Source organism: Caulobacter sp. GW821-FHT11E11 (assembly GCF_058808315.1).
In genome coordinates this window covers 274,575-328,006 of sequence record NZ_JBXARO010000005.1, presented here as the reverse complement: position 1 = coordinate 328,006, position 53,432 = coordinate 274,575, and the positions used below count along the sequence as shown (strand labels likewise).

Annotated in this window: 57 protein-coding genes and 2 pseudogenes (2 of these 59 cut by a window edge); 32 read left to right on the top strand and 27 right to left on the bottom strand. The window is 68.4% G+C overall.

Annotation, left to right across the window (positions count from 1 at the left end):
* Both cobS and AC1RR5_RS14850 read right to left on the bottom strand, forming a co-directional pair.
* Positions 1–41, bottom strand: partial view of a cobaltochelatase subunit CobS gene (cobS, locus tag AC1RR5_RS14855; RefSeq protein WP_492922412.1) — the beginning only. It extends 970 nt beyond the left edge of the window; 41 of the gene's 1,011 nt are visible here — the first part of the coding sequence; its start codon is at positions 39–41; the stop codon falls past the left edge of the window.
* 75 nt (positions 42–116) lie between these two features.
* On the bottom strand, positions 117–491 hold the full coding sequence (locus AC1RR5_RS14850; RefSeq protein WP_492922411.1) for an RcnB family protein: 375 nt from the start codon (positions 489–491) through the stop codon (positions 117–119).
* Between the two features lie 137 nt (positions 492–628).
* Here AC1RR5_RS14850 and AC1RR5_RS14845 point away from each other — a divergent pair, with 137 nt between their 5' ends.
* Positions 629–1,345, top strand: coding sequence for a phosphatase PAP2 family protein (locus AC1RR5_RS14845; RefSeq protein ID WP_492922410.1), 717 nt, complete (start codon positions 629–631; stop codon positions 1,343–1,345).
* Here the strand turns inward: AC1RR5_RS14845 and AC1RR5_RS14840 are convergent.
* Together AC1RR5_RS14840 and AC1RR5_RS14835 are read right to left on the bottom strand one after the other, a co-directional pair.
* A complete protein-coding gene (locus AC1RR5_RS14840) occupies positions 1,335–1,772 on the bottom strand; it encodes a hypothetical protein (RefSeq protein WP_492922409.1) in 438 nt (145 codons plus the stop codon). The genes AC1RR5_RS14845 and AC1RR5_RS14840 overlap by 11 nt on opposite strands.
* Positions 1,773–1,857: 85 nt before the next feature.
* Positions 1,858–2,238: a winged helix-turn-helix transcriptional regulator gene (locus tag AC1RR5_RS14835; protein WP_492922408.1), complete on the bottom strand. Its 381-nt coding sequence runs from the start codon at positions 2,236–2,238 to the stop codon at positions 1,858–1,860.
* 89 nt (positions 2,239–2,327) lie between these two features.
* Between AC1RR5_RS14835 and AC1RR5_RS14830 the strand changes: the two genes are divergently transcribed.
* A complete protein-coding gene (locus tag AC1RR5_RS14830; RefSeq protein WP_492922407.1) occupies positions 2,328–2,885 on the top strand; it encodes an FMN-dependent NADH-azoreductase in 558 nt (185 codons plus the stop codon).
* A gap of 45 nt (positions 2,886–2,930) precedes the next feature.
* Here AC1RR5_RS14830 and AC1RR5_RS14825 read toward each other — a convergent pair whose 3' ends face one another.
* Positions 2,931–3,587, bottom strand: a complete 657-nt coding sequence (locus tag AC1RR5_RS14825) for a J domain-containing protein (RefSeq protein ID WP_492922406.1) — start codon at positions 3,585–3,587, stop codon at positions 2,931–2,933.
* A gap of 58 nt (positions 3,588–3,645) precedes the next feature.
* Here AC1RR5_RS14825 and AC1RR5_RS14820 point away from each other — a divergent pair, with 58 nt between their 5' ends.
* The 3 genes from AC1RR5_RS14820 to AC1RR5_RS14810 all read left to right on the top strand — a co-directional run bounded on the left by AC1RR5_RS14820 (position 3,646) and on the right by AC1RR5_RS14810 (position 7,886).
* The gene (locus AC1RR5_RS14820; protein ID WP_492922405.1) at positions 3,646–3,918 is read left to right on the top strand and encodes a BolA family protein; all 273 of its coding nucleotides are present in this window, start codon (positions 3,646–3,648) and stop codon (positions 3,916–3,918) included.
* Positions 3,919–4,008: 90 nt separating this feature from the next.
* On the top strand, positions 4,009–4,425 hold the full coding sequence (gene cdd / locus AC1RR5_RS14815) for a cytidine deaminase (RefSeq protein WP_492922404.1): 417 nt from the start codon (positions 4,009–4,011) through the stop codon (positions 4,423–4,425).
* 407 nt (positions 4,426–4,832) lie between these two features.
* Positions 4,833–7,886, top strand: a complete 3,054-nt coding sequence (locus tag AC1RR5_RS14810; RefSeq protein ID WP_492922403.1) for a TonB-dependent receptor domain-containing protein — start codon at positions 4,833–4,835, stop codon at positions 7,884–7,886.
* 154 nt (positions 7,887–8,040) lie between these two features.
* Here AC1RR5_RS14810 and AC1RR5_RS14805 read toward each other — a convergent pair whose 3' ends face one another.
* The 4 genes from AC1RR5_RS14805 to AC1RR5_RS14790 form a co-directional block, all read right to left on the bottom strand.
* The gene (locus AC1RR5_RS14805; protein ID WP_492922402.1) at positions 8,041–8,409 is read right to left on the bottom strand and encodes a response regulator; all 369 of its coding nucleotides are present in this window, start codon (positions 8,407–8,409) and stop codon (positions 8,041–8,043) included.
* Between the two features lie 3 nt (positions 8,410–8,412).
* Entirely contained in the window at positions 8,413–10,008 is a 1,596-nt protein-coding gene (locus AC1RR5_RS14800) for an HWE histidine kinase domain-containing protein (RefSeq protein ID WP_492922401.1), read from the bottom strand.
* A gap of 101 nt (positions 10,009–10,109) precedes the next feature.
* Complete coding sequence (locus AC1RR5_RS14795; protein WP_492922400.1) at positions 10,110–11,396, bottom strand: HlyC/CorC family transporter; 1,287 nt, start codon at positions 11,394–11,396, stop codon at positions 10,110–10,112.
* A gap of 9 nt (positions 11,397–11,405) precedes the next feature.
* Positions 11,406–11,861: a MarR family winged helix-turn-helix transcriptional regulator gene (locus AC1RR5_RS14790; protein ID WP_492922399.1), complete on the bottom strand. Its 456-nt coding sequence runs from the start codon at positions 11,859–11,861 to the stop codon at positions 11,406–11,408.
* A gap of 152 nt (positions 11,862–12,013) precedes the next feature.
* Here AC1RR5_RS14790 and AC1RR5_RS14785 point away from each other — a divergent pair, with 152 nt between their 5' ends.
* On the top strand, positions 12,014–12,574 hold the full coding sequence (locus AC1RR5_RS14785; RefSeq protein WP_492922398.1) for a DUF308 domain-containing protein: 561 nt from the start codon (positions 12,014–12,016) through the stop codon (positions 12,572–12,574).
* Between the two features lie 153 nt (positions 12,575–12,727).
* Here the strand turns inward: AC1RR5_RS14785 and aroB are convergent, their stop codons facing one another.
* Together aroB and AC1RR5_RS14775 are read right to left on the bottom strand one after the other, a co-directional pair.
* Positions 12,728–13,840 carry a 3-dehydroquinate synthase gene (gene aroB, locus AC1RR5_RS14780; protein WP_492922397.1) on the bottom strand — a complete coding sequence of 371 codons (1,113 nt, stop codon included), beginning with the start codon at positions 13,838–13,840 and terminating at the stop codon, positions 12,728–12,730.
* Positions 13,841–13,851: 11 nt separating this feature from the next.
* Positions 13,852–14,415: a shikimate kinase gene (locus AC1RR5_RS14775; protein WP_492922396.1), complete on the bottom strand. Its 564-nt coding sequence runs from the start codon at positions 14,413–14,415 to the stop codon at positions 13,852–13,854.
* A 60-nt stretch (positions 14,416–14,475) separates the two neighbouring features.
* On the opposite strand from AC1RR5_RS14775, the gene AC1RR5_RS14770 reads away from it, so the two are divergent.
* The 5 genes from AC1RR5_RS14770 (at position 14,476) to AC1RR5_RS14750 (ending at position 18,486) form a co-directional block, all read left to right on the top strand.
* Positions 14,476–15,957 carry a hypothetical protein gene (locus AC1RR5_RS14770; protein WP_492922395.1) on the top strand — a complete coding sequence of 494 codons (1,482 nt, stop codon included), beginning with the start codon at positions 14,476–14,478 and terminating at the stop codon, positions 15,955–15,957.
* A complete protein-coding gene (locus AC1RR5_RS14765; RefSeq protein ID WP_492922394.1) occupies positions 15,954–16,871 on the top strand; it encodes a site-specific tyrosine recombinase XerD in 918 nt (305 codons plus the stop codon). Before AC1RR5_RS14770 ends, AC1RR5_RS14765 begins: the two co-directional genes overlap by 4 nt.
* 6 nt (positions 16,872–16,877) lie before the next feature.
* Entirely contained in the window at positions 16,878–17,099 is a 222-nt protein-coding gene (locus tag AC1RR5_RS14760) for an alkylphosphonate utilization protein (RefSeq protein ID WP_291871567.1), read from the top strand.
* Positions 17,099–17,734, top strand: coding sequence for a DsbA family protein (locus AC1RR5_RS14755; RefSeq protein ID WP_492922393.1), 636 nt, complete (start codon positions 17,099–17,101; stop codon positions 17,732–17,734). The genes AC1RR5_RS14760 and AC1RR5_RS14755 overlap by 1 nt, the downstream gene beginning before the upstream one ends.
* 77 nt (positions 17,735–17,811) lie before the next feature.
* On the top strand, positions 17,812–18,486 hold the full coding sequence (locus AC1RR5_RS14750; protein WP_492922392.1) for a hypothetical protein: 675 nt from the start codon (positions 17,812–17,814) through the stop codon (positions 18,484–18,486).
* Here the strand turns inward: AC1RR5_RS14750 and AC1RR5_RS14745 are convergent.
* The gene (locus AC1RR5_RS14745; RefSeq protein WP_492922391.1) at positions 18,483–18,674 is read right to left on the bottom strand and encodes a hypothetical protein; all 192 of its coding nucleotides are present in this window, start codon (positions 18,672–18,674) and stop codon (positions 18,483–18,485) included. The genes AC1RR5_RS14750 and AC1RR5_RS14745 overlap by 4 nt on opposite strands.
* Positions 18,675–18,992: 318 nt before the next feature.
* Here AC1RR5_RS14745 and AC1RR5_RS14740 point away from each other — a divergent pair, with 318 nt between their 5' ends.
* The gene (locus tag AC1RR5_RS14740) at positions 18,993–19,676 is read left to right on the top strand and encodes a response regulator (RefSeq protein ID WP_492922390.1); all 684 of its coding nucleotides are present in this window, start codon (positions 18,993–18,995) and stop codon (positions 19,674–19,676) included.
* Entirely contained in the window at positions 19,663–21,609 is a 1,947-nt protein-coding gene (locus tag AC1RR5_RS14735; RefSeq protein WP_492922389.1) for a sensor histidine kinase, read from the top strand. Before AC1RR5_RS14740 ends, AC1RR5_RS14735 begins: the two co-directional genes overlap by 14 nt.
* Positions 21,610–21,706: 97 nt before the next feature.
* Here the strand turns inward: AC1RR5_RS14735 and AC1RR5_RS14730 are convergent, their stop codons facing one another.
* Positions 21,707–22,192 carry a VOC family protein gene (locus tag AC1RR5_RS14730; RefSeq protein WP_492922388.1) on the bottom strand — a complete coding sequence of 162 codons (486 nt, stop codon included), beginning with the start codon at positions 22,190–22,192 and terminating at the stop codon, positions 21,707–21,709.
* 191 nt (positions 22,193–22,383) lie between these two features.
* Here AC1RR5_RS14730 and AC1RR5_RS14725 point away from each other — a divergent pair, with 191 nt between their 5' ends.
* From AC1RR5_RS14725 to AC1RR5_RS14705, 5 genes are all read left to right on the top strand, one after another.
* Entirely contained in the window at positions 22,384–23,385 is a 1,002-nt protein-coding gene (locus AC1RR5_RS14725) for an aldo/keto reductase (RefSeq protein ID WP_492922387.1), read from the top strand.
* Positions 23,386–23,546: 161 nt separating this feature from the next.
* Complete coding sequence (locus AC1RR5_RS14720; RefSeq protein WP_492922386.1) at positions 23,547–24,776, top strand: sensor histidine kinase; 1,230 nt, start codon at positions 23,547–23,549, stop codon at positions 24,774–24,776.
* Between the two features lie 143 nt (positions 24,777–24,919).
* The gene (locus tag AC1RR5_RS14715; RefSeq protein ID WP_492922385.1) at positions 24,920–25,294 is read left to right on the top strand and encodes a hypothetical protein; all 375 of its coding nucleotides are present in this window, start codon (positions 24,920–24,922) and stop codon (positions 25,292–25,294) included.
* Between the two features lie 129 nt (positions 25,295–25,423).
* The gene (locus tag AC1RR5_RS14710) at positions 25,424–26,401 is read left to right on the top strand and encodes a transporter (protein ID WP_492922384.1); all 978 of its coding nucleotides are present in this window, start codon (positions 25,424–25,426) and stop codon (positions 26,399–26,401) included.
* A 251-nt stretch (positions 26,402–26,652) separates the two neighbouring features.
* A complete protein-coding gene (locus AC1RR5_RS14705) occupies positions 26,653–27,294 on the top strand; it encodes a LuxR C-terminal-related transcriptional regulator (RefSeq protein ID WP_492922383.1) in 642 nt (213 codons plus the stop codon).
* Here the strand turns inward: AC1RR5_RS14705 and AC1RR5_RS14700 are convergent.
* On the bottom strand, positions 27,291–27,917 hold the full coding sequence (locus AC1RR5_RS14700) for a TetR/AcrR family transcriptional regulator (protein WP_492922382.1): 627 nt from the start codon (positions 27,915–27,917) through the stop codon (positions 27,291–27,293). The two genes, AC1RR5_RS14705 and AC1RR5_RS14700, sit on opposite strands and share 4 nt — an antisense overlap.
* 161 nt (positions 27,918–28,078) lie before the next feature.
* Here AC1RR5_RS14700 and AC1RR5_RS14695 point away from each other — a divergent pair, with 161 nt between their 5' ends.
* From AC1RR5_RS14695 to AC1RR5_RS14685, 3 genes are all read left to right on the top strand, one after another.
* Complete coding sequence (locus AC1RR5_RS14695; protein ID WP_492922381.1) at positions 28,079–29,104, top strand: mechanosensitive ion channel family protein; 1,026 nt, start codon at positions 28,079–28,081, stop codon at positions 29,102–29,104.
* A 71-nt stretch (positions 29,105–29,175) separates the two neighbouring features.
* A complete protein-coding gene (locus tag AC1RR5_RS14690) occupies positions 29,176–30,234 on the top strand; it encodes an HpcH/HpaI aldolase/citrate lyase family protein (protein ID WP_492922380.1) in 1,059 nt (352 codons plus the stop codon).
* The gene (locus AC1RR5_RS14685; RefSeq protein ID WP_492922379.1) at positions 30,224–30,592 is read left to right on the top strand and encodes a hypothetical protein; all 369 of its coding nucleotides are present in this window, start codon (positions 30,224–30,226) and stop codon (positions 30,590–30,592) included. Before AC1RR5_RS14690 ends, AC1RR5_RS14685 begins: the two co-directional genes overlap by 11 nt.
* A gap of 139 nt (positions 30,593–30,731) precedes the next feature.
* Here the strand turns inward: AC1RR5_RS14685 and AC1RR5_RS14680 are convergent, their stop codons facing one another.
* The 3 genes from AC1RR5_RS14680 to AC1RR5_RS14670 form a co-directional block, all read right to left on the bottom strand.
* The gene (locus AC1RR5_RS14680) at positions 30,732–31,157 is read right to left on the bottom strand and encodes an OsmC family protein (RefSeq protein WP_492922378.1); all 426 of its coding nucleotides are present in this window, start codon (positions 31,155–31,157) and stop codon (positions 30,732–30,734) included.
* Between the two features lie 55 nt (positions 31,158–31,212).
* The gene (locus AC1RR5_RS14675; protein ID WP_492922377.1) at positions 31,213–32,601 is read right to left on the bottom strand and encodes a cytochrome P450; all 1,389 of its coding nucleotides are present in this window, start codon (positions 32,599–32,601) and stop codon (positions 31,213–31,215) included.
* A 104-nt stretch (positions 32,602–32,705) separates the two neighbouring features.
* Positions 32,706–32,903, bottom strand: coding sequence for a hypothetical protein (locus AC1RR5_RS14670; RefSeq protein WP_492922376.1), 198 nt, complete (start codon positions 32,901–32,903; stop codon positions 32,706–32,708).
* 286 nt (positions 32,904–33,189) lie between these two features.
* On the opposite strand from AC1RR5_RS14670, the gene AC1RR5_RS14665 reads away from it, so the two are divergent.
* From AC1RR5_RS14665 to AC1RR5_RS14645, 5 genes are all read left to right on the top strand, one after another.
* Positions 33,190–34,152 carry an acetyl-CoA carboxylase carboxyltransferase subunit alpha gene (locus AC1RR5_RS14665; RefSeq protein ID WP_492922375.1) on the top strand — a complete coding sequence of 321 codons (963 nt, stop codon included), beginning with the start codon at positions 33,190–33,192 and terminating at the stop codon, positions 34,150–34,152.
* Positions 34,153–34,238: 86 nt separating this feature from the next.
* Positions 34,239–34,670 (top strand): carboxymuconolactone decarboxylase family protein, encoded by a 432-nt coding sequence (locus AC1RR5_RS14660; RefSeq protein WP_492922374.1) that lies wholly within the window; start codon positions 34,239–34,241, stop codon positions 34,668–34,670.
* A 42-nt stretch (positions 34,671–34,712) separates the two neighbouring features.
* Positions 34,713–35,105: a lysozyme inhibitor LprI family protein gene (locus AC1RR5_RS14655; RefSeq protein ID WP_492922373.1), complete on the top strand. Its 393-nt coding sequence runs from the start codon at positions 34,713–34,715 to the stop codon at positions 35,103–35,105.
* 17 nt (positions 35,106–35,122) lie between these two features.
* Positions 35,123–35,491, top strand: coding sequence for a lysozyme inhibitor LprI family protein (locus AC1RR5_RS14650; RefSeq protein WP_492922372.1), 369 nt, complete (start codon positions 35,123–35,125; stop codon positions 35,489–35,491).
* 64 nt (positions 35,492–35,555) lie between these two features.
* On the top strand, positions 35,556–36,533 hold the full coding sequence (locus tag AC1RR5_RS14645) for an NAD(P)H-dependent flavin oxidoreductase (protein ID WP_492922371.1): 978 nt from the start codon (positions 35,556–35,558) through the stop codon (positions 36,531–36,533).
* A 679-nt stretch (positions 36,534–37,212) separates the two neighbouring features.
* Here the strand turns inward: AC1RR5_RS14645 and AC1RR5_RS14640 are convergent.
* Positions 37,213–37,641, bottom strand: coding sequence for a GNAT family N-acetyltransferase (locus AC1RR5_RS14640; protein WP_492922370.1), 429 nt, complete (start codon positions 37,639–37,641; stop codon positions 37,213–37,215).
* Between the two features lie 6 nt (positions 37,642–37,647).
* On the opposite strand from AC1RR5_RS14640, the pseudogene AC1RR5_RS14635 reads away from it, so the two are divergent.
* Positions 37,648–37,819, top strand: a pseudogene (locus tag AC1RR5_RS14635) (hypothetical protein); the annotation flags it as partial.
* Positions 37,820–38,032: 213 nt separating this feature from the next.
* Here the strand turns inward: AC1RR5_RS14635 and AC1RR5_RS14630 are convergent.
* On the bottom strand, positions 38,033–39,064 hold the full coding sequence (locus AC1RR5_RS14630; RefSeq protein WP_492922369.1) for a DUF2971 domain-containing protein: 1,032 nt from the start codon (positions 39,062–39,064) through the stop codon (positions 38,033–38,035).
* Positions 39,065–39,171: 107 nt separating this feature from the next.
* Complete coding sequence (locus AC1RR5_RS14625) at positions 39,172–39,891, bottom strand: hypothetical protein (RefSeq protein WP_492922368.1); 720 nt, start codon at positions 39,889–39,891, stop codon at positions 39,172–39,174.
* 168 nt (positions 39,892–40,059) lie between these two features.
* On the opposite strand from AC1RR5_RS14625, the gene AC1RR5_RS14620 reads away from it, so the two are divergent.
* Together AC1RR5_RS14620 and AC1RR5_RS14615 are read left to right on the top strand one after the other, a co-directional pair.
* The gene (locus tag AC1RR5_RS14620; RefSeq protein WP_492922367.1) at positions 40,060–40,686 is read left to right on the top strand and encodes a DUF1349 domain-containing protein; all 627 of its coding nucleotides are present in this window, start codon (positions 40,060–40,062) and stop codon (positions 40,684–40,686) included.
* A 9-nt stretch (positions 40,687–40,695) separates the two neighbouring features.
* Positions 40,696–40,809, top strand: a pseudogene (locus AC1RR5_RS14615) (hypothetical protein); the annotation flags it as partial.
* 11 nt (positions 40,810–40,820) lie between these two features.
* On the opposite strand, the gene uvrB reads toward AC1RR5_RS14615, so the two are convergent.
* The 3 genes from uvrB to AC1RR5_RS14600 form a co-directional block, all read right to left on the bottom strand.
* The gene (gene uvrB / locus AC1RR5_RS14610; RefSeq protein WP_492922366.1) at positions 40,821–43,079 is read right to left on the bottom strand and encodes an excinuclease ABC subunit UvrB; all 2,259 of its coding nucleotides are present in this window, start codon (positions 43,077–43,079) and stop codon (positions 40,821–40,823) included.
* Positions 43,080–43,147: 68 nt separating this feature from the next.
* Entirely contained in the window at positions 43,148–44,380 is a 1,233-nt protein-coding gene (locus tag AC1RR5_RS14605; protein ID WP_492922365.1) for a hypothetical protein, read from the bottom strand.
* Complete coding sequence (locus AC1RR5_RS14600; RefSeq protein WP_492922364.1) at positions 44,380–45,930, bottom strand: hypothetical protein; 1,551 nt, start codon at positions 45,928–45,930, stop codon at positions 44,380–44,382. Before AC1RR5_RS14600 ends, AC1RR5_RS14605 begins: the two co-directional genes overlap by 1 nt.
* A gap of 81 nt (positions 45,931–46,011) precedes the next feature.
* Here AC1RR5_RS14600 and AC1RR5_RS14595 point away from each other — a divergent pair, with 81 nt between their 5' ends.
* On the top strand, positions 46,012–46,938 hold the full coding sequence (locus tag AC1RR5_RS14595) for a hypothetical protein (protein ID WP_492922363.1): 927 nt from the start codon (positions 46,012–46,014) through the stop codon (positions 46,936–46,938).
* 4 nt (positions 46,939–46,942) lie between these two features.
* Here AC1RR5_RS14595 and AC1RR5_RS14590 read toward each other — a convergent pair whose 3' ends face one another.
* Together AC1RR5_RS14590 and AC1RR5_RS14585 are read right to left on the bottom strand one after the other, a co-directional pair.
* Positions 46,943–49,789 carry a TonB-dependent receptor gene (locus AC1RR5_RS14590; protein ID WP_492922362.1) on the bottom strand — a complete coding sequence of 949 codons (2,847 nt, stop codon included), beginning with the start codon at positions 49,787–49,789 and terminating at the stop codon, positions 46,943–46,945.
* Positions 49,790–49,918: 129 nt separating this feature from the next.
* Positions 49,919–50,806: a LysR family transcriptional regulator gene (locus AC1RR5_RS14585; RefSeq protein ID WP_492922361.1), complete on the bottom strand. Its 888-nt coding sequence runs from the start codon at positions 50,804–50,806 to the stop codon at positions 49,919–49,921.
* Between the two features lie 163 nt (positions 50,807–50,969).
* Between AC1RR5_RS14585 and AC1RR5_RS14580 the strand changes: the two genes are divergently transcribed.
* On the top strand, positions 50,970–51,950 hold the full coding sequence (locus tag AC1RR5_RS14580; protein ID WP_492922360.1) for a quinone oxidoreductase family protein: 981 nt from the start codon (positions 50,970–50,972) through the stop codon (positions 51,948–51,950).
* Here the strand turns inward: AC1RR5_RS14580 and AC1RR5_RS14575 are convergent.
* Both AC1RR5_RS14575 and AC1RR5_RS14570 read right to left on the bottom strand, forming a co-directional pair.
* Entirely contained in the window at positions 51,947–52,384 is a 438-nt protein-coding gene (locus tag AC1RR5_RS14575; RefSeq protein WP_492922359.1) for a DUF1810 domain-containing protein, read from the bottom strand. The genes AC1RR5_RS14580 and AC1RR5_RS14575 overlap by 4 nt on opposite strands.
* A 16-nt stretch (positions 52,385–52,400) precedes the next feature.
* Positions 52,401–53,282 carry a LysR family transcriptional regulator gene (locus tag AC1RR5_RS14570; RefSeq protein ID WP_492922358.1) on the bottom strand — a complete coding sequence of 294 codons (882 nt, stop codon included), beginning with the start codon at positions 53,280–53,282 and terminating at the stop codon, positions 52,401–52,403.
* A gap of 105 nt (positions 53,283–53,387) precedes the next feature.
* On the opposite strand from AC1RR5_RS14570, the gene AC1RR5_RS14565 reads away from it, so the two are divergent.
* Positions 53,388–53,432, top strand: partial view of an SDR family oxidoreductase gene (locus tag AC1RR5_RS14565; protein ID WP_492922357.1) — the beginning only. The gene runs 696 nt beyond the window's last position; only the first 45 of its 741 coding nucleotides appear in the window; the start codon lies at positions 53,388–53,390; the stop codon falls past the right edge of the window.

The following is a 53,432-nucleotide window of genomic DNA, read 5'->3' as shown; positions in this document are numbered from 1 at the left end:
AGAGGATCGTTGGCGGAGCTGTTATCGGCGAACTCGGGCATGATCCCGAATTAGCGCTTTGACCTAGGGTGAGGGAAGGGGGCGCCGCACCGCGGCGCCCCCAGAGACCCATTTTTTTAGCGGTTGGCAATGATCACCGAGGCGATCAGGCCCGTAGCGACGGCGGCCAGGACATATTGGTCGTCCACGCGCTGCCAGCGATAGCCGCGCGGCGGCTGGCGCAGACCGCGGGCGCGGTAGTCGCTGACATAGTAGCCATTGCCGCGATAGCGTTGGTCCAGACGCTGGCCCTTGGCCCAGCGGCGGTATTCACGGCGGTCGCGACGGTCTTCGGCGCGGGCCTGGTCGTGGCGGCCGTTTTCATAGGCGCGGTCGCGGCTGTCGTAGCGGCCGTTGTTGTTGTGGTCGCGGCGATAGTCCTGGGCCGAAGCGGCGCTGGCGCCGCCGGCGAGCATCAGAACGGCGAGCGAAGCAGTGATCAGGCGTTTCATGTTCGGGTCTCCTTTGAAGAGAAGTCGAACCTACAAGGTCCAACATGGTCGGAACCTGAACGGCTCTGGTCAGCTTAAGTTCATGTTTCACAAGGGAAATATTGTAACGTGATCTCGTCTATTTGAGAGCTATCCACTTGATCCGTATCGCCTTTCGAGGACTTCTGGACACTGCCAAACGCGAGTTGGGAGCCACCGGCGCCCTGCTGATTGTGGCCCTGGGCGCGTGGGGCTTCCTGTCGATCGCCGAAGAAGTGGCCGAGGGCGAGACGCGATCGCTGGACATGGCGGTGTTGCGGGCCCTGCGAGTCGACGGCCAGCCTCATGAGCTGATCGGGCCGGACTGGCTGCACCTGGCGGCGACCGACATCACGGCCCTGGGCTCGGTGGCGGTGCTGGCCCTGCTGATCCTGCTGGCCTTCGCCTTCCTGGCCTCCTTGCGGCGCTGGACCGAGGGGCTGCTGCTGGTGGCGGGCGCGGGCGGGGGGCTGATCATCAGCCAGACCCTGAAGCGGGTGTTCGAGCGCGAGCGGCCGGACATGGCCTATCGCGCGGTCGAGGCGGTCAATGCCAGCTTCCCGTCAGGCCACGCCATGCTGTCGGCCGTGGTGTTCCTGACCCTGGGCGTGCTGGCCGCGCGCTTCGCCGACAAGCGGCGGGTCAAGGTGCTGGCCATGGTCGCGGCGGTGCTGGTCAGCCTGCTGGTGGGCGTGAGCCGGGTCTATCTGGGCGTCCACTGGGCCAGCGACGTGCTGGCCGGCTGGTGCGTGGGCGCGGCCTGGGCCATGGCCTGCTGGTTCGCGGCGTTCCTGGTGCAGCGTCGGCTCAAGCGGCCTTCGGCCCTCAAGTCTTAGGTTTCGGCCGCCAGCGCAGCTCCAGCGTCGTCCACACCGCGCCGACGAAGTCGACCAGCCCCACGGCCAGCCAGGCCTTGGGCAGCCAGTCCAGCAGCACGAACGCGCCGATCACCACCAGCGAGAACACCCGCAGCACCACCGAGGCCCGCATATAGGTGCGCTGCCCGGTCCAGCCGGCGACGTGATAGCCCATGGCGTAGGCCAGGAGGACCAGGCCCGCGAACCGCACCCAGGGCAGGCCCGAGGCGGCGACATCGACGTCCAGCAGGCGCAGCACGACGCGCGGCGCGACGGCCAGGGCCAGGCCGGCGGTCGAGATCAAACCGCCCCAGAACCAGATGCTCCACGGCTTGCCGAAGGGGACCGGCGTCACCGGGGTCGGCGGATCGGCCGGGGCGCGCCACTCGCGATCGGCGTCGGTCATCAGAATCTGTCCCTCGCCCAAAAAGGCGGGCGGAGGATGGCTCAGGCCGCCGCCTTTCCGCAAGCGCCCGTCCTCAAGCGTCCCGTCAGGAGGCGTCGTAGCGCTGGCGGTTGTCGTGGATGATCCCGAGATGGGCCTGCGCCCACTGGCCCAGCTGCATCACCGGCGCGGCCAGGGAGTGGCCGAGGTCCGTCAGGGCGTATTCCACCTGCGGCGGCACGGTCGGATAGACGGTGCGCGAGACCATGCCGTCGCGCTCCAGGGTGCGCAGGGTGCGGGTCAGCATCTGCTGCGAGATACCGCCGACCGCGCGCTTGATGTCGTTGAAGCGCAGCGCCCGGGTCTTCAGGGTCATGACCACCAGCACCGTCCACTTGTCGCCGACGCGCGCCAGAATCTCGCTGATCGCGCGGCAGTCGCTATGGTCGACGGGGCGGGGAGGCAGGTCTCCCTTAGGCAGATCCATGTGACCTAGTCCTAGAAATATGCGTTCTTGGCGGCGCCAAGGCGGTCCCATAACTGGTGCAGGTCACCAATCGGGACCTAGTCTATACCATGAACCTCCTCCATATCGACTCCAGTATCCAGGGCGATGCGTCGGCCAGCCGAACGCTCAGCGCAGCCGCCGTCGCGCGGCTGAAAGCGGCCGATCCGTCGGCGACCGTCACCTATCGGGACCTCGCCCGCGGGCCCCTGCCGCACCTGACGCTCGACCTCTGGGGCGCCGACAACCCGGCCCTGGATGAATTCCTGGCCGCCGACGCCGTGGTCATCGGCGTCTCGATGTACAATTTCACCATCTCCAGCCAGCTCAAGGCCTGGATCGACCGCATTCTGGTGGCGGGCAAGACCTTCGCCTACGGGCCGGAGGGCGCGAAGGGCCTGGTCGGCGGCAAGCGGGTGGTCGTGGCCATCGCGCGCGGCGGCCTCTACGGCCCCGGCGGCCCTTACGAGGCCTTCGAGCACGCCGAGACCTATCTGCGCGGCGTATTCGGCTTCATCGGCGTCACCGACCTGGACGTGATCGTCGCCGAGGGCCTGGCCATGGGCGAAGAGGCGCGAGCCGGGGCGATCGCCAAGGCGCTGGAGGGCGTGGAGGCGTTGGCGGCTTAAAGGCCGCAGCGACCCCTTCTCCCGCAAGGCGAGAAGGGGAAGGCCCTAGGCCTTCACCATCCCGGCCTTCTGCAGGGTCTTATAGGCCTTGATGACCCGCTGCAGCTTGTGCTCGGCGCTGCGGTCGCCGCCGTTGGCGTCGGGGTGGAAGCGCTTGAGCAGCTCCTTGTACTTGGCCTTGATCGCGGCGCCGTCGACACCGGCTTCCAAGTCGAGGTCGGCCAGAGCCTGGCGTTCCAGCTTGCCCAGGCTGCGCTCGGCGGCGGAGCGCGCCGATTCGGCCTTGCGCTGCTGGGCGCGGAAAATCCCGAACGGATCGGCGAAGGCGCGGGCGTCGCGGGCGGCCGCGGCGGCGGCTTCACGCGAATTGGCGTCGGCCTTGAAGCTCCAGGTCGGACGACCGCCGGTCTGGCGTTCGGCCTCCTGGGCGGCGCGGATCTGCGCCTCGCTCATGCCGGCGTAGAAGTTCCAGTTCTTGTTGTACTCGGCCGCGTGCTGCTGACAGAACCAGTAGTGCTGGTTCGGCAGGTCGCGCGACTTCGGCGCCCTGGTCGATCCGGCCAGGCGACAGTCGGGATGGTCACACCGTTTCTCGCCGGGCTTGAGGCCAAGCACGTCGTTGACCGGGTCGTCCTCGCCCTTCTTGGGCGGCCGGACCCGGATGTCGGTGAATTTGGGACGGTATTCGAACTCGCGGCTCATGGCGTCTAGAGTAAGCCCAGGCTATTTCCGTTCAAGGATTGACAAGCAAGAGAGCGACATGGGCGCCGTCACCGAGACCGTTCTACGCAAGCTAAACGAGGCTTTTTCGCCCACCCGCCTGGAGCTGGTGGACGATAGCGACCGCCATCATGGCCATGCGGGCCACACCGGATCGGGTGAAAGCCACTTCAATCTGCGAATCGAGGCGCAGGCCTTTGCGGGCAAGGCGCGGGTGATGCGCCAGCGCATGGTGATGAAGGTGCTGGCCGACGAACTGGCCGGTCCCGTCCACGCCCTGTCGATCGTCGCGACGGCGCCTGGCGAGGAGTAAGGCGGCGCTTACTTTTTCGCTTGCGCGGAAAGGCTGCGACTGATTGCCTCTCTCCCCGGCGCGATCCTCTGCCGGAAGGCAAGAGACACGATGAGCGCTACCCTCGACCCCGTTGAACAAGACGCCGCCAAGGTCCTGCCCGAGCTGCTGGCGCGGTCGTATGCGCGCTATTCGAACTTCACGGTGGCCGCGGCGGTGATCGACGACGAGGGACGCGTGCACTACGGCGTCAATGTCGAGAACGCGGCCTATCCGGTCGGCACCTGCGCCGAGCAGACGGCGATCGGGGCGATGATCACGGCCGGCGGTTCGCGGCGCATCGACAAGGTGCTGATCGCGGCCGGTTCCGACGCCGTGGTCCAGCCCTGCGGAGCCTGCCGCCAGCGCATCGCCGAGTTCGCCGGCGAGGCTTGCGAGATCGTCTCGGTGCAGGGCGGAGCGACCACCGAACGGGTAGATTTCTGGAGCCTGCTGCCCCGTTCGTTCGGCCCACGCGACCTGGACTAAGGTCAAATTGGGGCAAGACGGTCAATTTTTAGGACGGTAAAATTTCCCGAAGCATTCGAAAGCGAGGCTGAAAACCGATCCTTCGAATTTCGATGTTAGGTGAAAGAAATTGCTCAACGAGAGCACTTTCAACGGAAAAATGGATGTTTTTACCGGCTTTTGGGGACGGGTCAGCAGGACCTGTTAATTTCCAGTGATGCGTCAAATTATGTCCAAGCTTGGCCCCTGTGGCATTTCTGTGTCCTCAGGGTAACGGTTTGTGCGTTAATTGACGCCAACGGCGTCATTGAAGTGTCGCGAGCCTGATGGCCGACCTACGCTCCGCGACAAGGCTCACTCCCGGCGCCGCATTTGGCTGATGCGACGCTCGGTGGGCCGCTTGTTCCTATCGGGGGTTTTTTCCTTAAATGATCAATCGTTCCCTCCTTCTCGGCTCCAGCATGCTCATCGCGCTGGCCGGCGCAACCGCCGCCTTCGCTCAAGCCGAGCAGGCTCAGCCGGCGCCGGCCCCGGCCGCCGAGGCTTCCGCCGAAGTGGAAGCCGTGGTCGTCACGGGTTCGCGCATCCGCCGCAGCGAATACAACAGCGCCTCGCCGGTCTCTGTGATCAGCTCGGAGAGCGCTGAACTGCAGGGCATGGTCGACACCGCTTCGATCCTGCAGAGCTCGATCCTCGGCGCCACCGCCTCGCAGATCAATAACAACTTCACGGGCTTCGTCACCACCGGCGGTCCGGGCGCGAACACCCTGTCGCTGCGCGGCCTGGGCGCTCAACGCAGCCTGACGCTGATCAACGGCCGTCGCGCCGGTCCGGCCGGCGTCGGCGGCACCGTCGGCCCTTTCGACCTGAACGTCATTCCGAGCTCGGTCGTCGACCGCACCGAAATCCTGACGGGCGGCGCCTCGTCGGTCTACGGTTCGGACGCCATCGCCGGCGTCGTCAATATCCTGACCAAGCGCAATAGCGACGACGGCGAGATCTCGGTCTACGCCAACGCCCCGTTCAAGTCGGGCGGCGAGACCTATCGCCTGAACGCGTCGAAGGGCTTCATTTTCGACCGCGGCTACGCCAACGTCGCCCTCGACTACTACCGCAACGACGGCCTGCGCTTTAAGGACCGCGACTACCTGAACTGCCCGCAGGACTACGTGTTCGACCCGAGCACCGGCGACCGCCTCGACCTGAAGATGTCGGACGGCTCGTACAAGTGCCTGAACACCCTGACCGGCCTCTACATCCGTGGCTCGGGCCGTTTCGTCGCCGACTCCACCGCCACCTACAACGGCTGGGACCTGAACGGCTTCCGCCGCGTCAACGGCACCGTGGCCACCGTCACCGCCGACGTTCGTACGGACCTGCCGGGCGTTCAGTCGGCCTACTCGATCTACTGCGGCACGAGCACGACCGGCAACTGCGCCAGCCCGCTGGCCTTCGCCCGTTCGACCGCCGCGGCGCAGCCGACCGACTCGGTCCTGCAGGGCTATCGCCACGCCGTGTCGCCGGTCACCCGCAAGTCCGTCTTCGCGGGCGGCGGCTACAAGCTGACCGACACGACCGAAGTCTACGGTGAACTGCTGCTGAACCGCCGCACCTCGGCGCAGCGCAGCATCCGCCAGATCGGTCCGGCCATCAACGCGGCCAACCCGACCAACCCCTTCAACTTCGCCAACAATCCGTCGTACGTCGACGCCAACGGCGCTCCGCTGGCGGCCTCGGCCGCGCAGCCGATCTTCGTGCTGCCGGTCACGCGCGACCAGAAGGTCGACTACAAGCGCGGCGTCATCGGCATCAAGGGCCTGTTCCCCGACACTCTGCCCTTCCTGGGCGGCTGGGACTGGGACATCTATGGCCAGTACTCGAAGTCGTCGGGCGATTACGGCCAGGACTTCTTCTATAACGACCGCGTGCTGGCCGTGTCGGGCGCCGCCCGATGCAACCAGGCCCTGGTGACGATTTCGGCCAACCAGCCGGGCGCCACCTGCCCGACCAACATCAACCTGAACAAGGTCTCGACGGTCGGCTCCAGCTACCTGACGCCGGAAGAGTACGCGTTCCTGAACGGCTACGAGCAAGGCCACACGGAATACGTCTACAAGTACGTCGAAGGGTCGATCAGCGGCGACCTGTTCAGCCTGCCGGCCGGTAAGGTCGGCGCGGCTCTGGGCTTCCAGCTCCGCAAGGAAAGCCTGGACGACGTCCCGGGCTACAACAGCCGCAACAGCAACTACAACGGCTCGGCCGCCTCGGCCGAGACCCACGGTTCGGACGAAGTCCGCGAAGTCTTCGGCGAAGTGGAAGTCCCGGTCCTGCGCGACCTGAAGCTGGCCGACAGCCTGACCCTGAACCTGTCGGGCCGCTACTCGGACTACAAGTCGTATGGCTCGAGCAAGACCTACAAGGCTGGCCTGAACTGGAAGATCACCCCGTCGTGGTCGATCCGCGCCAGCAAGGGCACGTCGTTCCGCGCTCCGGCGCTGTACGAACTGTACCTGGGTTCGTCGACCAGCTTCCTGGCTCAGAGCAACGACACCTGCTACCAGTACGGCACGTCGGCGCGGGCGACCGATCGCCAGAAGGCCAACTGCGCGGCCCTGGGTATCGCCAATAACTCGACCTTCGGCGGCGCGGGCTCGTTCACGATCTTCGCCAAGGGTGGCGCTGGCTACCTGGAAGCCGAAGACTCCGACACCAAGTCGATCGGCGTGGTCTGGAACCCGCGCTTCATCAACCTGAACGTCGCCTTGGACTACTCGGAACTGACGATCAACAACCAGGTGCAGCGCTACGGCTCGGGCAACATCCTGGACGGCTGCCTGGACGCTCCGGACTTCCCGAACAACGCGTTCTGTAACCTGATCGTCCGTAACACCGACAAGTCGTCGCCGAACTTCGGCGCCGTGGTCAGCGTCACCGACGCCTACCTGAACGTCGCCAAGCAGTGGAACAACGCCATTGACCTGAGCGCGACCTACCGTCACGAGTTCGCCAAGGGCACGCTGGTCGTCAACGGCCAGTTCACCTGGACGCTCGACTGGTACACCCAGCTGAGCAACGGCTCGGCGCCGGTGAAGAACCAGGGCTTCACGGCCTATCCGGACTTCGCGGGCCGCACTGGCGTCACCTACCTGTTGGACGACTGGACGTTCACCTGGGCTACCCAGATGGTCGGCAAGACCTCGGACGTCGACGACAACTACAGCGGCTACGGCACCGACCTGATCGCGTACCGTGACCAGACCGCCTATGTGAAGCGTCACATCGAGTTCAACGCCACGCACGATCTGTCGGTGCGCAAGAAGTTCGAGGACTTCGCCGTCACCGTGGGCGTGAACAACGTGTTCAACGAAGAGCCGCCGTTCTACTCGACGTCGGGTCAGTCGCGCTTCTCGAACATGCGTCTGGCGTCGTCGTACGACATCCTGGGCCGTCGCGCCTTCGTGAACCTGACCAAGAAGTGGTAATCGGCCCACAAGGCTGAAAACCGAAGGCGGCGAGGGCAACCTCGCCGCCTTTTTCTTTGCCGGTTCCTGGTCGGGGCGCGCCGCCTGGCGCGCGGCAAAGAAAAAGCGCGCCGACGGTTGTCGGCGCGCTCTTTTCGGAACGATACGGTTCGGATCAGGCCGTCTGGCTGACCAGGCTTTCCAGCACGCGGCGCAGGTCGGCCTCGCGGAAGGGCTTCTGCAGCACGGTGGCGCCGCGGTGATCCTCGGTCAGGCCCGCCTCGCCATAGCCGCTGGCGAAGGCGAAGGGCACGCCGCGCGCCTTCAGGGTGTCGGCCACCGGGAAGATCGGGCGGCCGCCCAGATTGACGTCCAGCAGGGCCGCGTCGATGTCGGCCGAACCCGCCAGGCGCAGGGCTTCCTCGATCTCGGCGGCCGGGCCGACAATCGTGCAGCCGAGATCGGTCAGCATGTCCTCGACCAGCATCGAGACCAGCGCCTCGTCTTCGACGACCAAAACCTTCAGGGACGTAAGTGCAGTCATGTGTCAGGGCTCCAGCGCGCGCAGAGGCAACGCCATTTGGCAGACGAGGCCGGGGGTATCATAGGTCAGCTCGACCCCGCCGGATAGCTCGGCCGCGAGGCCGCGCTCAAGAAGACGGGCGCCGAAGCCGCGACGGGCCGGCGGGTGGACGGGCGGACCGCCGCTTTCGGTCCAGACCAGGCGCAGAACGCCGTCTTCCTGGGACCATGAGACGGTCACGCGGCCATCCGGCGACGACAGGGCGCCGTATTTGGACGCGTTGGTGGCCAGTTCGTGGATGCCCATGCCCAGCGCCACGGCGGCCTTGGGGTTCAGGCGCACGTCGCCGGCATAGTCGAAGGTCACCCGATCCTCGCCGGCCATGGCGTGCAGCTCGACGTCGAACACTTCGCGCAGGCTGGCGCCGGCCCAGCTTTCGCGGGTCAGCAGGTCGTGGGTGTGGGAGAGGGCGATCAGCCGGGTCTCGAAGGCGTCGCGGAAATATTCCGGCGCGGCGACCGAACGCAGGGTCTGGGCGGCGATCGACTGCACCGTGGCCAGGCTGTTCTTCACGCGGTGATTCAGCTCGTTGACCAGCAGCTTCTGGCGTTCCTCGGCGCGCTTGCGCTCGGTGATGTCCAGCGAGACCCCCGCCAGGCGGCGCACGCCGCCATCGTCGGCGGTCTGGGCCGCGCGGCCACGGGCGTGCAGCCAGCGCAGTTCGCCGGTCGGATGCACCACGCGGTATTCGACGTCGTAGTCGGCCCCGTCGCGGATGGCCGCCTCGATCGCGAGCAGGATGCGCGGGCGATCGTCGGGGTGAATGGTCTCGATCAGGTCGGCGAAGGTGAAGCTCTCGTCCGGACGGCGGCCGTAGTTGAGCTTGCAAAGGTCCGAGGCCTCGTACGACTTGGTGGCCACGTCCAGGTCCCACGAGCCCATGCGGCCGCTGTCCAGGGCGAACTTCAGCCGCTCCTCGGCCTTGCGGCGATGGTCGAGCTCAGCCCGCGCGGCGGCGTTCAGCTTGATCGAGTCGATGGTGGCGGCGACCTGGGCGCCCAGGCCGACCAGCAGGCTCTCGTCGCGCGACGAGAAATGCCCCGGCTCCGGATGGCCGAAGAACAGGCCGCCCAGCACCTCGCCCTGGCGGCTGATCACCGGGATGGCCAGGTAGCTGCGCACCGGCAGGTGGCCTTCCGGCATGCCCTTGCGCGGCGCGTTGCGGCCATAGCGCGGATCCTTGGTGATGTCGTCCGAGCGCACCACGCCCACCCCGTCGAAGGTGGGCGCGAAGATCTCGGTCTTGCGCGGCATGGGGAAGTTGGCGAAGGCCTCGGGCGGCGCGCCTGACAGCCGGTACAGGGTGTAGGACTCCCCGGCCGCGTCGACGAGATTGTAGAAGAAGGCCCCGAAGGCCGCGCCGCTGATCTCGCGCGCGCCGTCGATCACCACCTGCACGCAGCTGTCGATGTCGAGGCTGGAAGCGACCGCCTCGCTGACCCGCGCCAGGGTGTCGGACTTGCGGACCTCGTCGACCAGCGCGCTGTCCAGCCTGGCCAGACGCGCGCGCAGAACAGCTTCGCTGTCCTCGCGAATGTCGGTCTCAGCCAACTTGACCAACGCGCCCCTCCACGCCGGACCGCCCCTGGTCCGTAAGGACACGAAACGCGTCCTTTCTCATCCGGTTCCCAAAGCGGAGCCGGAAACTTGACCATAGTGATTCAGAGTTCGGCGTCGTCGTCCAGGGGGGCGCTGATCCGCAGGGCCGTGATCTGGTTCCTCTGACGACGGAACACCTGGAAACGGTGGCGGTGGAAGATGAAGGTCTGGCCGGGTTCGGGGATCATCTGGGCCTCGTGGATGACCAGGCCGGCGATGGTGACGGCGTCGCCTTCCGGCAGGCGCCAGTCCATGGCCCGGTTCAGGTCGCGCACCGTGACGTGGCCGTCGACATTGACCGAGCCGTCGCCCTGCCGGCGTACGCCCTCCAGGCTGGTGTCGTGCTCGTCGTCGATCTCGCCGACGATCTCCTCGAGGATGTCCTCCAGCGTCACCAGGCCCTGCAGGGCGCCGTACTCGTCGACGACCAGGGCGAAGTGGTTCTTGCGCTTGAGGAAGGCGTTCAGCTGATCCTTGAGGTTGGTCGTGTCGGGGATGAACCACGGCTCGCGCAGGATGGCGGCGATATCCAGGCCCTCGACCCCTGTCGGCGACTGGGCCAGGGCTTTCAGCAGGTCGCGGGCGTGCAGCACGCCGACGATGTTGTCGGGCTCGTCGCGATAGAGGGGGATGCGGGTGTGCTGGGCTTCCAGCACCTCGTCGACCAGCTCGCGGGCCGGCATGCCGGCGTCCAGCAGCACCATCGACTTGCGGTGGACCATGATCTCCGAGACGTCCATGTCCGAGAGGTCCAGCACCCCGCCCAGCATCCTTCGGTCGCCGCTTTCGACCAGGCCTTCGGAGTGGTGGTAGTCGACCGCGCCGCGGATCTCCTCGTGGGCGGCCAACACGTCGACGGCCATGTCCAGCTTGACCCCGAACAGCCGCAGGGTGCGGCGCACGATCCACTGGATGGCGTAGATGACGGGGCCGAACAGCCGGACCACCAGCAGGGTCGGCCCCGACAGCGCCCGCGCCACGTCGTCCGAGCGGATGATGGCCACGGTCTTGGGCAGCACCTCGGCGAACACCAAAACGAGCACGGTCATCAGGGCGGTGGCCGTGGCCACGCCCCACGGACCGGGGATCAGCGTCGTCAGCACCTGGGTCGTCAGGGCCGAGGCCAGGATGTTGATCAGGTTGTTGCCCAAGAGCACCGCCCCGATCATCGTCTCCTGGTCGGACAGCAGCTTGTTGACCCGCCGCGCCGGCGCGTCGCCCTCGCGCTCCAGCTGGTGCATGCGCGAACGGCTGGCCCCCGTCATCGACGTCTCAGCGGCCGAGAAGATCGCCGACAGGGCCAGCAGGGCGATGACGATGGGCGCGAGGCCGAGGAGGGCGGTGAGCATGGATGTTCTCTACGGCTTGGGCGCGTCGCTGACAAAGCGCGCGACCGAGTCCCTGAACGCCTGGACGTCCTTGTTCAGCTGCACCAGCTGCGCGACGCTCATGCCGCCGGCGGCGAACAGGGTCTGGCCCAGGCACGTGCTGCGGGCCTGCATGTCGTGGCCGGCGTCGGTCAGGCTGACGACCACCTGGCGCTCGTCGGCCGGATTGCGCACCCGGCTGACCAGGCCCGCGCCCTCCATCCGCTTGACCAGGGGCGTGACGTTGCTGGAGTCCAGGCCCAGCCGCTCGCCGATCGCGCCCACGCTGAGGCCGTCGGTCTCCCACAGGGCGCTCAGGACCAGGTACTGCGGATAAGTGATCTCCAGCGCGTCCAGCAGCGGCTTGTAGGCGCGGTTGATCGCCAGGCTGGCCCCGTAGAGCGAGAAGCACAGCTGCTGATCCAGCGTGGGGATGTAGTCGGACACGGGAAGCTCCTGATCGTCGGTCTTTCCTACCGCGAAATTAGATGTCGTGACAAATAATGCCTGGACTCACGGGTGGTGGATCTGTAGATGACCTTCATATGTCGCGACATATAATGTCTCGGCATGGAAATTTCAGCTTCAGGGAGGCCGTCATGGCCCAGGTCGACAACGTTCAGCGCGACGGTCTCAAGCGCTACTATTTCCTGCGGGCCGGCGTGTCGGTCGCCTGGATCATCGCGGCCGTGGCGGTCGGGACCAGCAATCCGCTGCTCGGTGGCGTGCTGCTGGTCGCCTATCCGGCCTGGGACGCCCTGGCCAACGCCTTCGACGCCCGGTCCAACGGCGGGTTCGCGGCCAATCCGCCACAGACCTTCAACCTGGTCGTCAGTCTGGTGGTCGCCGGCGCCGTGCTGCTGGCCCTGCAGGCCGATCCGCGCCGGGTGCTGACCGTGTTCGGCGTCTGGGCGGCGTTCTCGGGCCTCTTGCAGCTGATCGCCGGCGCCCGCCGCTGGCGCTCGGTGGGCGGCCAGTGGCCCATGGTGCTGAGCGGCGCCCAGTCGGTACTGGCCGGGGTGTTCATGATCGCCGGCTCGCTCAAGGCCGGCGGGCATCCGCCCGCGCCGATCGAGATCGCGCCGTATGCGGGCTTCGGGGCGTTTTACTTCTTGGTGGCGGCGATCGCGCTGACCTTGAAGGGGCGCAAGGCGGCGTAGGCAGAGGGACCGTCCTCGCCCGGAGTTTATCCTCGGGCCGACCCTGGTCGGACCCGGGGGACAGGCTCAGGGTGAGGACTACTTTTGAAAGCGGTCCAGTAGAAAACCTCATCCTGAGCTTGTCGAAGGACGAGGTTTTCGGCTCCGCTGCGCTTAGACCGCGCCTTCTTCCACCAGGAACGCCCGCAGCGCCGCGCGATCCACGTCCTTGGCCACGAAGGCGTCGCCGATCCCGCGCACGAGCACGAAGGTCAGCTTGCCGCCCTCGGCCTTCTTGTCCTGGCCGCAGTGGGCGACGAGCGCGTCGGCGTTGAAGGGTTCGGGGCGGACATCGGCCATCGTGGTCGGCAGGCCGGCGGCCTTGATGGCGGCTTCGGCGCGGACGGCGTCCTGGCTGGGGCACAGGTCCTGCTTGGCCGAGAAGCGGAAGGCCTGGGCCATGCCCACGCCGACGGCCTCGCCGTGCTTCAACGCGTCGCCGAAGCCCATCTCGGCCTCGATCGCGTGACCGAAGGTGTGGCCCAGGTTCAGCAGCGCCCGACGGCCGGCTTCCTTCTCGTCTTCCTCGACGATCTCGGCCTTCATCTCCACCGAGCGGCCGACGGCGCGGACCAGGGCGTCGACGTCGCGCTCCAGCACGGCGTGGACGTTCTTTTCCAGCCACTCGAAGAAGGCGAAGTCGCCCAGCAGGCCGTACTTGATGATCTCGGCATAACCACAAGCCAGCTCGCGAGCGGGCAGGGTGCAGAGCACGTCCAGGTCGGCCAGCACCAGGCGCGGCTGGTGGAAGGCGCCGATCAGGTTCTTGCCGCGCGGGGTGTCGATGGCGGTCTTGCCGCCGACCGAGCTGTCGACCTGGGCCAGCAGCGTCGTCGGCACCTGCACGAAGTCGATGCCACGCTTGTAGATCGCCGCCGCGAAGCCGGCGAGATCGCCCACGACGCCGCCGCCAAAGGCCACGATCTGGTCGCCGCGCTCCAGGCCAAGCGCCAGAAGGCGGTCGGACAGGTCCTGCAGGCCCTCGAAGCTCTTGCTCTCCTCGCCGGGCGGGATGGTGATGACGTCGACGGCGACGCCGGCCTTTTCCAGCGAGACGGCCAGGCGCTCGCCGTGGTGCTCGCCGACGTTCGAGTCGGTGACGATGGCCACGCGCTTGCGTTTGCCCAACACGGGCGCGATGCGCTCGCCGGCCTTGTCGATCAGGCCAGGACCGATGACCACGTCATAGGCGCGATCGCCCAGGCCCACGGGAACGGTGCGGATCATGGGTGAAACTCCTACTCGGTAGCGGGCTGAGCGCGCAGGGCGGCCAGGATGGCCTCGACCGCCACCATGTGCGGCGTGTCGCCGGTCTGGACGTGCACCTGGGCCTCGGCATAGGCGGGATTGCGGGTCTCGGCCAGCTGGGTCAGCACCTGGACGGGATCCTTGCCCTTGACGAGCGGCCGGTTGTCCTTGCGCGAGACGCGGCGGGCCAAGAGCTCGACATCGGCCTTCAGCCAGACCGAGACGGCCTTCTCGTTGATCAGGGCGCGGGTCTCGGGATTGACGAAGGCCCCGCCGCCGGTGGCCAGCACGTGTGGCGGCTCGTCCAGCAGGCGGCCGATCACCCGGCGCTCGCCGTCGCGGAAGGCCGACTCGCCCAGCTCGGCGAAGATCTCGGAGATCGAGCGGCCGGCGGCGGCCTCGACCTCGTTGTCGGCGTCGCGGAACGGCAGGTCCAGCACGCCGGCCAGGCGGCGGCCGACGCTGGATTTCCCCACGCCCATCAGCCCCACCAGAACGATGGTCTTCTCGCGCAGCGGGGCGAGATCTTCGGGCGTGTGAGCGAGTTCGGTCATGATGCGGTCGCGGGTTTACACGAGGGTTGGGTCAACCGCCAAGTTTGCGAGAACTCCGTCATGCGTCATAACCGGTCCATGGTCCTCATCATGCGTTCCTCGCAAGCGCTCGCGCTGCTTCTCGCCCTGGGTGTTTCGGCCCCTGTCGCCGCTCAAGAAGAGGTCAAGGTCACCAGCCTGGCCGCGCCCGACTACTTCTCCAGCCCCGTGGCCGACACCGGCCTTGGCGGTGATCTGTGGAAGGATGCGGCGCCCGATATCCTGCGCGACGTCCTGCCCAAGCTCGGCGGTCCCAAGCCCCTGTCGCCGGCTTTCGCCAGCCTGGCCAAGCGCCTGCTGTCGACCGGCGCCAATGGCCCGGCCGGGGTGGGCGACAATGTCGAGATGGGCGCCCAGCGGGCCCTGGCCCTGATCGCCCTGGGCGAAGCCAAGGGCGCCAACACCATCCTGGACCGCGCGACCGGCGCGGCCGGCAGCAGTGCGCTGTCGATGGCCACCGCCGAGGCGGCCCTGATCGCCGGCGACGACGACAAGGCCTGCAGGACCCAGGACGCCCTGACCGTCGACCGCGGCGGCGCCTACTGGCTGCGCCTGCGGGCCTTCTGCCAGCTGAAGGCCGGCCAGAATGACCCCGCCCAGCTGACCTTCCAACTGGCCCAGAACGCCACGAAAGACGCCGACTACGCTCGCCTGATGGGCGCGGCCCTCAGCGGCACGGCGCCGGGCGCGGCCAACCTGAAGAACGGGGTGAACTACGCCCTGTCGCGTCGCCTGAACCTGGACATCCGGTCGGCCGCCGCCATCGCCTCGGCGTCGCCGGCGCTGAAGCCCCTGATCAAGACCAGCGGCGACATCTCCGGCGTGTCGTCGGGCGCGGACCTGACGGCGCAGGAGGCCTCGGACCTGGCGTTCCTGCGCCAGGCCAAGACCCTGACCGCCTTCATCGACGCCGCCCACGCCTCGGCCGCCTCGATCGCGACCCTGGCCGCGGCCGGCGGACCCTTGCAGGACCCGGTGCTGATGGCCCGCGCGGCCCTGGCGGCCGGCGACGTCGCCAGCGCCCAGGCGATCCGCAGCCGCCTGGTGCAGGACAGCATCCCCGGCGCGACCGCCGCCGACCTGGCCGTGCTGGACGCCCTGATCGCGGCGGCTTCCGGCAAGGTCGACAACCAGGTGCTGGGCAACCTCGTGGCGCGGGGCGCCTCGGGCGGTCCGAAGTCGTCGGCTCAGCCCGCCGCGGCCCTGCTGGCCAGCCTGGGCGGCGGCTTGGACCCCGACGCTCGCGCCCAGTTCGCCGCCTTCGACCTGGCCAAGTCCGTCGCCTCGCCGGCGCGGATGCAGGTGCTGGAGGACGCCGGCGCGGCCAAGCGCAAGGGCGAGGCGGGCCTCTTGGCCCTGTCGATCGCCGTCGACAGCGGCGCCACCGGCCCGATCCCCGCCGACCGCGCCCGCATCGCTCGCGCCCTCAACCACGCCGGCCTGACCGCCGACGCCCGCGCCATCGTCGTCGAGGGCCTGCTGGGTCTGGCCTTCACGAAATGAGCACCAAGGGCGCAGGCTGGGTCGACGCCTTCCTGGAGATGATGGCTGTCGAGCGCGCGGCCGCCCGCAACACCCTGACCGCCTACGGCAAGGACCTGGACGACGCCCGGACCTACCTGGCCGGCAAGGGTCAGGACCTGGACGACGCCGACGCCGAGACGATCGAGGCCTATTTCCAGGATCTCGCCGCTCGCGGCCTGTCGCCGGCCACCGCCGCTCGCCGCCGCTCGGCCGTGCGCCAGTTCTACCGCTTCGTGCTGGGCGAGACCTGGCGCGCCGACGACCCCTCCCGCCGCGTCGCCGCGCCCAAGGCCGGCCGCCCGCTGCCCAAGGTGCTGGAGCGCGACGAGATCGAGCGCCTGCTGGTCGCCGCCATCCGCAAGGACGGCGCGCAGGGCCTGCGCCTGTCGTGCATGATCGAGCTGATCTACGCCTCGGGCCTGCGGATCTCCGAGCTGTTGGCCCTGCCGCTGACGGCCCTGGCGCGCGATCCGGCCTACCTGATCGTCAAGGGCAAGGGCGGCAAGGAGCGGCTGGCGCCCCTGAACGACGCCGCCCGCACGGCGGTGAAGGCCTATCTGGCCGAGCGTTCCAGCTTCCTGCCCAAGGGCGCGAAAGACAGCCCGTGGCTGTTCCCCTCGCGCGGCTCCACTGGCCGCCTGACCGCCCGCCGCGTCGGCCAGCTCTTGGAAGACGCCGCCATCGCCGCCGGAATCGACCGCGAGAAGGTCAGCCCGCACGTCCTGCGCCACGCCTTCGCCACCCACCTGCTGGAAGGCGGCGCCGACTTAAGGGTCATCCAGACCTTGCTTGGCCACGCTGACATTGCGACCACCCAGATCTACACCCACGTGGCCGGCGAGCACTTGCAGCACGTCGTCCAGACCAAGCACCCGCTTGGCAGAAAGCGCTAGAGAGCCATGAGCGAAGAGACCCGCGACTCCAACGGAACCCTGCTGGCCGACGGCGACACCGTCACCCTGATCAAGGACCTCAAGGTCAAGGGCTCGGGCGGCGTCACCCTCAAGCGCGGCACGGTGGTCAAGAAGATCCGCCTGACCGGCGATCCCGACGAGATCGAGGCCAATGTCGACAAGGTGAAAGGCCTGGTTCTGCGCACGGAATTCGTGAAGAAGGCCTGATGCGCGCTCTGTTGTCCCGCCGGGGCCTGGGGCTGTCCGCCCTGGCCCTGGCCATGTCTGCTTCCCACGGGGCGAGCGCCGCCGAGTATGGGTTCAAGGACCTGTTGAAAGGGCCTGGCGCGCCCCGCGTCGGCCCGGCCGACGCCGATGTCGTCATCGTCATGTATGCCGACTACAACTGCGGCTACTGCAAGCGCATGGAGCCGGTCCTGGCCAACGCGCTGAAGGCCGACCGCCGGCTGGCCGTCGTCCATAAGGAATGGCCGATCTTCGGCGATGTGTCCGAGCGCGCCGCACGGGTGGCGCTGGCGGCGATCTACCAGGGCCGCTACGAGGCGGTGCATCGGGCCTTCATGCTGTCGCCCACGCGATTGAGCGACATCCAGACCGTCGATGCGGTCGCGCGGCAGAGCGGTGTCGACTGGACGCGGCTGGTCGGCGACCTGAAGACCCACGGCGACGACATCGACGCCATCCTGGCCCGCAACGAGCGCGAGGCGCGGTTGCTGACCCTGCAGGGCACGCCTGGCCTGGTGATCAACGGCTACCTGCTGCGCGGGGCGCTCTCGGACGCGGACCTGAAGACCTTGGTCGAGAAGATCCGTGGGCTGCGGTCGGCGCCGCCCTCGGCCTAGCTGTTCCGAGCCTTTTAACGCTGCCGTGGGAAGGTGGCCCTTCGACAGGCCAGAACGGCCGGGTGAGGGCGAAAGCCATGATGGTGGCGGGACAGGCCGGGACGATGGTCCTGGCGGCCTATGGGGCCAAGGCGCTGGGCGTTGCGACCAGCGCGGCCGAACCCGAGAAGAAGACCCCCGAGGCCGAGGCGCTGGACCGCCTGAAGGCCAGCCAGCGGAACGACCGCAAGACCGCCATCGGCGACGCCAAGGGCCGCGCCCGCGAGAAGCTGCAGCGGCTGATGGAAAAGCTGAAGCTGCTCAAGAAGCTGTACGCCAACGACCCCAAGATGATGGCCAAGACCCTGGCGGCGGCGGCCAAGGAGCTGCAGGGCGCGGTCAAGGACTACGCCAAGGCCGCCAAGGACAGCGGCGAGATGTTCAAGGCCGACTTCGCCGCCGCGCCCGACGCCTCGCTCACCCCCGACCAGCAGTTGTCGGCCCGCAAGGACCTGGAGGACCAGGCCAAGGCGGAAGCCAGCTTCGACATGGACTTCATCAAGTCGGTGCGCAGCCTGGCCAACGCCCTGAAGGACGACCTCTCCACCGCCAAGACCAAGGGCATCCTGACCCAGCCGGGCAAGTTCGAGCGCTCCGACGAGGTCAAAGAGGCCGAGGAGACCCTGAAGGACCTCGAGACGATGACCGAGGACCTGGATCAGCAGATCCGCCGCGACATGCCGCCGGGCAGCCTGATGAAGCTGGAAGCCTAGGCCTTCGGCCTGGCGCGCCCGCGCCGGATCGCCTTCACCGCCATCGCCGCCAGGGCCAGCAGGCCGGCCGGGACGATGGCCAGCAGCCAGACCACGATGACGAGCAGCAGCTGCAGGGTGGTGACGACCACCACCAGCGCTCGGTTTTCCGGCCTCCAACCGTTCGTACGCAGGGAGGGCCAGGACACGGCAGACCTCGCGGTGTTGGCGGCACGTCGCCGGATCGGCGGCGACATGCCGCCCGCCTCGCCCGGACGGGAATCGAGCCGGAAGAGGGGCGTCGTCTTGATCGCGACGCCCCTCGCCCTTCTTGCGCCCCACCGCGCGAGCCCTTCGAAAGCCGTTGCTCACACAGCCGTCGACACGGCCTAGTTGCCCCGCGCGCGCCGGCGGAGCAATGTCGGGGCTGTCGCAAGATGTGATGACGTCGTGTGACGAGAGTTCCGAGACGCCTTTTGCTACAAGGGTTTGCCCTGGGGTTTTGTCCCGAGGACGAGGAAAGCCGAATGAGCATGGAAGCCGCGTCGTCGACGCCGCTGAAGGTCGCCCTGGTCGAGGACGACGCCGCGTTCCAGCAGGCGTTTCGCACCGCCCTGGCCGCCGCGCCGGACCTGGCGATGGTCGGGGTCGCCGCCACAGCCGCCGAGGCGCGCGCCATGCTGGGCCAGCCGCCCTGCGACGTGCTGGTCGTCGACCTCGGCCTGCCCGACGGTTCGGGCGTCGACATCATCGGCGAGGCCCACACCCGCTGGCCCGGCTGCGCGATCATGGTCGCCACCACCTTCGCCGACGAGCGTCACGTCATCGCCTCGATCGAGGCCGGGGCCAGCGGCTATCTGCTCAAGGACAGCCCGCTGCCGACCATCGCCGAGGACATCCGCGTCCTGCACGCCGGCGGCAGCCCGATCAGCCCCCGCATCGCCCGCCAGGTGCTGATGCGCTTCCGCCCCGACGAGAGGCCAGCCGAAGAGAGCGCCGAAGTCGAAAAGTCCGGCATCCCCAGCCTGTCCGAGCGCGAGAAGGAGACGCTGCAGCTGATCACCCGCGGCTTCTCGTTCGAGGAGATCGCCGAACTGATGGGCGTGTCGCGCAACACGGTGCTGACCTTCGTGCGCCGCATCTACGCCAAGCTGGAAGTACGCTCCAAGACCGAGGCCGTGTTCGAGGCCCGCGCCTATGGCCTCCTCTAGGCTGAAGCTGACCGAACATCGCTGGTTTCCGTGGGTGGCCTGGGTCCTGGCGGGGCTGCTCGCCCTGGCCGTAGCGTTCGTGGTCGAGTCCAGGTCCGGCGGCGCGCGCCTGACCGCCGCGCGGATGACCGCCATCGACACGGTGGGCTATCAGCCGCCCCCGTCGACCAGTCCGAAAACGATCCAGGCCAGCGGCCAGGTGGTGACCATGCCGCACGCGCCGCCGCCGCTGTTCGCGCCCACGGCCGAGACCTCGCCCCAGCGCATCGCCACCCGCGTCACCTGGTACTCGCTGAGCGTCCCGCCGCTGCCGGACGACGGCCGCCAGCTCTATCTCTACATTCCGCGCTGGAAGTCGGACGGCTCGCTGGCGATCTATGCGGACGGGCATCTGATCCATCAGTCGCACGCCAACCTGCAATGGAACGGCTCCAACGAGCCGCTGCTGATCAAGCTGCCGCGCACCGACGTCTCGCATCCGCCCCACACGCTGGACGTCCGGATGCAGCACGTGCGGGGCATCGGCGGGGCGTTCTCGTCGGTGTGGATCGGGACCTATCGCCAGCTGGCCCCGCGCTACACGATCCGCGAGATCCTGCAGGTGCAGCTGACCTCGTTCTCGTCCTTCGCCTTCCTGGCGACGGGGGTGTTCGCCTTCTTCGTCTGGCTCACCCGGCGCAACGAGCCGATCTACCTGCTGTATTTTCTGACCTCGGCGGTGGTCTTCGTGCGGATGCTGCACACCTTCGTCGGGGTGCATCCGCTGGTCGTGTCGGACGCGTGGTTCGGCTGGCTCACCGTGATCTCGCCCTACTGGATGGTCATCGTGCTGCACCTGTTCGTGGCCGAGCTGCACGGCAAGCGCCAGCCGCTGCTGACCGGCGCTGCCCTGCTGATGGGCGGGTTCTGGACGATCGCCACGCTGCCGGGGCTGCTGGACCCGACGCTGTTGTCGGCCCCCGTCTACATCAACCTGCTGGTGCTGGGCCTGATCGTGGCCTTCAACGGCGTGCGCCAGTCGCTGCGTTTCAAGTCGCGCGACGCCATGCTGCTGTCGGCCTGGTGCCTGATCACCGTGCTGTCGGGCATCTACGACCTGGCCCTGCAGCAGAACCTGATCAGCATCGAGAGCGTGTTCGTCAGCAACTTCACGGGCGTCGGGTTCACGCTGCTGTTCTGGTACATCATGTTTGGCCGCTACATCGAGGCGCTGGAGACGGCGACCCAGGCCAAGGCCGACCTGGCCCGGCGCCTGGCCCAGCGCGAGGCCGAGCTGACCGCCAGCCACGCCAAGCTGCGCGAGGTCGAGCGCCGCGAGCTGCTGCACCAGGAGCGCCAGCGGCTGATGCAGGACATGCATGACGGCCTGGGCTCGACCCTGGTCGGCGCGCTGCGCGCCTTCGAGGGCAACCGCACCGCCGATCTCGACACGGTCAGCATCCTGCGCGGCTGCATCGACGATCTGAAGCTGACCATCGACTCGATGGAGCCGGTCGAGACCGACCTGCTGCTGCTCTTGGCCACCCTGCGCTTCCGCCTGCAGCCGCGCCTGGAGGCGGCCGGGGTCAAGCTGGTCTGGGACGCCGGCGAGGTCCCGCCGCTGGAATGGCTGGACCAGCGCCACGCCCTGCACATCCTGCGGATCATGCAGGAGGCGATCGCGAACGTCCTCAAGCACAGCGGCGCGCGCACCGTGACCGTCTCGGTGCGGACCGAAGGCGACCAGGTGGTGGTACGGGTGCAGGACGACGGCCGGGGCTTTGCCCCGACCACCCTGCCGACCGGCGCCTTGTCATCAGGGGGGCGCGGCCTGACCAACCAGCTCAGCCGCGCCGAGGCGATCGGCGGCGCCATCCGCTGGGAAGAGGCCGAGCGCGGCAGCAGCCTGGCCCTCGTCCTGCCGGTCAGCAAGCTTCGGGGGCTGGTCTCCTAGTTCCGCTCATCCCCGCGAAAGCGGGGATCCAAGCCGAGTTTCCAGAGATCGTTCTGAGTGTCAGCTTGGGTCCCCGCTTTCGCGGGGATGATCGGTTTTAGGTCTCGTCCCGAGCGGCCGCCTGGATCGCGGCGACGTCGATCTTCTTCATGCCCATCATGGCCTGGAAGGCGCGGCCGGCGGCGGCGCGGTCGCTGCTGGTGGTGGCCTCGATCAGCTGGCGCGGCGTGACCTGCCAGGACAGGCCGAAGCGGTCCTTCAGCCAGCCGCACTGGCTTTCCTGCCCGCCGTCGGCGGTCAGCGCGTTCCAGTAGTGGTCGACCTCGTCCTGGCCGTCGCAGTCGATGACGAACGAGAAGGCCTCATCGAGCTTGAAGGTGGGCCCCGCGTTCAGGGCGGTGATCTTCTGGCCGTCGATCTCGAAGGCCACGGTCATCACCTTGCCGGGCTTGCCGCCGCCGGGGGCTTCGCCGGGATAGTAGTCGACGCTGGTGATCTTCGAATTGGGGAACAGCGAGACGTACAGCTTGGCGGCGTCTTCGGCCTGGTTGTCGAACCACAGGAATGGGGTGATCTTGGGCATGGGTCGTCCTCCATTGTCGTGACCCTAGGACGGTCGAGCGACGGTCGTTCCGACATGTGCTTGAAGAAAATCGTGCGGGCGATTGGTCGTTGCGCCGGGAAGCTTGCCTGATCCTCCACATCGGCGCGAGGCGCCTGGGCTTGCCGCGCATCGAACCCATCTTCGTCGTCACCCAAAGAAGGAGCCTCCTCATGAAGACGCGCAAACTCGGCGACGGCCTGGAAGTGTCGGCCATCGGCCTCGGCTGCATGGGGATGGGCCATGTCTACGGCACGGCGCTGGAGACCGGCGACGCCCACAAGGTGCTGGCCAAGGCCGTCGACCTGGGCGTGACCTTCTTCGACACTGCCGAGGTCTATGGCCCTTATCTCAACGAGGAACTGGTCGGCGCGGGCCTGAAGCCCTTCCGCGACAAGGTCGTGATCGCCACCAAGTTCGGCTTCGACATCGCCCCCGAGGGCGCCGGCGAGGGCTATGCCCGCATGCGCGGCGTCAACAGCCGCCCCGAGCACATCCGCGCCGTGGCCGAGGCCTCGCTGAAGCGCCTGGGCATCGAGACGATCGACCTGTTCTACCAGCACCGCGTCGACCCGAACGTGCCGATCGAGGACGTGGCGGGCGCGGTGAAAGACCTGATCGCCGAGGGCAAGGTCAAGCACTTCGGCCTGTCGGAAGCCGGCGCGGCGACCATCCGCAAGGCCCACGCCGTCCAGCCCGTCGCGGCCCTGCAGAGCGAATATTCGCTGTGGTTCCGCGAGCTGGAGGCCGAGATCATCCCGACCCTGCGCGAGTTGGGCGTGGGCCTGGTGCCCTACAGCCCGCTGGGCCGCGGCTTCCTGACCGGCGCGATCAAGCCCGGCGCCCTGGCCGACAACGACTTCCGCCGGGGCCTGCCGCGCTTCCAGGGCGAGGCCCTGGCCAAGAACTTCTCGGTGGTCGAGGCCCTGACCGCCATCGCCGCCGACAAGGGCGTCACCCCGGCCCAGCTGGCCCTGGCCTGGATCCTGGCCCAGGGCGAGGACATCGCCCCGATCCCCGGCACGACCAAGATCGCCCGCCTGGAGGAGAATGTCGGCGCCGTCGACGTGACCTTCTCGGCCGATGAACTGGCCCGCATCGCCGCCGCCGTGCCGGAAACGGCGTTGGAAGGCGAGCGCTATGCCCCCGCCGGCCTGGCGATGGTGGGCCGTTGACACTGGAGGGGCCGGCGCACCGCGTCGGCTCCTTTGGTATTGTTGTGAAGGCGACCGTACAGCCCGCCGTTGCGTGCTAGAAAAGTCGCGCTGCAAGCTGAGCCATTTTCGCGTCAGCGCGTTACAGGCCGAGCAGGTGAGCAGTGGGGCGCTCGACGACGATGGCTGACGGCTATGTCACAGGTGATGATGTCACGGGGCTCGATCCCGCGATCGCCCATGTCTTCATTACCGACGAACTGCTGACCCGGCCCATCAAGCCAGCCGACCACCTGCGCGAGAAGCAGGCGATCCAGGACCTGGCCATGCGCATGGCCGACCAGCCCGAGCAGATGCTGCCGCGCTTCGTCGACCTGGCCATGGAGCTGACCGGCGGCGTCTCGGCGGGGCTCAGCCTCTACGAGCCCGAGCCCGCCCCCGGCGTGTTCCGCTGGCGCTATCTGCGCGGCAGCCTGTCGCCGTTCGAGGAGGCGACGACCCCGCGCAACTTCAGCCCCTGCGGCGTCACCCTGGACCGCAACGGCCCGACGCTGTCGCGCCATCCGGAGCTGGTCTACGACTGGATCGTCGATGCGGGCATCACCGTGCCCGAGGTCATGCTGGTCCCGCTAAGCTTCGGCGGCTGCCTGCCGATCGGCACGCTGTGGATCGTCTCCGACAAGGAAGGCTGGTTCGACGCCGGCCACGCCCGCTGCATGACCGAGCTGGCCGCCTTCCTGGGCATCGCCCTGCGCATGCTGGACGGCGAGCGCCAGTTGCAGGCCGCGCTGGAAGAGCAGGAGACCCTGACCAAGGAGATGAGCCACCGGGTCAAGAACCTGTTCGCCATCATCGACGGCATGATCCGCGGCACGGCCCGCAGCGCCGCCGACAAGCCCGACATGGCCCGCGCCCTGTCTGGCCGCCTGCACGCCCTGGCCAGCGCCCACACCCTGGTGTCGCGCAAGCTGCACGAGGTGGGCCGCGCCCCGCGCGCCGGCGACGTCGGGGCCCTGATCCAGGCCGTCGTGGCGCCGCATGAGCACACCGACCTTGGCCTGCCGTCGCGGTTCTCGCTGGACGGACCGTACGTGCCCTGCGGCGATCACGCCATCAACGGCGTGGCCCTGGTCTTCCACGAGATGACCACCAACGCCATCAAGTACGGCGCCCTGTCGAACGACCAAGGGCGCGTGGACGTGCGCTGGACCCTCGACGGCGACAGCCTGGACCTGCGCTGGCGCGAACACGACGGCCCGGCGGTGGTCGGCGCCCCAGCCGCCAAGGGCTTCGGCAGCGCCCTCGTCCGCAACACCGTCGCCGGCCAGTTCGGCGGCAGCGTGGACTACGACTGGGCCGCGGGCGGCCTGACCGTGGCGATGAGGCTGCCGCTGGCGAAGGTGGCGCTGTAGGAAGACCGAAACCTCGTTCTTCGACAGGCCTAGGATGAGGTTTCTCTTGAAGCCGCATCAGAAGTCATCCTCACCCTGAGCTCTCGAACGCGAGGGCGGGCCATGGCGCGGAACGCCCGGCCACCACCCCGCATTGTCGGGTCATGCTCGAACTGATCCTCGACCTCGGCAACATCCTGGGCGGCTTCCTGCTGGCCATCGGCCTCTTGGCCCTGATCCCCAAGGCCGGCGGCGACCTCGATCGCTTCGCCGGGCGCCTCTCGCCGTTCCGCTGGATCGTCGGCGTCGCGGCCCTGGTGTGCGGCGGCTATTTCCTGATCGTCCACCTGACCAGTGGGCCGCGGATTTTCCACTTCGAGCTGGTCGGGATCGCGGTGGGCGTGCTGCTGCTGTGGGATCGCCTGCGGGCCGGGCGCGCCCGGCCGGCCAGCGGCGCCAGCGGACCGGGCCTGATCCTGGCCGTGTTCGGCGTCATCGCCATGATCGTCGGCCTGCAGGGGATCTTCACCCCGGACTGAGGCCGACGCCGATTTCCTGCCTCTCCTCCGCAGGCTGCTGACAGAATCCGGTCGTGGATCCGCAAGTTTCGGGCGGAGCCGCATCGGGAGGCGGCTTAAGGCGCAAAGACGTCTTTCCGGGAGGATCCCATGCACTCGACCATCCGACGCGCCGCCGTGCTGGCCGCCGCCACCTGCGCCTTGGCCGGTCCGGCTTTCGCCACGGTGGAGGCCCCGGAGCGCCAGGCCCTCGACGACGCCTGGTGGACCGGGCCGCTGCTGGCCTCGGGCGCCTCGACCCTGCCCAAGGGCCACATCCTGTTCGAGCCCTATCTGTACGACGCCAAGCCGTACGGAAGCTTCGACGCCAGCGGCAAGCGCAAGAGCGCCCCGGACGCCGACAACATCGGCTCGTCGGCCTACATGCTGTACGGCGTCACCGACACCCTGACGGCCGGCTTTATCCCGCATCTGGGCTACAAGCGGTCCCGCGGGCGCTGGAGCCAGGGGCTGGGCATCGGCGACCTGACCGCCCAGGCCCAGTACCGCCTCCTGAAGTACGAGGAGGGCAAGCGCGTCCCGACCGTCTCGATCATGCTGCAGGAGAACCTGCCGATCGGTCGCCACGACAGGCTGGACGACCGGCCCAATGACGGCTTCGGCAGCGGGGCCTACGCCACCACCGTCGGGATCAATTCGCAGTACATCTGGTGGGCTCCGAACGGTCGCATCGTGCGTACGCGCCTGAACGCCCAATACACGCGCTCGGACAACACCCGGGTGCGCGGGGCCAGCGTCTACGGCACGTCCAAGGGCTTCATGGGCAAGGCCCAGCCGGGCGACAGCTTCCTGGTCGACCTGGCGTTCGAGTACAGCATCACCCGCAAATGGGTGGCGGCCATGGACTTCGGCTGGCAGCGCGACGCCTCGACCAAGGTGACCGGCAGGCTGAACGGCGCGGTCTTCGAGCGGCGCTACCCGGTCAGCAAGGCGCTGATCCTGGCCCCGGCGGTGGAGTACAACTTCAACAGCCGGGTCGGGGTGATCGTTGGCGCCCGGATCATCCCGGCGGGCCGCAACACCACGGCCTCGGTAACCCCGGCCATCGCCTTCAACTACGTGCGCTGAGGCGCCGGAAACGCGAGTCGCGTCTCGCAAAACTAAAATGGTCAGTACTACTTTTGCGACATCCGGTCGCGATTGAGAACGATGATCGTGTAGCGAAGTTATCTGTTATCTCGTTGAAAATAGTGGGAAAATTATGGCGCGATGCGTGCGGATAAGCGCGACCGCGCGGCCCCCGTGCGACATATTGGACTTTGTCCGCATCCGTCAGGTTGTCCCATGCTCTCCCTCGAGTTGTTTGGGAGGGGGTTCCCATGAAGAGAGTACTGGTCGTCGAGAGCCAACCGCTGATGCGCGCGGCGATCGTCCGTCTGCTGGGAACGGCGTGGCCCAAGGCCAGCATCGTCGAGGCCGCCGACCTGGCCGGCGTCGACGCCGCCTGCCGGGCGGGCAATGTCGGCCTGGTGATCCTGGAGCCGGCCTTGCCCGACGCCACGGGCTTGGGCGCGCTGATCGCCGTGCAGCGCCGCCTGCCGGACGCGCCGGTGGTGGTCTATACCGCGCGCCGTGACGACCAGGTGATCAGCTCCAGCAACGCCCTGGGCGCGGCCGGCTATGTCCACAAATCCGCTGAGATCGACGAGCTGCTCGGCGTGCTGCGCGCCGCCGCCGCCGGGGCGCGCTCGTTCCCGTCGCTGAACGGCGCCGTCACCGCCGACCAGGAGATCGCCGCCATGCGCAAGCGCCTGGCCTCGCTGACCGCCACCCAGATGAAGGTGCTGATGAGCGTCGCCGACGGCCGGCTGAACAAGCAGGTGGCCGCCGACTTCAACGTCTCGGAAGCCGCGATCAAGGCCCACCTCACCGGCATCTTCCGCAAGCTGGGCGTCCATAATCGCACCCAGGCCATGCTGGCGCTGCAGCCCGTGCTGGGCAGCCAGATGATGGCGGCCTAGGCCGCCGCGCCGTCGCGCCCGAACCGGGCCCGCAGGGTCATCACCGCCTCGCGGGCGATCTTCTGGGCGTCGTGCGCGCCCGGCGTGTCGTCGCCGAGGAAGGTGCCCAAGATCAGGGTCTCGTGTTCCAGCATGCCCAGCAGCTGGCGCGAGGCGGTCTCCGCCGCGCCCGGGGCGAAGCGGCCCTCCGCCGCCAGCCGCTCGAACAGCGCCACCGCCGACTGGTGGGCCTTCAGCCGGGTATGGGCGTCGAAATAGGCCAGGGCCTCGGGAAAGCGCCGGCCCTGCTTGCCCATGATACGAAACAGCGCCCGCAGGTCAGGGTCGTTCAACCGGTCCATGATCGCCAGGGCCAGCTTCTCGATCGGATCGCCATCCGGCGCGTGCAGATCGTTCAGCAGCTCGGACTCGATGTCGCCGGCCACCTGCTCGACGACGGCGCGGAACAGCTCGTCCTTGCTGGGGAAGTAGGCATAGACCGTCGCGGTGGAAACCTTGGCCTCCGCGGCGATGGCGCCCATCTTGGCCGGATCGAGGCCTTCGGCGAGAACGATGCGGCGCGCCGCATCAATGATCGCTTGAACCTTTTTACGCCCTGTCAGCCCTCTCGGCTGCCTGAGCATGGATACGCTCCTGACCCACTCGCTGGAAGATTGAGTCGACCTTAGCGGGTGGCGTTATGCGGGAGGAAGCCCAGATAAACCCAAAATAGTGTAAGCTACCCGACGTAAGCGCATTTCGGCGTCTATTGATCCAAAGCGCGTCATCCCGCCAAACTCGGGTCATGGCAGACAACCCGCTTCGCACGCTCGATTCCTTCGAACTTCTCAAGTTGGGGAAGGCGTCGGTGACGGTCGGCGGGCTGTTGGCCGGACTGCTGATCGTGGTGGCGGCTATCGTCGCCGCGCGCCTGACCTCGGCGGGCCTGCGCAAGCTGCGCGAACGGGCCGCCGGCAACGCCGCCTCGCTGTACATCGTCGAGAAGGTCGCCACCTACGGCTTGGTCGTCATCGGTGTTGTGGCCGGCCTGTCGACCATGGGCGTCGACCTGACCTCGCTGACCGTGTTCGCCGGCGCCCTGGGCGTGGGCGTCGGTCTGGGCCTGCAGGGGATCATCAAGGACTTCGCCTCGGGCGTCAGCCTAGTGTTCGAGCGGCTGGTGGCGGTGGGCGACTTCGTCGAGTTGCCCAATGGCGGTCGCGGCGTGGTGCACGAGATCGGCCCGCGCGCCACCCGCATCCGCACCAACGACAGCACCGACATCATCGTGCCCAACTCGGTGCTGGTGAACGACCAGGTGATCAACTGGACCCTGCGCAGCACCAATCGCCGCATCCGCGTGCCGTTCGTCACCGCCTTCGGCGCCGACAAGGACAAGGTGCGCGAGGCGGTGCTGAAGGCCGCCAAGGCCGCGCCCTACACCTCGCCCGACGACGCCACCCGCCGGGCCCAGGTCTGGCTGGTCGGCTATGGCGACAGTTCGCTGAAGTTCGAGCTGATCGTCTGGCCGACGGTCGAGGCGGTGCGCCGTCCCGCGGCGATCTTTGCGGCCTATACCTGGCTGATCGACGACGCCCTGCGCGGGGCGGGCATCGAAATCCCGTATCCGCAGCGCGACGTGCGCCTGCGCGGCCTGTTCGGCGAGGAGGGCGAGGACGCCCTGACCAGCCTCAAGCTGGAACCCGCCGCTCGCCGCCGCAAGGCCGCCAAGGCCTCCAGGTCGGGCTCCAGCAACGACGCCGCCGAGGACCTGGAGCGCGAGGATCCGGACGAGATGCCCAAGCCCGCGTCGCCGCCTGAACGGCGATAACCTTGACGCTCGTTTCGCGTCGCCGCATGGTCTTCGCAATTGCGAAATGACCCCTGAAGGGGCAGCGGGGAGTGACTGGCATGAAGACGCCGCGCGGCTTTTTCAAACCCTTGGCCATCGGGGCCCCGACGCCCTATCGCGAACTGCCCGCCCGCGTGGAGCGGATGATCCACTTCGTGCCGCCGCACCTGGACAAGGTGCGCGCCAAGGTCCCCGAGATCGCCCCGACCGTCGACGTGATCCTGGCCAATCTGGAGGACGCCATCCCGGCCGACGCCAAGGGCGCGGCCCTGGCCGGCCTGGTGGCGATGTCGCGCGAGGTCGACTTCAAGGCCCTGGGCGTGGGCTTCTGGACGCGGATCAACTGCCTGAATTCGCCCTGGCACCTGGATGAGGTGGCCACCATCGTCGAGAAGGCCGGCGACAAGATCGACGTGATCATGGTGCCCAAGGTCGAGGGGCCGTGGGACATCTTCTACATGGACCAACTGCTGGCCTCGCTGGAGGCCAAGCACGGCGTCACCCGGCCGATCCTGCTGCACGCCATCCTGGAAACGGCCGAGGGCGTGATGAACGTCGAGGCCATCGCCGCCGCCAGCCCGCGCATGCAGGGCATTTCGCTGGGTCCGGCCGACCTCGCCGCCAGCCGGGCGATGAAGACCACTCGCGTCGGCGGCGGGCACCCCGGCTATCGCGTCATCGAGGATCCGCATGCGGACGGTTCACCCCGCGCCTCGGTGCAGCAGGACCTCTGGCACTACACCTTCGCCAAGATGGTCGACGCCTGCGCCGCCCATGGCATCAAGCCGTTCTACGGCCCGTTCGGCGCGATCGACGACCCGGTCGCCTGCGAGCAGCAGTTCCGCAACGCCTTCCTGATGGGCTGCGCCGGCGCCTGGAGCCTGCATCCCAGCCAGATCGCCATCGCCAAGCAGGTCTTCAGCCCGGATCCGGCCGAGGTGGCGTTCGCGCGGAAGATCCTGGAGGCGATGCCGGACGGCACGGGCGTGGCCATGATCGACGGCAAGATGCAGGACGACGCCACCTGGAAACAGGCCAAGGTGATGGTCGATTGCGCCCGCCAGATCGCGGGCAAGGACGCGGAGTACGCGGCGCTGTATGAACTTTGACCTGGCCGCTCTGCTGAGGGACGCCGCCAAGCGGCTGCACGCCCGTGGGGTCGAGGGCGGGGAGCTGTTCGGCCTGTCGGTGGTCGGGGCCGTCTGCACCGGCGGCTTTGGCTACAATCTCAGCCAGCTGCTGCTGTACAACGAGTTCTACATCTATGTGCGGCGCGGCGAGAGCTATTGGGCCCATTGGCGGCTCGAGCCTTGGGCCATTACGCCGAACGCGCTCTACAGCCTGTTCTGGTTCGTTGTCGGCCTTTGGTGCCTGGGCGTCGTGATCCTCTATCCCATCGCCATCCTGCGCTGGGGGCCGCACAAGCCGGCCTACAAGGACAAGCCGCCGCTGTCGTTGGACGACTAGCGGCGCTGGCCCCGCCACCGCCTTCGGCGGTCCTCCTCCCCCAAAGGGGGGGAGAGGCGCGGCGGGCGCGGCTCTTTCTCCGCCCCGCTTGGGGGCGGACAGACCTGCGTAAGCAGGTCAGGTGGGGGCCTGTGCTGAGTTACTCCCCACCCACCGTCGTCACCACCCGCGCGCCGGCGGTCAGCAGCTTGTGGATCGGGCACTTCTCGGCGATCTGGAACAGGCGCTCGCGCTGCTCGTCATTGAGGTTGCCTTCGATCGTGATCACCCGCTCGAAGCGCTCGTGCGGGGTCACGTCGGCGTCGAAGTGCGAGAAGACCTCGACGTGCGTGGCGCTGACGTCCCAGCCCTTCTGGTTGGCGTAGAGGCGCAGGGTCATGCTGGTGCAGGCCGCCAGGCCCGCGGCGACCAGCTCGTGCGGGTCGGGGCCCAGGTCCAGGCCGCCTTGCGCCACCGAGATGTCGGCGACGATCGTCGACGGACCGGCCGTGACGAAGGTCTGCAGGCCGCCGTTGCCGCTGTCGGTGGCGGTGGCGAACGGGCGGGTGCGGACGACGTCGGTCATGGCGGAGGTTCCTCGAAGAACGATGGGCGGAAGCTTTCGCTTCCTACCACCGGGTTCAAGGCCGCGCTTGAACGATCGACGTCAGGATGAAGTCGGGCTCGTGGTCCGGCCCCAGGGTGATCGAGGCCCTGGGAATGACCGGCCGATCGCCGGCCATCGCCACCGAGAACCGCTCCAGCAGGCTGGCCAGCACGATCTGCGCCTCGGCCAGGGCGAAGCCCGCGCCGATGCAGACGCGCGGTCCCGCCCCGAACGGCATGAAGGCCTCGATGCCCCAGGGATGCGGCTGGTCGATGAACCGCTCGGGCCGGAAGGCGGTGGGAGCGTCCCATAGCTTGCGGTGCCGGTGCATGACCCACGGGCTGATGGTGACCATCCAGCCGGGCGCGACCTCGCAGCCCAGCACCGTGTCGGCCTCCAGCGCCTGGCGGGCGATCATCGGCGCGGTCGGATAGAGCCGCAGGGTCTCGAACAGCACCGAGCGCAGCAGCGGCCAGGCCTTGAGGTCGTCCAGGCTGGTGATCCGTTCGGGCGGGAAGGCCGCGACCTCGGCCCGGACGCGGTCCTGGGTCGCCGGGTCGAGGGCCAGCAGATAGGTCGCCCAGAACAGCAGGCGCGAGGTGGTCTCAAAGCCGGCGGCCAGCATCGAGCTGCACTGGTCGCGGATTTCGCGGTCAGGCAAGGGCGCGCCGTCCTCGTCGCGAGCGGCCAGAAGGCGGTCGAGCATGTCACGGACATCGGGGTGAGGATTGGTCCGCCGCTCCTCGATCAGGACATCGACGGCCTTGAACCATTGCGCGCCCGTCCGCCGCCGGTCGCCGTCCAGGAAGGTCAGGTCGTCGGCGCCCTTGGCCATGAAGTCGAACAGCTTGAAGTGCGCCGGGCCTTCCATGTAGCGGCGGGCCAGATCAGCCAGCACCGCGCCTTCCGCGTCGGCGCGGCGCGAGAACAGGGCGCGCAGCACAGCGTCCAGGGTGGCGCGGTGGAAGGCCTGGGCCAGGTTGGCGCGAGGGCGACCGGCGAGCTCGTCGGTCAGGCCGGCGCCGGCGGCGATGAAGTGGGGCAGCAGCCCGCCGGTCGCGGCGGGCGTGAAGACGGGGGCCAGGCTCTTGCGCTGCCGCCGCCAGGTCTCGCCCTCGGACATCAGCAAGCCTTCGCCGACCAGCGGCTTGAGCGAGCGCGCCGCCTTCACGGGGCGCGCATATTTCGGCGAGGTCAGGACCTGGCGCACGCTGGCGGGGTCGTTCAGGAACAGCCCGGGCTGGCCCATGAACATGTAGGGCGCGGCAAGGCTTTCATAGTCCTCCTCGCAATAGGCCCCGATCAGGCTGCGGCCCATCTCCCAGGCCACGCGGAACTGGCCCAGCGGGGTGACGCCCAGCGGATTGGGATGAACCTTGGGAGCAGGAGGGATCAGCGGCGCGGTGAGGACAGTGGCGTCCATGAGGCGGCCTTCCGGTGTGCAGGGTCCGTTTTGGACCCCATCCGGAAGCGAAGCCTAGGCGCGCTCAGGTTGCGACGCAATAATTCATCGCGTGCTGAAAATACTTAAGCAGCGTAGGCCTGAGGCGCGACGTCGAACACGCGCTGCGATCCGCGCCAGACTTCCACGAAGTCACAGCGGTGGTGCATGTCCAGGAGTTCGAAGGCTCTAGCGCGCGCCGCGGAGTCGTCAGCGCAGGGCGTGACGTCGAAACGCGGGACCGAACCATCGGACTCGACACAGAAAAAGGTGAACACCTGCATGGGAACTGTGCGCTCTCATCAGGCGGGTCCGCGCACATTCGATGGCGGGGCCGCAGGGGCGCAAGTCGTCTTCCGCGACCTGCTACATAAGAACATAGGACTCTATGTCGCGATTCACCAGAGGAGAGAGTCTCGATTCGAGACTCACCTGTGAACCGCACCATTCAGCCTGTGGATAAAACCCGGCTGATTCATGACGGTTCCCGGCCTGAATCTGGCCTCTTTCCCTCGGGGGATTCCGCCACTAGGTTCGCACCCTTTCATCAACGGCGACGTTTAAGAGTCCATGGCCGCCCATTATCTCGATTTCGAACGCCCAATCGCTGACCTGGAAAGCAAAATCGAAGAGCTGTCGCGGCTCTCCGAGACCGCTGGACCGGGTGCGTTCGACGCCGAGATCCAGGCCCTGCGCGATCGCGCTCAGGACCTCCGCAGGGAAGCCTACGCCAATCTGGACGCCTGGCAGAAGACCATGGTCGCCCGGCATCCCCAGCGGCCCCATCTGCGCGATTATGTCGCAGGCCTGATCGACGAGTTCGTCGAGCTGCGCGGCGACCGCAAGTTCGCCGACGACCAGGCCATCGTCGGGGGCCTGGGCCGCTTCCGCGGCCAGCCCGTCGTGGTCATGGGCCACGAGAAGGGTCACGACACCACCACGCGCCTGAAGCACAACTTCGGCATGGCCCGCCCCGAGGGCTACCGGAAGGCCGTCCGCCTGATGGACATGGCCGAGCGCTTCAGCCTGCCGGTCATCACCTTCGTCGACACCGCCGGCGCCTATCCGGGCCTCGGCGCCGAGGAGCGCGGCCAGGCCGAGGCTATCGCCCGCTCGACCGAGCGCTGCCTGACGCTGGGCACCCCGATGGTCGCCACGATCGTCGGCGAAGGCGGCAGCGGCGGGGCCATCGCGCTCGCCGGCGCCAACCGCGTGCTGATCCTGGAGCACTCGATCTATTCGGTGATCTCGCCGGAAGGCGCGGCCTCGATCCTGTGGCGCGACGGCGCCCGGGCGAAGGACGCGGCGACCAACATGCGCATCACCGCCCAGGACCTGATCAAGCTGGGCATCGTCGACCGTATCATCGAAGAGCCCGCCGGCGGCGCCCATTCCGACACCGACACTGCCATCCAGGCCGTCGGCGACGCGGTCGAGGACGAGCTGAAGGCCATGGCCCACATGACCCCGGCCGAGCTGAAGAAGCAGCGCGCCGAGCGCTTCTACGCCATCGGCCGCGCGGGCCTGCAGTAAATTCACCGGCGGATGTCACGTCCGCCGGTACTGCCTCGTCTAGCTTCTGAAGGGCCGATCCTTGGCCCCGAACGGAGCTTACGACCATGGGCGACACCGCCGCCTTCCGCCACGACCAGAACGTTCCCGAGGTCTACAAGGCCTTCCTCGCCGCCGAGATGGCGGTGCGCGCCGCCGGCATCCCCAGCGGCCTGAAGCACCTGATCTATCTGCGTGTCTCGCAGCTGAACGACTGCGCCTACTGCGTGAAGATGCACAGCCACGAGGCCCGCGAGGACGGCGAGACCAATGCGCGCCTCGACCGCCTGGTCGTCTGGCGCCACGTCGATGACTTCACCGCCGCCGAAAAGGCCGCCCTGGCCTGGGCCGAGGCCCTGACCCGTCTGCCCCAGCCCGAGGGCTTCGCCGCCCTGCGTGGCGAGCTGCGCGAGCACTGGACCGACCAGCAGGCCAGCGCCCTGACGGTGATCGTCGCCCAGATCAATCTCTGGAACCGCCTGGGCGTTTCGAGCCATTAGACAGCGTCGGCGGCGAAGGGCCCCGGCATGCTGGAGCCTGCCATGATCCGTCTCTTCGCCGCCGCCGCTCTGCTGTTGATCCCGGCCGCCGCTCACGCCGAACCGAAGTACAGCCCGGCCTATGACAAGTGCCTGGCGGTTCCTTCCGGCCAGAGCACGGCCGGCATGATCGGCTGCATCGGCGCGGAGCTGAAGGTCCAGGACGCCCGCCTCAACCGCGCCTACCAGGGCGCCCAGAAGCGCATGACCCTGCCGCGCCAGAAGGCGGCGCTGACCAAGGCCCAGCGCGCCTGGATCGCCTTCCGCGACGCCGACTGCGCCAGCCTGTACGACGCCGACTGGGGCACGCTGAGCCGCGTCGAGGCCAATAGCTGCGTGCTGGACCGCACCGCCGAACGCGCCGACGAGCTTGAGCGGTATCGCCAGGCCCAGTGAGCGGCTAGGGTCGCCAGATGATCAGCGCCCTCGTCGTCACCCTGCTGCTGTCCGCTCACCGCCTGTCGGCCAGCGAGGAGATCGACAGCCGTTGCGACGGGCCGACCCCGGTCGCGCAGCGGTGCGCGGCCCGCATCCTCGACCGCGAGGACGCTCGCCTGAACCGCGCCTACCAGGCCGCCTTGGCCCGGATGAAGCCGCCTCAGCGGGATCTGCTGCGCCGCGAGCAGCGCCAGTGGATCCGGGATCGCGACGAAGAGTGCGACGCCGAGTATGAGCAGGGCGGGACCCAGGCCGGCATCCAGGCCACGGCCTGCCGGGCCTTCTCGACCCAGACCCGCGCCGACGAACTGGAGCGCATGGCCCGTCCGCATCGGCCGCGATAGGCTCTTGCCTGACCTAAGGGGCGCCCCCGCATAGTCTCCCAAAATCAGAGGGAGCCCGCGCATCATGGCCATCAAGACCCGTTTCACCGAACTGTTCGGCGTCGAGCATCCGATCGCTCAGGGCGGCATGCAGTGGGTCGGCAAGGCCGAGCTGGTCAGCGCCGTCGCCAACGCCGGGGCGCTGGGCTTCCTCACCGCCCTGACCCAGCCGACGCCCGAGGCGCTGGCCAAGGAAATCGCCCGCTGCCGGGAGATGACCGACAAGCCGTTCGGCGTGAACCTGACCATCCTGCCGTCCATCAAGCCGCCGCCCTATGCCGAGTACCGCGCCGCGATCATCGAGAGCGGCATCAAGATCGTCGAGACGGCCGGCTACAAGCCGCAGGAGCATGTCGACGACCTGAAGGCCCACGGGGTCAAGGTGATCCACAAGTGCACCGCCGTCCGCCATGCCCTCAGCGCCGAGCGGATGGGCGTCGACGCCATCTCGATCGACGGCTTCGAGTGCGCCGGCCACCCGGGCGAGGACGACATTCCCGGCCTGATCCTGATCCCCGTCGCCGCCGAGAAGGTCAAGATCCCGATGATCGCCTCGGGCGGCTTCGGCGACGCCCGCGGCCTGGTCGCGGCCCTGGCCCTGGGCGCTGACGGGGTCAACATGGGCACCCGCTTCTGCGCGACGGTCGAGGCCCCGATCCACGAGAACTTCAAGCAAGCGATGGTCGCCAATGACGAGCGCGCCACCGACCTGATCTTCCGCACCCTGCACAACACCGCCCGCGTGGCCCGCAACGCCGTCAGCCAGCAGGTCGTGGCCATCGAGCGGGCCGGCGGCGCCAAGTTCGAGGACGTCGCCGACCTGGTGAAGGGCGTGCGCGGCAAGGACGGCCTGGAGACCGGCGACGTCGACCACGGCATCTGGAGCGCCGGCATGGTCCAGGGCCTGATCCACGACGTGCCGACCGTGAAGGACCTCGTCGACCGCATCGTGGCGGAGGCGGAAGACCTGATCCGCCAGCGGCTGGCGGGGATGCTGGCCTAGGCGCGCCGCCGCCGCTTCACGCGGCGCAAACCGCTGAAGGGATGGAAAGGGCCGCGGAGCGCCGGACAGCGTCCGGTGTAGGGGAAGTGAGTACCGTTTCGACGAAGCCAGACGCTCCGCGCGGTCGTTATCCATCAGCGTCCTGGCAGGTGGCCCTGTTCAGGCCTTACCGGGACCCGGGTTTTCCCGTTTCCGAGAACGCCCGACGGTCGAAGAGGACGGGCTTACGCCAGACACGCCCCTTGGCCTTCGACCACGCCGACGGCGGGCGGGTTCAGCCAGCACGCTGAAGCCCCGGACCGTCCGAGTATCCCCCTCGGACCTCCACCGCTCGATCGCCCCCCGCCGCCGCAATCGGTCGCTGGCCATGCGCCCTTTCCCCGCGACGAGGTGGGGAGACTGTAAGGCGGTCTACAAGGCCGGGGACGGAGGGGCGTGAACGCTCGTCCAACGCTCATGAAGCCCTCTCTCTTAGAGAGAGGGAGGGGCCCATGCGCAGCATGGGAGGGTGAGTGGTTACGCCCTCTCCGGACAGGGCAGGGACGAAGAAGCCTTTGGAAGGGTGGAGGATTTCACGGCGAGCGGCGAAACCTCTCACCCTCCCACGCCTGCGGCGCGGGCCCCTCCCTCTCTCAAAGAGAGAGGGCTCCAACACCCGTCCCCGTCGAAGATCAGCCCGCTAGACCTTCACCCGGAAGTGGAACGCATCCACCGCCAGCCCCTCGCGAAAATAGAACGCATGCGCCCGCTCGCGCACGACGTTGGAGATCAGCTCCAGATGCCCGCACCCCTGCCGCCGGGCCTCGTCCTTCAGCCAGTCCAGCAGCGCCTTGCCATGGCCCTTCGAGCGCGCGTCCGGGTCCGAGACCAGGTCGTCGACGCTCAGGAACTTGCCGCAATACAGCATGTCCAGGATCCGCCACCCGGCCACGGCGCGGACTTGGCCATCCTCGACGACGGCGGTGAGCCGGAAGTTGTCCGAGGTCATCAGCTGCCGGATCCGCGCGACATAGGTCTCGCGGGTGAGGGCGGGGCGCAGGTGGTGCATGACGTCGAAGGTCGCGAGGATCTCGGCGTCGGTGGCGGGGTGGAGGAGGGCGGTGGTCATGCCGTTTTGGTATCCCTTCTCCCCTTGCGGGAGAAGGTGGCGGCGAAGCCGACGGATGAGGGGTCGATAGTCCTGTCGGCTTGGCGCCCAGCCCATCCGCTTTGCCGCAGCGGGTGCTATCTTCAACCCCTCACCCGACCCGCTCCGCGGGCCACCCTCTCCCGCAAGGGGAGAGGGGAAACGGCGTATGGCCGCCCTTCCTCGGAAGGGAGCCATCCTTTCATCTCACGGCGAGACGGTCGCTGACCTGTACGGGTTGCTCAAGGACGGCGCGCAGCGCCGCCGCGCGGCGGCCGCCCGGAGGGCGGTCCTTGACCAACCCGTACAGGTCAGCACGGCTGCAGCCTTCGAGAGATGTAAGACGGGCGCCGACCTGAGGCGGCTTTTTTCCTCAACCCTTGTAGGGAGTTCTTGAGGCAACGACTTCGAATCGACCTCCGCTTACTTCCTTGGCGACCGCGACTTGATCAGCCTGATCTAAACGAGGACCGACTATCACTCGCTTGATGGGGAGGCGTCCGGCGTCACCGTTAAATAGCTCGATGTACCGCCTGGCACCGCCAGTTGTGACACCTTCGGGAAGAATCGGCTTGTTGGGGCCGAGCTTGGCGTCTGGGTATTCTCTGAATACCTCTTCGCGAAAGAGGTCGGTCATCGGGATGCCAACGATCCTAACCTCTCGCTCCTCAAAAAAGGCCTCATGCTTGAGGAGCGTCGCGGCCGGAAAGAATTGGGCGATGCCGTTCTGCAGCTGGGGATCTCTACCGAGCACGGACCTGACGAAAGTCTCACAGGTCTCAATGAGATCCGGGAAGAATGATCGCATTGTGCGATCCGAGAAGGCGTATTTTACTTCTTCCAGGTTGAGGTGACTATACGCTCCCCGATCAAACTCTTGGCCAAGCATTGCCGCCAGTTTCTGGGTGTCGAACACTAGGCAGAATCCAGCGCGACCAGATGCGCCGTAGCCGCGCCATTGGCTGAGCAACCCGTTGTCACGAGAGTAGGGCTCTGTGGTGTGGGTACATAATGAACTGACGAACGGTGCGCTCGCTGTGATCGACGCTCTATCGCCTTCGCGTTCGAAGGCACTGTTATAGAAGGAACGAACCAAGTCCTCGGCAAGCGAGTTTGCCGACTTCATAAGTCCGCCGGTGGCGATAATCGCTTTCTCGACCTGCGGGCGCACTCGCTGCTTGCGCAGGATATCGGCGAAAATGCCAGTCAGCTCGGGCACCAGCTTTTCGCCGAGATGGAAAATCTCTGTGCTGTCGTTCAGATCAGAAAAGTGTGTCGCACGAAGGGTGTTGCTGGCGACGATACCGCGTAGGCCAGCCTCATCTGTGTAGTGGTGTAGCTCAGGGTGGGTAGCCATTACGGCTTTGCCGACAACCGCGAGGTTATGTTCGAGAACACCTCCCATGACGCTCCGCCCACCAGACTTTCTGCGAACTAATCAAACTTACAGGCTGAGCTTAGCCTACAACGGTCCGCTCTCCACCCGTCGTGGACACACGAAGATTGACTATTCTACCGCCCCAACACCCCCCGCAGCCGCGCCACGTCCCCCGCCGACAACCCCTGCCCGAACCGCGCCCAGCACGCCTCATCGCTAGCCGCGAACCTCGGAACCCCCCGCGCCCGTAGGCTCGCGTCGATCGGCGCCAGCTGCCCCAGCAGCTTCCGCACATCCCCCGTGTCCCGCGCCAGGTTGGCCTCGCGCCCGCTCGGGAACGCCACGTCGTAGTTGAGCTTCGGCTCCACCTTCCCCGTCGCCTCGTCCTTCTGGACGGTGCAGGCGACGCCGACGCTGGTGGCGGCGCCCCAGGACCAGTGCTCGCGGGCCTTGCCGTCGTAGAGCCAGGCCGCGCCGATCTGGGTGGCGACGCCGACTTCCTGGCGGGCGGCGACGCCGCCCCAGGCGACACCGGCGACGACGCAGGCGGCGGCGATGGCCACCAGGCCCCAGCGGGCGCGGCGGGTGATCGGCGGCATGGCGCGGCTGAGGCCGAAGGCGCCGGGCAGCAGCACCAGCGGAGCGATGGCGATCAGCATCATCGGCAGGAAGGCGTCGCCGCCCTCGCGCCAGGTCACCAGCACCTCGGGAATGGTGCTCAGCAGCATCTGGTCGCGGCGCTCGTTGAAGGTCTGGACCAGGGCCAGGCCCGCAAAGCCCCCGCCCACCAGGCCGGCGGTGATCAGCACGCCGGCCAGCTTGTCGGCCATGCCGGTTCCGGCGTTCGGACTCATGCAGTCGTTTCCTCGGGCGACGTCTCCATCCCTGACTAGCGCGAGTTGGCGGGCAAGGGGAGGGGCGTGGAGCGGCGCTCCACCTAGGCGCGAAGATAAGACCACTGCGCTTTACCGAACGGCGAAATGCCAATAGCTGGGATGGCCTCGAATTTTCCGGAGCCGTCCATGACTCTCAAGACCGACCGCCGATCCCTGCTGCTGGCCGCCGCCGCCCTCGCTGTGCCGGGCCTCGCCCACGCCGCCGAAGCGCCCGGGGACTGGACCTGGCTGAATGCCCCCAAGACCTGGTCGTGGAAGGACGGGACCCTGGCCTGCGCGGCCGAGCCGGGCTCGGACTTCTGGCGCAAGACGGCCGGCGGGCCGGAGATCGACACCGGCCACTTCTTCTTCCGCCGCCAGACGGGCGACTTCGAGATGACCGCCGTGCTGGATGGCGACTACGCCGCCGACGCCGACCAGACCGGCCTGATGCTGCGCCTGGACGAGAAGACCTGGATGAAGCACGGCGTCGAATGGCTGAAGGGCCAGCCGCACGTGGCCAGCGTGTTCACCCGCGACTGGTCGGACGGGACGGCGGCGGTGATCGCGTCCGGCAAGGCGGTGCGCGTGCGGTTGGCGCGGAAGGGGCAGACGCTGTTCTGCGCGCACGCGATCGGGGACGGGGAGTGGGTGGTGGATCGGTACGGATATCTGCCGATGGGGGCGGAGGTGGAGCTGGGGCTCGTGGTGGCGTCGCCGCTGGGGAAGGGGTTCGGGGCGAAGATCAGCAACGTCGTGATCAAGGCAGGCTGAGCCGCCATAGATCCTCCCCCCCAGCGGGGGAGGCGGCCGAAGGCCGGAGGGGGAAGTGCTGCTGAGCCTGCCTCTTCCCCCTCCGTCGGCTTTGCCGACACCTCCCCCGCTGGGGGGAGGATCTTTGAGCCGGCCTACTTCCGCTTCTTCCGGAACTCTTCCGCCTTCTCCGCGCGGATCTCCGCCCGGATCCGCTTCGGCGCCGAGCGATCGACCTCGTCCCCCGTCGCCGACAGCACCTCGTTGGCGAACTCGAGATCCATCAGCTTCATCCGCTTGATCTCGTCGCGCAGCCTGGCGGCCGTCTCGAACTCGAGGTTCGCGGCGGCCTCGCGCATCTTGGCTTCCAGGTCCTTGAGCGCGGCCTTGAAGTTGTCGCCGCTGAACGGGCGGTCGTCGGTTTCGGACATGCCCATCGGCACCAGCACGCGGTCGCCGCGCTCGTAGGGGCTGTTGAGGATGTCCTTGATGTCGCGCTTGACGCTCTCGGGCGTGATGCCGTGCTCGAGATTGTAGGCGTGCTGCTTCTCGCGGCGGCGGGCGGTCTCGGCCATGGCCCGCTCCATCGACCCAGTGATCCGGTCGGCGTAGAGGATGACCTTGCCGTCGACGTTCCGCGCGGCCCGGCCGATGGTCTGGATCAGCGAGGTCTCCGAACGCAGGAAACCTTCCTTGTCGGCGTCGAGAATGGCCACGAAGCCGCACTCGGGGATGTCCAGGCCTTCGCGCAGCAGGTTGATGCCGACCAGCACGTCGATATTGCCCATCCGCAGCTCACGGATGATCTCGATGCGCTCCAGGGTGTCGATGTCGGAGTGCATGTAGCGGACCTTGATGCCCTGCTCGTTGAGGTACTCCGACAGGTCCTCGGCCATCTTCTTGGTCAGCACGGTGACCAGGGTGCGGTAGCCCTTCTTGATGGTCTGGCGGATCTCGTCGACCACGTCGTCGACCTGGCTGGCGTTGTCCTTGGAGACCGGGCGCACCTCGACCGGGGGGTCGATCAGGCCGGTGGGGCGGATGACCTGCTCGGCGAAGACGCCGCCGGCCCGCTCCAGCTCCCAGTTGGCCGGGGTGGCGCTGACGTGCACCGACTGGGGCCGCATGGCGTCCCACTCCTCGAACTTGAGGGGGCGGTTGTCCAGGGCCGAGGGCAGGCGGAAGCCGTACTCCGCCAGGGTCCATTTGCGGTTGCGGTCGCCCTTGTACATGGCGCCGATCTGCGGAACCGTCTGGTGGCTCTCGTCGGTGAACAGCAGGGCGTTGTCGGGGATGTATTCGAAGAAGGTCGGCGGCGGCTCGCCCGGCCGGCGGCCCGACAGGTAGCGGCTGTAGTTCTCGATGCCGGCGCACGAGCCGGTGGTCTCGATCATCTCCAGGTCGAAGGTGGTGCGCTGCTCCAGGCGCTGGGCCTCCAGCAGCTTGCCGTTCTCGACCAGCCAGGCCAGCCGCTCCTTCAGCTCGGCGCGGATGGCGATGATCGCCTGGCGCAGGGTCGGGCGCGGGGTGACGTGGTGGCTGTTGGCGTAGACCTTGATGGTCTCCATGTCGGCGGTCTTCTTGCCGGTCAGGGTGTCGAACTCGGAGATCGCCTCGACCTCGTCGCCGAACATGGTCACGCGCCAGGCGCGGTCCTCGTAGTGGGCGGGGAAGATCTCGATGGTGTCGCCGCGGCGGCGGAACGTGCCGCGCTCGAAGGCCATCTCGTTGCGCTTGTACTGCTGGGCCACCAGGTCGGCGATCAGCTGCTTCTCGTCGACCTTGTCCCCGACCGTCAGGGTGAAGGTCATGGCGGTGTAGGTCTCGACCGAGCCGATGCCGTAGATGCAGCTGACCGAGGCCACGACGATGACGTCGTCGCGCTCCAGGATCGCCCGGGTGGCCGAGTGGCGCATGCGGTCGATCTGCTCGTTGATCGAGCTGTCCTTCTCGATGAAGGTGTCGGTGCGCGGGACGTAGGCTTCCGGCTGGTAGTAGTCGTAGTAGCTGACGAAGTACTCGACCGCGTTGTCGGGGAAGAACCCCTTCATCTCGCTGTAGAGCTGGGCGGCCAGGGTCTTGTTCGGGGCCAGGATCAGCGCCGGGCGCTGCGTGGCCGCGATGACCTGGGCCATGGTGAAGGTCTTGCCCGAGCCCGTGACGCCCAGCAGCACCTGGTCCTGGTCCCGGTTGTTGATACCCTCGACCAGTTCCTTGATCGCCGTCGGCTGGTCGCCGGCGGGCTGGTAGTCGCTGACCAGCTTGAACTTCTTGCCGCCCTCGGACTTGTCCGGCCGCGCGGGGCGGTGCGGGGTCCACAGCATGGGCATCGTGGCGTCGGCCACGTCCTGGACGGTGTCCATGACGAAGGGAGCTGAGACGTCCGAGACGCCGCTGTTATCGCGAGAAGGCATGGCCCCAAGTTAGGGACGCGCGCGGGTCTCGGCTAGGGGGTCTGCTGACGGGGAGTGGCAGCAGTCTGTCACCAGGTCTCGCCGCCCGATGGCGTGAGGGGCGACTTGCGCGCGCCGCCGGCCGCGACCAGGGCGGCCTGGACGTCGGGGCGGGCGGCGACTTCGGCCTGGCGGTCCAGCACCACGGCGTCCCAGCGGCCCAGGACCTTCGGGCGGACGCGGGCCGACAGCGCCTGCACGGCCCACGGCGCGGTGTCGGGATCGGCGAGGCGGGCCTTGTAGCTGGTCGCGGCGGCGTCCAGGTCGTCCAGGCACAGCAGGGCGTAGGTGCGGGCCGGCGCAGTGTCGGCCTTCAGCTCCTTGAGGTCGCGGCGGGCGGCGGTCAGCCGGCCCAGCTGGGCGTTGACGCAGGCCGAGCGGGCCACGACCCAGTCGCCCAGATTGCCGTTGGGCCGATACAGGAAGTAGTCCAGCGCCTTGAGCGCCGCCTGGGCGCGGCCGTCGGCGGTCAGGTGGCTTATCAGCATGTTGTCGGCCCAGCCGTCGTAGCCTTCGCCGGGACGGGCGTCCTTGACGATGGCGCGGTCCTCGGCGATCGCCTCGTCGAAGCGGCCCAGCTGCCAGAGGCTGAAGGCCCGCTCGGCGCGCAGGCTCAGCAGGCCGCCGTCCAGGTCGCTGAAGGTCTGGGGCGAGACCTTGGCGCGCAGCAGAGCCTTGTCGACCAGGGCCAGGGCTTCGGCGGGGCGGCCCAGGCGCTCCAGCAGGTCTGCGCGGCGGGTGACCAGGCTGAGGCGGTCGGTTTCCTTCACCGCCAGGCGATCGGCCCGCTCGAAGGCGCGCATGACGATGGCGCGGGGCTCGAACCAGGCCTCGTCCAGCCGGCGGGCGGCGGCGAAGCGCGGCGACAGGGCCGCGCCCAGCTGCTCGTCGACCCCGACCAGGCGCTTGAGGGCGAACAGGACGTCGCGCGGCGACGCGCCGGTCTTGGCCAGCAGCCGGGCGTGGTCCTCCCAGAACGCGTCCTCCTGGTCGAGCGGATCGACGGGCCCGAAGTTCAGGCTCGCCAGGGCGTTCAGCAGCCGCAGGCGCAGGGCGTCGTTGTCCGCCAGTGCTTGCCACAGGTCGTGGATCTGCTTGTGATTGAAGACCTCGATCGGATGGCCGGCGCGGACTTCGCGCTCGACCTGGGCGACGGCCAAGGCGGGCTGGTCCAGTTCCAGCAGGACGTCGCCGAAGCGCTGGGCGAACGCCGGGGCGCTGAGGGTCAGGGCCGCGATCAGGCCGAGGAGCAGGGCGCGCATCAGTAGACCGCCGGATAGGGCTGGCGCTCGATCCGGGCGACGGCGGCGATGGCGGCGCGGACGTCGGGACGGGCGTAGAGCGCGCGGCGGCGGGCGATCTGGGCGCGGCGGAACGGGGGCGTGACGGCGTGGTCGGGATAGTCCTGGGCGTCGGCCAGGGCGTCGAGGCGGGTCTCGGGATCCTTGAGCTGGGCGATCAGGATCGCGGCCGCGCCGTCCTGGTCGCCGGCGCACAGGCGGCCGCTCATCTCCAGCATCGGGGCGGCGTCGCGGTCGGCGGCCAGGGCGGCCAGGGCCTGGTCGGTCCCGGCGCGGTCGCCCAGCCGGGCATTGGCGCAGACCGCCAGATTGGCCGCGACCATCCGGCCGAAGGCGCTGATCTGGTCGGACTTGACGCCGCTGACGATGGTCAGGGTCTGGGCGGGCTGGTCCTGTTCCAACAGGGCGTCGGCCAGGTTCAGGTCCTGGCTGACCCCGCCGCCGGCCTCAGGCCGGGTCGCCTTGCGCCAGGCTGCCAGGGCCTCGTCGGGCCGTCCCAGGTCGCGCAGGGCGCGGGCCTGGATGTCGAGGGTCCAGGTCCGCTCCTTCGGATCGTCCCAGCTGTCGAAGCGGCGGTCCAGCGTGGCCTGGGCCAGGGTCACGACCTCGGCGGCGCGGTTCATGGTCAGCAGGGCCATGGCGTGGGCGTTGACCGCGGCCAGGGAGCGCGGCTTGGCGACCGTCTGGGCGCGGGTGGCCTCGACCCGCGCGGCATAGGCCTTGGTAAGATCGAAGCGGACCGGATCCTGGCGCAGCAGCGGGGCGAAGCGGCGGTCGGCGCGGGCCGAGGCCAGCGGCTCGGGCGAGGTCGCGCGCGCCATCGCCTTGCCGGCCCGCTCCAGATCGCCCCGATCCAGCAGCCGGGCGGCGTGCTCGATCCAGAAGTCGCTCCAGTCGGCGTTCGCGGCCTTGGGTTTCCAGTCGGCGTCCAGCAGGTCGTCCATCAGGTCCATCTGCCGCTGTTCGCCGCGCGGCAGGTCCAGGGCCTCGCCCCGCAGGTGGTCGACGAAGCTGTCGTCGACATCGGCCAGCGGCGCTAGGTCGGTCTCCATCAGCATCGAGAAGGCGTAGACCGCGTCGTACGGATCCTTGTCACGGTCGGCGGTATAGGCGCGGTACAGCCAGTCCCAGCCGATCGCCCCGGCCAGGCGGGACGAGGCCTTGAAGGCCTTGTGCGCCTCGGCCAGCTGGTCGGTCTGCCAGGCGCCCAGGCCCAGCAGGTGCCAGGCCAGGTGGCGCACCGTCTCGGGCAGGGTCTCGAAGTCGGGCCGCTCCGTGTAGGGCTTCGCCAGGGCGTAGACGCCGGCGTAGTCGTCGGCCTTCAACTTCTCCAGCCCGACCTTCAGCGGGGCGGTCATGGCCTCCGGCGGCGGGGCCCACGGGGCGTGCGGCGTCAGCTTGGCGGCGACCTGGGCGCGGCTCGCGGTGGTGCTGGCGGCGGCAGGCCCGGCCGCCCCGCTGCAGATCACCGACACGGTCGCAGCCAGAGCGACCGCCACCCCTCTACGCATGCTATCCCCACCGACGCGACATGAGGCGACCTTGATAGCGTCCCAGGCGTGGCTGCAAAACCTTGCGCGCCAGGGGCGAGTGTGGCGCCATTCGCTGCGGGGCAGGGGACGGCGACTATGGGGCCTGTGGATTCTATTCAGCTCGAGGATATCGAGCCGCGTAAGTCGGTCGCGCGATCGCGACAACGCCGCATTCACAACCTGATCTTCGCGGTCGACATCCTCGGCGCGGTGGGCGCAGTGCTGGCTGTGCTTGGATATGTTCCGATCCCCTGGGCGCCAGCTGGAGCGACACCGTTTCTTCAGGATGCCGGCCTGCAGCTTGTCGGCAGTTGGCTCTCGGTACGTGTGATCGAATTGATCATCCGCAGACAGGAGGACTTCGAGACCGCGCGCACGAAGCTGCTGCGCAACGCGCGTTGGTGGCTAGGGATGTTCCGCGAGGTGAGATACGTGATCCGCCAGAGCAATATCGAGCGGATGGATCACGAGCTCAAATACTCGCGCTATATGAAGGGCGTCTGGGACAAATATCTGAACGAATCCGAGCTGGAGAAACACGACGACCTCCTGGCGGTCATCGAGGAGGCCTGCGATCTCGCCGCCGAGATCGGCGAGACCCAGTCGCGGGTACGCGATCAGCACCGGATATTCGACGAGCGATACAGGCACGAGATGATGGCCGTGGCGCTGAAGCAGCCGCCGGTCAAGCCGGACATGCGAGGCGTGCTGGCGCTTGATCTGTTCAAACGCCAGCTCATCCTTGCCGAAAGTGAAATTCTAAATCTCGACGGATGCCTGGACGAGGTAGAGCGGAACTGGGACAGGGCCGTTTCCACGCTTGGCGACAGCGCCAGCATCTGGCTGCTGGACCGGGTGTTCGTCGACGACGTCAGGACCTGCATCATGCTCAAGAAGCGGCTCGGCGATATCGTGCGCGACTATGCCGAAGGGCTTTCGGCGCTGGAGATCGATGTGCGCGAGGAAACGCCTGAACGCTGGACGTGACGCGCTAGAAGCGAGCGATGACCGTCGCCTCGATGCGGCGCTTCAGCGGGTCGTCGATCGACCAGCGGTCGAACAGGTTGCGCACGCCCAGCCGCAGCTCGGTCTCCGAGGCGCCCGGCGGGCGCGGCAGCGCCCAGGCCAGCGACACGTCCATGGTCGTGCGGGCGGCCAGGGCGGTCGGGCCGTTGGCGCTGATGTAGCGGGCCGTGGCCGAGGCGGCGAAATTCGGGGTCGACCAGCGCACCCCGGCGGCCGCGCGCCATTCCGGCGCCCCGCCGTCGGGGGTGCGTTTGCCCAGCCAGTTGTCGGGCGCGGTGCGCAGGGTCAGCGTTGGCTGCCAGGTCGCCGTGGCGCTGAGGCTCAAGAGCCCGCCGCCCAGGTCCAGGTCGTGCTGGGCGGTGATGTCCACCGCCTCGACCAGGCTGGCGCCGCTGTTCTCGTTGACGTCGCGCACCTCGAGGATCTTGCCACCCGTATAGCCCTTGGCGCGGTCGGCTTCGGTCAGCGGCGCGCGGACAACGGCGCCAGGAAAGCGATCCTCATTGAGAATGTAGTAGTCGGAGCCCCGGTAGACCTGGACCAGCAGGTCGTGTCCCTCGATGCGGGTGTAGTCGACCGACAGGCGGGTGCGCGGGATCAGCGGCGCGTTCAGCACCAGGCCCGCCGACCAGGTCCGGGTCTGGTCGGGCTTGAGGTCGGGCGAGCCGCCGTAGACGCTCCAGAACCAGCTGTCGGGCGAGATCGGCCGGTTGGGGTCGCGCTTGGGGTCGATCAGGTAGCTGCCGCTGGTCCCCCGCGCGTTCATATACATCGTGGGCTCGGGCAGCTGGGCGCCCGAGGCATAGGCCCCGCGCAGGATCAGGCCGGCCACGGGCTCGGCCTTCAGGCCGACCAGATAGAGGTCGGCGGACTTCTGCACCTTGGCGAACCCGCCATAGGCGATCCGGATGCGGCCGGCCTGGCGTCGCGCCGCGGCCTGCAGCTCCAAGCCCCGGATCCCGACGACGCCCTCCAGCGGCGCGCGCAGCTCGGCGAACAGCGACCGCGAGCGCATCGAGAGGTGGTTGCTGGCGGCGCCCGCCATGTGGGGCATGCCCTCCCACAGCTGCTGGGCGGTCAGGGACAGGGTCAGGTCGCGGTCCTTGATCCGGGCGATCGGTCCCGAGGCGCGCAGCGACATGTCCTCCAGGCGCGTGGAGCCATAGGGCTCGGCCGGCGCGGCCTTGGCGGCATAGCGGTCGAGGTCCGCCAGGAACTTGGCCTGGGCGCCGAAGGGGTCGGGCGCCGGCATCCCGCTGGGCGCGACCCCGTCGGCGACGATCTGGTAGGTCCGGTATTCGTAGCCCTGGTCGCTGGTCAGGCTGCGAAGGCGGGCGGAGCCCACGGCGTAGTCGACGCCGCCGCGCCAGCGGGCCGGCAGGTCGAACACCAGGCCCGCCGTGACACGGCGCGAGATCGTCCGCATGTCGTTGGTCCCGGCGGTGTGGGGGACGGGCGCCACCAGCTCGATGGGGCTCGCGCCCGAGAACCTGGCCCCCGCGCCCTGGCCCGGCGTCAGCCAGGCGGAGAAGGCGCCATAGGGCGCGAAGTAGGCGTCGTGGCTGGCCAGGTAGATATAGTCCACATAGGCCTCGGCCCCGGACCACAGCCGCTGGCGGAGATTGGCCATCACCGCGTCGCTGCGGCTGTCCGTGGATAGCTGCCGGTCCTGATGGGCCTGGGCCACGCCCGGCGCGGACAGACCCGCATTGCGGATCAGCACCGCCTCGATCGGCGTCGAGCCGTCATAGTCTGCGGGGATGTAGGTCTTCAGCATCGAGACGCCCCCGACCGTGAAGGGGCCGTTGACGCCAAACAGGGTGATGCCGTCGCCCGGCACGCCGTTATAGCTCTGGCCGGTCTTCAAATTGGCCCCGTCGAGCGGCGCGGAGACCTCGATCCGGTCGCGGACCGTGACGCCGTTGAAGCGCCTCTGGCCGTAACGAAGCATCATCGCCGTGCCGCCGTTCTTGGAGCTCCAGCCCAGCCGCGCGTCGAAGCGTCCATAGCCGCCGTCGCCCTTCTTGCCGGCGCCGACGGTGGCGGCGACCTCAGCCCCGCGATAGTCGCGGTCGAGGACCAGATTGACCACGCCATTGACCGCGCCGAGGCCGTAGATCGCGCCGCTGCTGGCGCCCAGGGTCTCGATGCGCCCGATCGCGGCCAGGGGGATGGGGGCGATATCGGCCTGGACCATCTGGCTCGCGCCCGGAACAGCGGGCATTCGCCGCCCGTCGACCAGCACCAGCGTGCCGGCCAGGGCGTTGGGATCGCGGAAGGCGAAGTTCGAGCGCGACGGTGGCAGGCCGCGCAGGCGGGTCGGGACCGACTGGTAGCTGTAGGTGTTGGCGGTCAGCCAGGTCTGCAGGAAATCGTCGGCCGACAGGCCCTGGGCCGCCCGCAGCGTGCTGCGCTCATGAACCTGGTAGGGCTGGATGTCGTCGGGATCGCGGGGCTGGTCGACATTCTGGCTGCGCACGCCGACGATCAGCAGCTCGGGCAGGGCGGTGGGGGCCTCGGGCTCGGCGGCGCGTGTGTCGGGGCGGACGTGGATAACATAGACGCCGGCCTCGATCCGCTCATAGGCTAGGCCCGACCCCGCCAGCAGCCGCGTCAGCGCCTCCGTGGGCGTCAGACGGCCACGCACGGCCGGGGCGCGGCGGTCGCCGACCACTGTGGGCGAGGCCAGGATGTCCGCGCCGACCTGCCGGCCCAGCTCGCCCAGGGCGCGGCTCATCGGCTGGGCGGGCACGACGATGCTGACCGGGCGCTCGGCCGCAAGCGCGGGCGCGGCGAGGGCGCAAACGTACAAGACGGTCAGCAGTGTTCGTCTCAGAAAGATGGCCACCCCGACCCGCTTCGCCCGACAATTGACAGCGCTGCAATAGAGCGAACGCCGTTATCTGGGCAAGCGCGCGAGAGTTGAAAGTTTCGCGAAACGTCAGTGTACGGCGCGGGCGGCCAAGGCGTGGTCGATCACCGCCCGAACCTTGGGCGAAAGCTGCCGCGTGGCGGGATAGAGGGCGTAGAGCTCGCGGTCCTCGACCCGCCAGTCACCCAGCGACAGCTCGACCAGCTCCGGGAAACGCGCGGCCAGGCCCTTGGGCAGGTAGGCCACGCCCAGGCCCTGGCTGGCGGCCAGAGCGCCCAGCGACAGGTCGTCGACCGAGGCGCCCAGCGTGCGCGGCGCGACGGCCAGGGTCTCGCCGTTCCCGTGCACGAACCGCCAGGCCAGGATCGGCGGGGTGACGACGGCGGGCAGGCGCGAAAGGCGCTTGGGATGATCCAGGCCGGCGGCCTCGGGGTGCTTGCTGAGAAAGTCCAGGCTGGCCCACAGGCCGTAGGGCGCTGTCCACAGCTTGCGGGCCACGTGCCGGCCGTCGGGCAGCGGCGCCAGCTGGAAGGCGACGTCGATCCCTTCCTCGACCAGGTCCGGCGAGCCGTTGGTCAGGCGCAGGTCCATGACCAGGTCCGGATGCTGGGCCGCGAAGGCCAGCAGGTGCGGCGCGAACGCCTCGTTGCAGACGTGGTGCGGGGCGGTGACGGTCAGCTTGCCCGACAGGCGGGAGTCGCAGACGTCCAGCCCGCGCGCGGCGGCTTCCAGCTCGTCCATGGCCGCGGCGGCGCGGTCGGCGAAGGCGCGGCCGTCCTCGGTCAGGCTGACGGCGCGGGTCGTGCGGCGCAGCAGCTGGGTCTTGAACCGCGCCTCCAGGGCCGCGACCCGGCGGCTGACCGTGCTGGTCGGCAGGCCCAGGGCCTGGGCGGCGGCGACGAAACTGCCCTCGCGCGCCACCTTCAGGAAGATCGCCACGTCGTCATAGCCCAGCACGCCCGCTCTCCTTCACGCCACACCGATCGCAGATCGGCGCCGGCAAGCGGTGGCGCAAGGCTGGCGATTGTCCCGCCTGTGGAAAACAGAGCTCCCAGCGGCGCGATTGTCCCGTCGCGCCATGGTCTTCATCTGACGCTTCGAGTTCAACGGAGCCCACGCCGTGAAAGCCCTGATCCAAGATCGCCTCGGTTCGCCCCTCGATGTCGTGGCGCTGCGGGAGGTCCCGCAGCCGGTCCCCGCGTCGGGCGAAGCTCTCGTGCGGATGGTCGCCGTCGGCATCCATCCGGGCGACTTCTTCTACACCCAGGGCCAGTACCCGGAGGCCAAGCGGCCCAGCCTGCCCGGCCAGATCGTCGGCAACCACGGCGTCGGCCGGGTGGTCGAGACCGGCGGCCGCGCCGACCTCGCGCCTGGCGCGTTGGTCGCCTTCAGCGCCACGCGGCTGTGGGCCGAGTATGTGACGGTCGATCCGGCCGCCCTGGTCCCGCTGCCCGACGACTATCCCGTCGAGCGCGCCGCCCAGTTCATGCCGGCGGTCACGGCGCGCGACCTCTTGGAAGCCTCCGAGGTCCAGGCTGGCCAATGGCTGGCGGTGACGGCCGGTCACTCGCTGGTGTCGACCCTGCTGATCCAGATGGCCGCCCGTCGCGGCGTGAAGGTGGTCGCCATCGTCCGCCGGAAGGTCGAAGGCCGCGACCTGACCGCTTTGGGCGCGGCGACGGTGATCGAACTCTCGGCGCTGACGGTCCCGCTGGCCGACGCCGTCCGCGAGGCCATAGGCGGCGAGACCCTCTCCGGCGTGGTCGACGCGATCGGCGGGGCGGTGCTGACCCAGCTGCTGGCGGCCCTGGGCTTCCGAGGCCGCGCGGTGATCGTCGGCGCCTACGACCTGGCGCCGTTCCAGACCGACGCGCTGAAGGTGCTGATGCAGGACCAGGTGATCCGCGCCTACATCTACCGCTATTTCTTCGACACCCCGCCGGCGAGCGATACGGCGTGGATCAAGAGCGTGTTGGAAGAGTTGGCCGACCCGTCGGTCGAGGTGCTGATAGCGGGCCGGCGTCCAATCGAGGACTTCCGCGCCGCGCTTGAAGAGACGGTTCGCGCGCCGGAGCGGGGCAAGCAGGTGCTGGTGTTCTAACCCAGCTTCTCCAACGTCAGCATGTCCTCGCGCCCGGCGAAGTACTTGGTCAGCGCCTGGCCGAACACCGGCTCCTCCGGGGCCGCCGCCTGGAACAGCGTCAGGCTCGACCGCAGCTTCAGATCATCCGGCGAGCCGAAGACGGCGTAGGCGTCGCGGCCGGGGAGGGCGATGATGGCTTCCACGGCCTCGACCAGGCGCGGGCCCAGCACGGGGTGGGCCAGGTAGGCGCGGGCCTCGGCCAGGTCGGCGATGGCGTAGAACTGCGCGGTCGGACTGCGGCCCAGGCCCGCGATCTGCGGGAACACGAACCACATCCAGTGGCTGGTCTTCTGGCCTCGGCGCAGCTCGGCCATGGCGGTGTCGTAGGTGTTGGCCTGGGCGTCGACGAAGCGGCTCAGCGGATTGGGTTGACGTGTCGCGGTATGACCCATGGCGGGCTCCCCACCGTCAGGCGGCGAAACGCTTCGCGACCCAGTCGATGAACACTCGAACGCGCGGGGACAGCTGTCGGCTGCGTGGATAGAGCAGGGAAACCGGCGTCGGGGTGGGCGGGTGGTCGGAAAGGAGTTCGACCAGGGTTCCGTCGGCCAGGCAATCCTCGACGCGGTAGCGCGGGACCTGGATCAGACCCAGACCCAGCAGGCCCATGGCGACGGTGTTCTCGGCCGAGTTGACGATGACGTCGGCGGGCACGGCGATCTCGCGCGGCTTGCCGTCGATCGTCAGCTCCAGCGGGTAGGGATGGCCGGTCGCGGGGTGCAGGAAGCCGACCATGCGGTGGTCGCTCAGCGTCTCCAGCGTCGGCATTCCGTGACGCTCCAGATAGGCCGGGGCGGCGCAGGTGACCTCGGGCAGCAGGGCCACGCGGCGGCCGACCATGGCGCTGTCGGAGAGGTCGCCGAGGCGCAGCACGCAGTCGACGCCCTCGCGGACCAGGTCGACCAGCCGGTCGCCCTCGGTCATCTGGACCTTGAGCTCGGGATAGGCGGCCAGGAACGCGGGCAAGCCGGGCAGCACGAACCGGCGGGCGAGAGCGCCTTGCACATCGACCCGCAGCAGGCCGCGCGGGGTGCGCTGGCGGAAGGCGCCTTCGGCCTCTTCCAGGTCGTCCAGCAGGCGCAGGCAGCGCTGGTAATAGGCCTCGCCGTCCAGGGTGGGGCTGACCTGGCGGGTGGTGCGCTGGAGCAGCCGGACACCCAGCCGCGCCTCCAGCTGCTGCACGGCCTCGGTGGCGGTGGAGCGGGGCAGGTCGAGATCGGCGGCGGCCTGGGTGAAGCTGCGGCGCTCCACGATCCGGGTGAACAGGCGCATCGCCTCGAACCGATCCACGCCGCGCGCTCCTATTATTCGACAATGCGAATAGTCATGTCGGGTTTGGCTGAATTATTCAATCGGGGCGAAGGCGCATGGTCTCTCCATCGAAGGAGACCAACCATGACCCAACAAACTCAGAAGGTGGCGCTGGTGACCGGCGCCTCG

Coding starts and splice junctions, on each gene's coding strand:
- AC1RR5_RS14850 (WP_492922411.1), bottom strand. CDS start 491: ATGAAACGCCTGATCACTGCTTCGCTCGCCGTTCTGATGCTCGCCGGC.
- AC1RR5_RS14840 (WP_492922409.1), bottom strand. CDS start 1,772: ATGACCGACGCCGATCGCGAGTGGCGCGCCCCGGCCGATCCGCCGACC.
- AC1RR5_RS14835 (WP_492922408.1), bottom strand. CDS start 2,238: ATGGATCTGCCTAAGGGAGACCTGCCTCCCCGCCCCGTCGACCATAGC.
- AC1RR5_RS14830 (WP_492922407.1), top strand. CDS start 2,328: ATGAACCTCCTCCATATCGACTCCAGTATCCAGGGCGATGCGTCGGCC.
- AC1RR5_RS14825 (WP_492922406.1), bottom strand. CDS start 3,587: ATGAGCCGCGAGTTCGAATACCGTCCCAAATTCACCGACATCCGGGTC.
- AC1RR5_RS14820 (WP_492922405.1), top strand. CDS start 3,646: ATGGGCGCCGTCACCGAGACCGTTCTACGCAAGCTAAACGAGGCTTTT.
- cdd (WP_492922404.1), top strand. CDS start 4,009: ATGAGCGCTACCCTCGACCCCGTTGAACAAGACGCCGCCAAGGTCCTG.
- AC1RR5_RS14810 (WP_492922403.1), top strand. CDS start 4,833: ATGATCAATCGTTCCCTCCTTCTCGGCTCCAGCATGCTCATCGCGCTG.
- AC1RR5_RS14805 (WP_492922402.1), bottom strand. CDS start 8,409: ATGACTGCACTTACGTCCCTGAAGGTTTTGGTCGTCGAAGACGAGGCG.
- AC1RR5_RS14795 (WP_492922400.1), bottom strand. CDS start 11,396: ATGCTCACCGCCCTCCTCGGCCTCGCGCCCATCGTCATCGCCCTGCTG.
- AC1RR5_RS14785 (WP_492922398.1), top strand. CDS start 12,014: ATGGCCCAGGTCGACAACGTTCAGCGCGACGGTCTCAAGCGCTACTAT.
- aroB (WP_492922397.1), bottom strand. CDS start 13,840: ATGATCCGCACCGTTCCCGTGGGCCTGGGCGATCGCGCCTATGACGTG.
- AC1RR5_RS14775 (WP_492922396.1), bottom strand. CDS start 14,415: ATGACCGAACTCGCTCACACGCCCGAAGATCTCGCCCCGCTGCGCGAG.
- AC1RR5_RS14770 (WP_492922395.1), top strand. CDS start 14,476: ATGCGTCATAACCGGTCCATGGTCCTCATCATGCGTTCCTCGCAAGCG.
- AC1RR5_RS14765 (WP_492922394.1), top strand. CDS start 15,954: ATGAGCACCAAGGGCGCAGGCTGGGTCGACGCCTTCCTGGAGATGATG.
- AC1RR5_RS14760 (WP_291871567.1), top strand. CDS start 16,878: ATGAGCGAAGAGACCCGCGACTCCAACGGAACCCTGCTGGCCGACGGC.
- AC1RR5_RS14755 (WP_492922393.1), top strand. CDS start 17,099: ATGCGCGCTCTGTTGTCCCGCCGGGGCCTGGGGCTGTCCGCCCTGGCC.
- AC1RR5_RS14750 (WP_492922392.1), top strand. CDS start 17,812: ATGATGGTGGCGGGACAGGCCGGGACGATGGTCCTGGCGGCCTATGGG.
- AC1RR5_RS14740 (WP_492922390.1), top strand. CDS start 18,993: ATGAGCATGGAAGCCGCGTCGTCGACGCCGCTGAAGGTCGCCCTGGTC.
- AC1RR5_RS14735 (WP_492922389.1), top strand. CDS start 19,663: ATGGCCTCCTCTAGGCTGAAGCTGACCGAACATCGCTGGTTTCCGTGG.
- AC1RR5_RS14730 (WP_492922388.1), bottom strand. CDS start 22,192: ATGCCCAAGATCACCCCATTCCTGTGGTTCGACAACCAGGCCGAAGAC.
- AC1RR5_RS14725 (WP_492922387.1), top strand. CDS start 22,384: ATGAAGACGCGCAAACTCGGCGACGGCCTGGAAGTGTCGGCCATCGGC.
- AC1RR5_RS14720 (WP_492922386.1), top strand. CDS start 23,547: ATGGCTGACGGCTATGTCACAGGTGATGATGTCACGGGGCTCGATCCC.
- AC1RR5_RS14715 (WP_492922385.1), top strand. CDS start 24,920: ATGCTCGAACTGATCCTCGACCTCGGCAACATCCTGGGCGGCTTCCTG.
- AC1RR5_RS14710 (WP_492922384.1), top strand. CDS start 25,424: ATGCACTCGACCATCCGACGCGCCGCCGTGCTGGCCGCCGCCACCTGC.
- AC1RR5_RS14705 (WP_492922383.1), top strand. CDS start 26,653: ATGAAGAGAGTACTGGTCGTCGAGAGCCAACCGCTGATGCGCGCGGCG.
- AC1RR5_RS14700 (WP_492922382.1), bottom strand. CDS start 27,917: ATGCTCAGGCAGCCGAGAGGGCTGACAGGGCGTAAAAAGGTTCAAGCG.
- AC1RR5_RS14695 (WP_492922381.1), top strand. CDS start 28,079: ATGGCAGACAACCCGCTTCGCACGCTCGATTCCTTCGAACTTCTCAAG.
- AC1RR5_RS14685 (WP_492922379.1), top strand. CDS start 30,224: ATGAACTTTGACCTGGCCGCTCTGCTGAGGGACGCCGCCAAGCGGCTG.
- AC1RR5_RS14680 (WP_492922378.1), bottom strand. CDS start 31,157: ATGACCGACGTCGTCCGCACCCGCCCGTTCGCCACCGCCACCGACAGC.
- AC1RR5_RS14675 (WP_492922377.1), bottom strand. CDS start 32,601: ATGGACGCCACTGTCCTCACCGCGCCGCTGATCCCTCCTGCTCCCAAG.
- AC1RR5_RS14670 (WP_492922376.1), bottom strand. CDS start 32,903: ATGCAGGTGTTCACCTTTTTCTGTGTCGAGTCCGATGGTTCGGTCCCG.
- AC1RR5_RS14665 (WP_492922375.1), top strand. CDS start 33,190: ATGGCCGCCCATTATCTCGATTTCGAACGCCCAATCGCTGACCTGGAA.
- AC1RR5_RS14660 (WP_492922374.1), top strand. CDS start 34,239: ATGGGCGACACCGCCGCCTTCCGCCACGACCAGAACGTTCCCGAGGTC.
- AC1RR5_RS14655 (WP_492922373.1), top strand. CDS start 34,713: ATGATCCGTCTCTTCGCCGCCGCCGCTCTGCTGTTGATCCCGGCCGCC.
- AC1RR5_RS14650 (WP_492922372.1), top strand. CDS start 35,123: ATGATCAGCGCCCTCGTCGTCACCCTGCTGCTGTCCGCTCACCGCCTG.
- AC1RR5_RS14645 (WP_492922371.1), top strand. CDS start 35,556: ATGGCCATCAAGACCCGTTTCACCGAACTGTTCGGCGTCGAGCATCCG.
- AC1RR5_RS14640 (WP_492922370.1), bottom strand. CDS start 37,641: ATGACCACCGCCCTCCTCCACCCCGCCACCGACGCCGAGATCCTCGCG.
- AC1RR5_RS14630 (WP_492922369.1), bottom strand. CDS start 39,064: ATGGGAGGTGTTCTCGAACATAACCTCGCGGTTGTCGGCAAAGCCGTA.
- AC1RR5_RS14625 (WP_492922368.1), bottom strand. CDS start 39,891: ATGAGTCCGAACGCCGGAACCGGCATGGCCGACAAGCTGGCCGGCGTG.
- AC1RR5_RS14620 (WP_492922367.1), top strand. CDS start 40,060: ATGACTCTCAAGACCGACCGCCGATCCCTGCTGCTGGCCGCCGCCGCC.
- uvrB (WP_492922366.1), bottom strand. CDS start 43,079: ATGCCTTCTCGCGATAACAGCGGCGTCTCGGACGTCTCAGCTCCCTTC.
- AC1RR5_RS14605 (WP_492922365.1), bottom strand. CDS start 44,380: ATGCGCGCCCTGCTCCTCGGCCTGATCGCGGCCCTGACCCTCAGCGCC.
- AC1RR5_RS14600 (WP_492922364.1), bottom strand. CDS start 45,930: ATGCGTAGAGGGGTGGCGGTCGCTCTGGCTGCGACCGTGTCGGTGATC.
- AC1RR5_RS14575 (WP_492922359.1), bottom strand. CDS start 52,384: ATGGGTCATACCGCGACACGTCAACCCAATCCGCTGAGCCGCTTCGTC.